Source organism: Streptomyces sp. 8N114, assembly GCF_052245835.1.
Classification (GTDB): Bacteria; Actinomycetota; Actinomycetes; order Streptomycetales; family Streptomycetaceae; genus Streptomyces.
In genome coordinates, this window is the sequence record NZ_JBQQBT010000003.1 from 111,491 (window position 1) to 167,844 (window position 56,354).

50 protein-coding genes (2 of these 50 running past the window's edge) are annotated in these 56,354 nt (G+C 69.6%); 27 read left to right on the plus strand and 23 right to left on the minus strand.

All coding sequences use genetic code 11. The features are described from left to right. A protein-coding gene (locus ACTWQF_RS08640; protein WP_443278591.1) for a carbohydrate ABC transporter permease crosses the window boundary here: on the plus strand, positions 1-886 show its 3' portion. Its footprint begins 8 nt before the window's first position; the window shows 886 of its 894 coding nt (coding positions 9-894); its start codon lies beyond the left edge, outside the window; its stop codon occupies positions 884-886. A gap of 49 nt (positions 887-935) precedes the next feature. Further along, positions 936-2,537, plus strand: a complete 1,602-nt coding sequence (locus ACTWQF_RS08645) for a beta-N-acetylhexosaminidase (protein WP_443278592.1) — start codon at positions 936-938, stop codon at positions 2,535-2,537. Between the two features lie 168 nt (positions 2,538-2,705). On the opposite strand, the gene ACTWQF_RS08650 is transcribed toward ACTWQF_RS08645, so the two are convergent. Both ACTWQF_RS08650 and ACTWQF_RS08655 read right to left on the minus strand, forming a co-directional pair. After that, positions 2,706-3,323 (minus strand): lysophospholipid acyltransferase family protein, encoded by a 618-nt coding sequence (locus tag ACTWQF_RS08650; RefSeq protein WP_443278593.1) that lies wholly within the window; start codon positions 3,321-3,323, stop codon positions 2,706-2,708. A gap of 176 nt (positions 3,324-3,499) precedes the next feature. Continuing rightward, positions 3,500-4,261 carry a GNAT family N-acetyltransferase gene (locus ACTWQF_RS08655; RefSeq protein ID WP_443278594.1) on the minus strand — a complete coding sequence of 254 codons (762 nt, stop codon included), beginning with the start codon at positions 4,259-4,261 and terminating at the stop codon, positions 3,500-3,502. Positions 4,262-4,915: 654 nt separating this feature from the next. On the opposite strand from ACTWQF_RS08655, the gene ACTWQF_RS08660 reads away from it, so the two are divergent. Further along, entirely contained in the window at positions 4,916-5,629 is a 714-nt protein-coding gene (locus ACTWQF_RS08660) for a DUF6882 domain-containing protein (RefSeq protein WP_443278595.1), read from the plus strand. A 52-nt stretch (positions 5,630-5,681) separates the two neighbouring features. Then, positions 5,682-6,032, plus strand: a complete 351-nt coding sequence (locus tag ACTWQF_RS08665; protein ID WP_443278596.1) for a VOC family protein — start codon at positions 5,682-5,684, stop codon at positions 6,030-6,032. 55 nt (positions 6,033-6,087) lie between these two features. Here ACTWQF_RS08665 and ACTWQF_RS08670 read toward each other — a convergent pair whose 3' ends face one another. After that, positions 6,088-7,611: a PstS family phosphate ABC transporter substrate-binding protein gene (locus tag ACTWQF_RS08670; protein WP_443278597.1), complete on the minus strand. Its 1,524-nt coding sequence runs from the start codon at positions 7,609-7,611 to the stop codon at positions 6,088-6,090. 202 nt (positions 7,612-7,813) lie between these two features. Then, positions 7,814-8,146 carry an ArsR/SmtB family transcription factor gene (locus tag ACTWQF_RS08675; RefSeq protein ID WP_443278598.1) on the minus strand — a complete coding sequence of 111 codons (333 nt, stop codon included), beginning with the start codon at positions 8,144-8,146 and terminating at the stop codon, positions 7,814-7,816. A 138-nt stretch (positions 8,147-8,284) separates the two neighbouring features. On the opposite strand from ACTWQF_RS08675, the gene ACTWQF_RS08680 reads away from it, so the two are divergent. Further along, positions 8,285-9,481, plus strand: a complete 1,197-nt coding sequence (locus ACTWQF_RS08680; RefSeq protein WP_443278599.1) for an MFS transporter — start codon at positions 8,285-8,287, stop codon at positions 9,479-9,481. A 281-nt stretch (positions 9,482-9,762) separates the two neighbouring features. Here the strand turns inward: ACTWQF_RS08680 and ACTWQF_RS08685 are convergent, their stop codons facing one another. Both ACTWQF_RS08685 and uppS read right to left on the minus strand, forming a co-directional pair. Continuing rightward, positions 9,763-10,725, minus strand: coding sequence for a squalene/phytoene synthase family protein (locus ACTWQF_RS08685; protein WP_443278600.1), 963 nt, complete (start codon positions 10,723-10,725; stop codon positions 9,763-9,765). Beyond that, on the minus strand, positions 10,722-11,642 hold the full coding sequence (gene uppS, locus ACTWQF_RS08690; protein ID WP_443278601.1) for a polyprenyl diphosphate synthase: 921 nt from the start codon (positions 11,640-11,642) through the stop codon (positions 10,722-10,724). Before uppS ends, ACTWQF_RS08685 begins: the two co-directional genes overlap by 4 nt. Before the next feature lie 398 nt (positions 11,643-12,040). Here uppS and ACTWQF_RS08695 point away from each other — a divergent pair, with 398 nt between their 5' ends. The 3 genes from ACTWQF_RS08695 (at position 12,041) to ACTWQF_RS08705 (ending at position 15,581) form a co-directional block, all read left to right on the plus strand. After that, complete coding sequence (locus tag ACTWQF_RS08695; RefSeq protein ID WP_443278949.1) at positions 12,041-13,417, plus strand: MFS transporter; 1,377 nt, start codon at positions 12,041-12,043, stop codon at positions 13,415-13,417. Positions 13,418-13,506: 89 nt separating this feature from the next. Next, positions 13,507-14,208: a response regulator transcription factor gene (locus tag ACTWQF_RS08700; protein WP_443278602.1), complete on the plus strand. Its 702-nt coding sequence runs from the start codon at positions 13,507-13,509 to the stop codon at positions 14,206-14,208. Then, positions 14,205-15,581, plus strand: a complete 1,377-nt coding sequence (locus ACTWQF_RS08705; protein WP_443278603.1) for an ATP-binding protein — start codon at positions 14,205-14,207, stop codon at positions 15,579-15,581. The genes ACTWQF_RS08700 and ACTWQF_RS08705 overlap by 4 nt, the downstream gene beginning before the upstream one ends. Before the next feature lie 67 nt (positions 15,582-15,648). Here ACTWQF_RS08705 and ACTWQF_RS08710 read toward each other — a convergent pair whose 3' ends face one another. The 5 genes from ACTWQF_RS08710 to ACTWQF_RS08730 form a co-directional block, all read right to left on the minus strand. After that, positions 15,649-16,620 carry a TAXI family TRAP transporter solute-binding subunit gene (locus tag ACTWQF_RS08710; RefSeq protein ID WP_443278604.1) on the minus strand — a complete coding sequence of 324 codons (972 nt, stop codon included), beginning with the start codon at positions 16,618-16,620 and terminating at the stop codon, positions 15,649-15,651. Between the two features lie 80 nt (positions 16,621-16,700). Further along, positions 16,701-17,837, minus strand: coding sequence for a substrate-binding domain-containing protein (locus ACTWQF_RS08715; protein ID WP_443278605.1), 1,137 nt, complete (start codon positions 17,835-17,837; stop codon positions 16,701-16,703). Beyond that, positions 17,834-18,931, minus strand: a complete 1,098-nt coding sequence (locus tag ACTWQF_RS08720) for an ABC transporter permease (RefSeq protein ID WP_443278606.1) — start codon at positions 18,929-18,931, stop codon at positions 17,834-17,836. The genes ACTWQF_RS08715 and ACTWQF_RS08720 overlap by 4 nt, the downstream gene beginning before the upstream one ends. Next, positions 18,928-20,487, minus strand: coding sequence for a sugar ABC transporter ATP-binding protein (locus ACTWQF_RS08725; protein WP_443278607.1), 1,560 nt, complete (start codon positions 20,485-20,487; stop codon positions 18,928-18,930). Before ACTWQF_RS08725 ends, ACTWQF_RS08720 begins: the two co-directional genes overlap by 4 nt. A 79-nt stretch (positions 20,488-20,566) precedes the next feature. Further along, positions 20,567-23,395 (minus strand): SpoIIE family protein phosphatase, encoded by a 2,829-nt coding sequence (locus ACTWQF_RS08730; RefSeq protein WP_443278608.1) that lies wholly within the window; start codon positions 23,393-23,395, stop codon positions 20,567-20,569. Positions 23,396-24,076: 681 nt separating this feature from the next. Here ACTWQF_RS08730 and tgmA point away from each other — a divergent pair. From tgmA to ACTWQF_RS08745, 3 genes are all read left to right on the plus strand, one after another. Continuing rightward, positions 24,077-24,268 carry a putative ATP-grasp-modified RiPP gene (gene tgmA / locus ACTWQF_RS08735; RefSeq protein ID WP_443278609.1) on the plus strand — a complete coding sequence of 64 codons (192 nt, stop codon included), beginning with the start codon at positions 24,077-24,079 and terminating at the stop codon, positions 24,266-24,268. Between the two features lie 10 nt (positions 24,269-24,278). Next, entirely contained in the window at positions 24,279-25,211 is a 933-nt protein-coding gene (gene tgmB, locus ACTWQF_RS08740; protein ID WP_443278610.1) for an ATP-grasp ribosomal peptide maturase, read from the plus strand. A gap of 164 nt (positions 25,212-25,375) precedes the next feature. Next, a complete protein-coding gene (locus tag ACTWQF_RS08745) occupies positions 25,376-26,359 on the plus strand; it encodes a cyclase family protein (RefSeq protein ID WP_443278611.1) in 984 nt (327 codons plus the stop codon). Between the two features lie 321 nt (positions 26,360-26,680). Here ACTWQF_RS08745 and ACTWQF_RS08750 read toward each other — a convergent pair whose 3' ends face one another. Next, on the minus strand, positions 26,681-27,673 hold the full coding sequence (locus ACTWQF_RS08750) for a D-2-hydroxyacid dehydrogenase (RefSeq protein ID WP_443278612.1): 993 nt from the start codon (positions 27,671-27,673) through the stop codon (positions 26,681-26,683). Positions 27,674-28,150: 477 nt separating this feature from the next. Here ACTWQF_RS08750 and ACTWQF_RS08755 point away from each other — a divergent pair, with 477 nt between their 5' ends. From ACTWQF_RS08755 to ACTWQF_RS08770, 4 genes are all read left to right on the plus strand, one after another. Further along, the gene (locus tag ACTWQF_RS08755) at positions 28,151-29,515 is read left to right on the plus strand and encodes an MFS transporter (RefSeq protein ID WP_443278613.1); all 1,365 of its coding nucleotides are present in this window, start codon (positions 28,151-28,153) and stop codon (positions 29,513-29,515) included. A 45-nt stretch (positions 29,516-29,560) separates the two neighbouring features. After that, entirely contained in the window at positions 29,561-30,226 is a 666-nt protein-coding gene (locus tag ACTWQF_RS08760; protein ID WP_443278614.1) for an HAD-IA family hydrolase, read from the plus strand. A gap of 44 nt (positions 30,227-30,270) precedes the next feature. Next, complete coding sequence (locus ACTWQF_RS08765; protein WP_443278615.1) at positions 30,271-31,662, plus strand: NAD(P)/FAD-dependent oxidoreductase; 1,392 nt, start codon at positions 30,271-30,273, stop codon at positions 31,660-31,662. Positions 31,663-31,781: 119 nt separating this feature from the next. After that, entirely contained in the window at positions 31,782-33,443 is a 1,662-nt protein-coding gene (locus ACTWQF_RS08770; protein ID WP_443278616.1) for a PucR family transcriptional regulator, read from the plus strand. 40 nt (positions 33,444-33,483) lie between these two features. On the opposite strand, the gene ACTWQF_RS08775 is transcribed toward ACTWQF_RS08770, so the two are convergent. The 6 genes from ACTWQF_RS08775 to ACTWQF_RS08800 form a co-directional block, all read right to left on the minus strand. After that, entirely contained in the window at positions 33,484-34,986 is a 1,503-nt protein-coding gene (locus ACTWQF_RS08775; protein ID WP_443278617.1) for a GntT/GntP/DsdX family permease, read from the minus strand. Then, positions 34,983-35,900 (minus strand): NAD(P)-dependent oxidoreductase, encoded by a 918-nt coding sequence (locus ACTWQF_RS08780; RefSeq protein ID WP_443278618.1) that lies wholly within the window; start codon positions 35,898-35,900, stop codon positions 34,983-34,985. The genes ACTWQF_RS08775 and ACTWQF_RS08780 overlap by 4 nt, the downstream gene beginning before the upstream one ends. Before the next feature lie 244 nt (positions 35,901-36,144). Then, the gene (locus ACTWQF_RS08785; protein ID WP_443278619.1) at positions 36,145-37,008 is read right to left on the minus strand and encodes a class II fructose-bisphosphate aldolase; all 864 of its coding nucleotides are present in this window, start codon (positions 37,006-37,008) and stop codon (positions 36,145-36,147) included. Beyond that, a complete protein-coding gene (locus tag ACTWQF_RS08790) occupies positions 37,008-38,456 on the minus strand; it encodes a four-carbon acid sugar kinase family protein (RefSeq protein WP_443278620.1) in 1,449 nt (482 codons plus the stop codon). Before ACTWQF_RS08790 ends, ACTWQF_RS08785 begins: the two co-directional genes overlap by 1 nt. Positions 38,457-38,497: 41 nt before the next feature. Then, positions 38,498-39,196: a FadR/GntR family transcriptional regulator gene (locus ACTWQF_RS08795; RefSeq protein ID WP_443278621.1), complete on the minus strand. Its 699-nt coding sequence runs from the start codon at positions 39,194-39,196 to the stop codon at positions 38,498-38,500. Positions 39,197-39,581: 385 nt separating this feature from the next. Continuing rightward, on the minus strand, positions 39,582-39,989 hold the full coding sequence (locus ACTWQF_RS08800) for a RidA family protein (protein ID WP_443278622.1): 408 nt from the start codon (positions 39,987-39,989) through the stop codon (positions 39,582-39,584). Between the two features lie 81 nt (positions 39,990-40,070). On the opposite strand from ACTWQF_RS08800, the gene ACTWQF_RS08805 reads away from it, so the two are divergent. From ACTWQF_RS08805 to ACTWQF_RS08840, 8 genes are all read left to right on the plus strand, one after another. Continuing rightward, positions 40,071-40,721: a TetR/AcrR family transcriptional regulator gene (locus ACTWQF_RS08805; protein WP_443278623.1), complete on the plus strand. Its 651-nt coding sequence runs from the start codon at positions 40,071-40,073 to the stop codon at positions 40,719-40,721. A gap of 140 nt (positions 40,722-40,861) precedes the next feature. Further along, on the plus strand, positions 40,862-42,196 hold the full coding sequence (locus ACTWQF_RS08810; RefSeq protein WP_443278624.1) for an MFS transporter: 1,335 nt from the start codon (positions 40,862-40,864) through the stop codon (positions 42,194-42,196). Positions 42,197-42,438: 242 nt separating this feature from the next. Continuing rightward, positions 42,439-43,101, plus strand: a complete 663-nt coding sequence (locus tag ACTWQF_RS08815) for a hypothetical protein (protein ID WP_443278625.1) — start codon at positions 42,439-42,441, stop codon at positions 43,099-43,101. Positions 43,102-43,400: 299 nt separating this feature from the next. After that, positions 43,401-44,309 carry a 5-dehydro-4-deoxyglucarate dehydratase gene (locus ACTWQF_RS08820; RefSeq protein ID WP_443278626.1) on the plus strand — a complete coding sequence of 303 codons (909 nt, stop codon included), beginning with the start codon at positions 43,401-43,403 and terminating at the stop codon, positions 44,307-44,309. Then, positions 44,306-45,541: an enolase C-terminal domain-like protein gene (locus ACTWQF_RS08825; protein WP_443278627.1), complete on the plus strand. Its 1,236-nt coding sequence runs from the start codon at positions 44,306-44,308 to the stop codon at positions 45,539-45,541. Before ACTWQF_RS08820 ends, ACTWQF_RS08825 begins: the two co-directional genes overlap by 4 nt. Before the next feature lie 77 nt (positions 45,542-45,618). Continuing rightward, positions 45,619-46,905, plus strand: a complete 1,287-nt coding sequence (locus ACTWQF_RS08830) for an ABC transporter substrate-binding protein (protein ID WP_443278628.1) — start codon at positions 45,619-45,621, stop codon at positions 46,903-46,905. A 49-nt stretch (positions 46,906-46,954) separates the two neighbouring features. Next, positions 46,955-47,905: a carbohydrate ABC transporter permease gene (locus ACTWQF_RS08835; RefSeq protein WP_443278950.1), complete on the plus strand. Its 951-nt coding sequence runs from the start codon at positions 46,955-46,957 to the stop codon at positions 47,903-47,905. 12 nt (positions 47,906-47,917) lie between these two features. Further along, entirely contained in the window at positions 47,918-48,751 is an 834-nt protein-coding gene (locus tag ACTWQF_RS08840; RefSeq protein ID WP_443278629.1) for a carbohydrate ABC transporter permease, read from the plus strand. A 35-nt stretch (positions 48,752-48,786) separates the two neighbouring features. Here ACTWQF_RS08840 and ACTWQF_RS08845 read toward each other — a convergent pair whose 3' ends face one another. Both ACTWQF_RS08845 and ACTWQF_RS08850 read right to left on the minus strand, forming a co-directional pair. Then, positions 48,787-49,293, minus strand: coding sequence for a RipA family octameric membrane protein (locus ACTWQF_RS08845; protein ID WP_443278630.1), 507 nt, complete (start codon positions 49,291-49,293; stop codon positions 48,787-48,789). A 31-nt stretch (positions 49,294-49,324) separates the two neighbouring features. Beyond that, positions 49,325-51,442, minus strand: a complete 2,118-nt coding sequence (locus tag ACTWQF_RS08850; RefSeq protein WP_443278631.1) for a DUF4429 domain-containing protein — start codon at positions 51,440-51,442, stop codon at positions 49,325-49,327. Between the two features lie 114 nt (positions 51,443-51,556). Here ACTWQF_RS08850 and ACTWQF_RS08855 point away from each other — a divergent pair, with 114 nt between their 5' ends. The 3 genes from ACTWQF_RS08855 (at position 51,557) to ACTWQF_RS08865 (ending at position 52,698) form a co-directional block, all read left to right on the plus strand. Then, positions 51,557-52,045 (plus strand): hypothetical protein, encoded by a 489-nt coding sequence (locus ACTWQF_RS08855; protein WP_443278632.1) that lies wholly within the window; start codon positions 51,557-51,559, stop codon positions 52,043-52,045. A 66-nt stretch (positions 52,046-52,111) separates the two neighbouring features. Further along, positions 52,112-52,405 carry a hypothetical protein gene (locus ACTWQF_RS08860; protein WP_443278633.1) on the plus strand — a complete coding sequence of 98 codons (294 nt, stop codon included), beginning with the start codon at positions 52,112-52,114 and terminating at the stop codon, positions 52,403-52,405. After that, positions 52,402-52,698, plus strand: coding sequence for a hypothetical protein (locus ACTWQF_RS08865; RefSeq protein WP_443278634.1), 297 nt, complete (start codon positions 52,402-52,404; stop codon positions 52,696-52,698). The genes ACTWQF_RS08860 and ACTWQF_RS08865 overlap by 4 nt, the downstream gene beginning before the upstream one ends. A 42-nt stretch (positions 52,699-52,740) precedes the next feature. On the opposite strand, the gene ACTWQF_RS08870 is transcribed toward ACTWQF_RS08865, so the two are convergent. Beyond that, a complete protein-coding gene (locus tag ACTWQF_RS08870) occupies positions 52,741-54,030 on the minus strand; it encodes an MFS transporter (RefSeq protein WP_443278635.1) in 1,290 nt (429 codons plus the stop codon). A 102-nt stretch (positions 54,031-54,132) separates the two neighbouring features. Here ACTWQF_RS08870 and ACTWQF_RS08875 point away from each other — a divergent pair, with 102 nt between their 5' ends. After that, the gene (locus tag ACTWQF_RS08875) at positions 54,133-54,585 is read left to right on the plus strand and encodes a winged helix-turn-helix transcriptional regulator (protein WP_443278636.1); all 453 of its coding nucleotides are present in this window, start codon (positions 54,133-54,135) and stop codon (positions 54,583-54,585) included. A gap of 72 nt (positions 54,586-54,657) precedes the next feature. Here the strand turns inward: ACTWQF_RS08875 and ACTWQF_RS08880 are convergent, their stop codons facing one another. Then, entirely contained in the window at positions 54,658-55,488 is an 831-nt protein-coding gene (locus ACTWQF_RS08880) for a hypothetical protein (protein ID WP_443278637.1), read from the minus strand. Positions 55,489-55,733: 245 nt separating this feature from the next. Then, positions 55,734-56,354, minus strand: partial view of an MFS transporter gene (locus ACTWQF_RS08885; RefSeq protein WP_443278638.1) — the 3' end only. Its footprint extends 993 nt past the window's final position; the window shows 621 of its 1,614 coding nt (coding positions 994-1,614); the start codon falls outside the window, past its right edge; it ends in the stop codon at positions 55,734-55,736.

Sequence of the window (56,354 nt, forward strand, 5' to 3'; positions counted from 1 at the left end):
CCTCGCAAACGGCGTGGAACAGCGAAGCGCGCACCATGCTGCACGGGCCCGGCGGCGTCGGGTGCGGAAGCCGTGGCGGCTGGCGGCGGAGTGCGCGGCCATACTGATCGCGCTACTGGTGGCCTTTCCGCTGTACTGGATGGCGCTTTCCGCTTTCAAGCCCTCGGACGAGGTGCAGTCCGAACGACCGATGCCGTGGACGCTGAAGCCCACGCTGGACTCTTTCCGGCGGGTCTTCGAACAGGAGGACCTGGGGAAGTACTTCGTCAACAGCGTGATCGTGGCGCTGTGCGTGGTCGTGGCCTCCGCGCTGATCGCCTTTCTCGCCGCGACGGCCGTGACGCGCTTCCGCTTCCGCCTGCGCACGACGCTGCTGATTCTCTTCCTCGCCGCCCAGATGGTGCCGGTCGAGGCACTGACCATCCCGATGTTCTTCTTGATGCGGGACTTCGGCACACTCAACTCCCTGGGCTCGCTGATCCTGCCGCATATCGCGTTCTCGCTGCCCTTCGCGATCTGGATGCTGCGGGGCTTCGTACGCGCGGTTCCGGATTCGCTGGAGGAGCAGGCGTACATCGACGGCGCGAGCAGGACGCGCTTCCTGTGGCAGATTCTCTTCCCCCTGGTGCTGCCGGGACTCGTCGCGACCAGCGTCTTCTCGTTCATCGCCACCTGGAACGACTTCCTGTTCGCGAAGACCTTCATCATCAGCGCGACCGAGAACTCCACGCTCCCGATGGCGCTGCTGGTCTTCTTCGACGAGGAGACCCCCGACTGGGGCGGCGTGATGGCGGCATCGACGGTGATGACGGTGCCGGTGCTGGTCTTCTTCATCGCGGTGCACCGCAGGCTGGTGTCGGGTCTGGGCGGAGCAGTCAAGGACTGAAGTACCGGAGGGCTCGGGTCCGGTGGAAAACGGAAGGGACAGGCGGGGCATGAGTGCGCTGGTTCCGCGCGTGGTCAGCGAAGTGGCCGAGGTCGGCGAGGGGTTCGTATGGGGGAGCGGCACCGAGCTGCGGGTCGCTCCCGGCACCAAGGGCGTCGCCGCCTGGCTGCGGGGCTGGGCACCACGGGAAGAAGGCGGCGGGGGCTCCGTCGAGCTGAGCCTCGACGACGGCCTGGCTTCCGAGGCGTACCGGCTCGACGTCGCCGCCGACCGTGTCCGCCTCGTGGGCGGCAGCGCGGCCGGGGTCTTCTGGGCAGCCCAGACCCTGCGCCAGCTGCTGCCGCCCCGCGTCTGCCGGCGGGCCGGAGCGTGGGGGCCCTGGCGCCTCGCCCCGGTCCGTATCGACGACGAACCCCGCTTCGCCTGGCGGGGGTTCATGCTCGACGTCGCCCGGCATTTCATGCCCAAGGACGGTGTGCTGCGCGTCGTCGACCAGCTCGCCGCGCACAAGCTGAACGTGCTGCACTTCCATCTGACGGACGATCAGGGCTGGCGCCTGGAGATCAAACGTCACCCCAGGCTGACCGAGGTCGGCGCGTGGCGCGCGGGAACACAGGTCGGACACCGGGCATCCACGCTCTGGGACGCCCGCCCGCACGGGGGCTACTACACCCACGACGACATCCGCGAGATCGTCGCCTACGCCGCCGAGCGGCACATCACCGTCGTACCCGAGATCGACATGCCGGGCCACTCGTCGGCGGCAATCGCCTCCTATCCCGAGCTGGGCTGCACCGATGTCGCCGACACGTCGGGCCTTGAGGTGCCTGGCCACTGGGGGATGAACCTCCATCTGCTGTCACCGTCAGATGCCACGCTCCGCTTCTATGAGGAGGTGCTGGAGGAGGTCCTCGACCTTTTTCCCTCGCCGTTCATCCACGTCGGTGGGGATGAGTGCAAGAAGGACCAGTGGCGCGAATCGGCGGCGGCGCAGGCCCGTATCAGTGCCGAAGGGCTGGCCGACGAGGACGCGCTCCAGGGCTGGTTCACGCGGCACTTCGACCGCTGGCTCGCAGCACGCGGACGGCGGCTCATCGGCTGGGACGAGATCCTGGAGGGTGGCGTACTGGACGACGGTTTTCCGGGAGGCGGCCTCACCGAGGGCGCCGCTGTGTTGTCCTGGCGCGGTTACGACGGCGGAATCACCGCAGCGCGCGCCGGACACGACGTGGTGATGTGCCCGGAACACGAGCTGTATCTGGACCGCCGCCAGGACGAGGGTGAGGACGAGCCGATGCCGCTCGGATACGTCCAGACCCTGCGCGATGTCTACCACTTCGAGCCGTTGCCGCCTGAGTTGGCGGGAACCCCCGAGGCGCGGCACGTCCGCGGTATCCAGGCCAACCTGTGGAGCGAGTGCACCGAAAGCCAACAGCGCGTGGACTACCAGGTCTTCCCCCGACTGGCGGCGGTCGCCGAGGTGGCGTGGTCGCCGTTGGAACCCGCCGCGGAGCGGGACTTCGCCGACTTCGAGCGCCGCCTGGCCGAGGCGCACTACGCTCGCCTGGACGCCATGGGCGTCGACTACCGCCCGCCCTCCGGCCCTCGCCCCTGGCAGCGCCGCCCCGGAATCCCCGGCCGCCCACGCTGACCCAGCGCGGGGCCGGTGGCGGTATCTCGGCGTCCGAGGTGTGGGGCCGCGGGTGGGGTCCACTCGTCGAGCACGGCCCACTCGTCGAGCACGGCCCACTCGTCGAGCACGGGTGCGGTCGAAGTGTTCGCCGTTTCCGTGGGTCTGCCGACGGTAGCGGCGAACGGCTCAGACGTGAGCGGGTGCCTTCGTGCCGCGGATCGCCGCATGGGCCGCGGCGGCGAGCGTGCGGCGGTCTTGCACCGGGCGGAGTACGGGATGGGCCGTGACGCGGACTGTGAGGTCCCGGGCGCTGATCACCCGGTGAAGTGAAGCGGTGAAGGTGTCCTCGCCGAGGAACGCTGCCACCGTGCTGGGCATACCGCCCTGCAGATAGCTGACCGTCACCGGCTGGACAAGGGCGCCGGCGTCGATCACCGCCTGGAACATGGCGCGGCGGAATCCGCTGCCCGACTCGGTGCACCAGGTGGTCCCCTGAGGGAAGACCATGACCGAACGGCCGCCGCGCAGGGTGTCCGCCACCTGCGCCACGGTGCCGGGCAGGCTTCGGATCCGGTCCCGATCGATGAACTGCACCCCCGCCTGTGTGGCCAGCGAGCCGAACAACGGCCACCGTGCCACCTCACGTTTGGCAAGCGCGGTGGCGGGTTCGACCGCGAACAGCGCGAGGGCATCGAGCCACGAGATGTGGTCCGACACGATCAGCGACCCCGTCCCCCTGCGGCGGTGTGGCTCGCCGAAGGCGGACACCGGGGCCTCGAGCTGCAGCCCGAGGGCACGAATCACCCCCCGAGCCTGGGGGCGGAGGACATCTCCCCGCGTCAGGCGCGGCCCGGTCGCCAGTCCGCGTATCAGCGCGCGTGCCAAGGCCGCGTACCGGCGCGCCTGCACGGCAGCGGCGACCGGCGGAACGCGATGCGCAGCGCATCGAGCCGTACAGGGCGAGGAGACCGTCCAGAGGCTCACCGCGACTCTCCGAGGAAGTAGCGGTAGTAGCGGTCGTTCAACTGCTCCATGTCGAGGATCACGAAGAAGTCCGCGACCCCGAACTCGGGGTCATGGGCGGGAGCACCGCACACCCAGGCTCCGAGCCGCAGGTAGCCGCGGAACAGCGGCGGGAGCTGGGAGTAGCGGGCCGCGGCTGTCCAGGCCGGCGCCGACGCCGGCGCCGTAGGCCGCCACGGGCGGCGGGGCGAGACCGTCATACTGGCGGGTGGTGCGTGCTTGGCGGAGCACAGGGCCCATGCGCTCGCTGCCGCCTGCCCGCCGTCGGCCAAAGGCACCGATGCGCAGCCCGCGAGATAGCGGTGTCCCGACAGGAGCACATAGCGGGCGAGCCCGGACCACATCAAGTTGATCACAGCCCCCGAACGGTGGTCAGGATGCACGCACGAACGTCCGGCCTCGACCATCGAAGAGCGGATCCCGTCCAGCGCACTCAGGTCGAACTCGCCGTCCGAATACGAGCGTTCGGCCCTTCCCGGAGGCAAGAGGCGGTAGGTCCCGACGACGTCGCCTGTCGTGGTGTCCGTGACGATCAAGTGGTCCGCGAGGTCGTCAAAGGCGTCCACATCGTGGCCGGCCAAGGGGGAATCGAGGGTGGCGCCCATCTCCTCGCCGAAGACCTGGTGACGAAGCCGCTGCGCGGCCCGTACCTCGGCGGCGGAATCAGCGACAGCGGTGACGTAAGCGGCGCTTTCCCTTGCCATGGATGAGGTCGTCATGGGTGATCACGTCTCCTTAGCAGGCTCGTGTCCAGGGCCGGAAAGAACCGACGGCGCAGCGCGCAAGAAGAAGTCCACCCAGGACGCTCTTCATTCACGGCAGCACAAGGCGCATGTTCCTTGCGCGGATCCCCGCTCCTTCCTGGAGCGCCGAACTGGCGGCCCATGAGATTATTCATAGCGCCGGATACGGGCTAGGAGATTGCTCCGAAGCATCAGCTAACTGAACCGATGGTTCGGGCTCGACCAGCGCCTCACTTCTCGGGAATGAACGGACTCCTCAACATGAAGAGGTGTATTTCCCGGCTGTGCCTTATCTGAGGCATTCGATACCGGGGGAAGGCGGTTGATGGCATCCTGACGCGTGAACCCCGATGTAATTCGACGCAGTTCTTCAGTGGCACCGAAGTGAAGACTCCTGCCCAGGCCGGGTAATCAATTGGAAGAGCGCAGGCTGAGAACATGGGATTCACGGGCAAGGGATTCAGCCGTACGTTCCGATCCGGAAGCCTGTCGTGGCCGCTGTATGGCCGACCCGCATAGCCTTCACGGGCTGTTGTTACCGTGTTCGGCATCGGGGGCTTCGGCGAAGTGCGATCGCGGACAGGGGGCGGTGTGTGCGGCTGGTGCACCCGCCCGGAGAGGAGTCCCGGCATGCCGATGCCCGTCACGTCCCAGTTCAGCCAGACCTTCCACCAGGTGGGCTCGTACTACGCGGCTTCCGCGTGGGAACAGCTGAAGACCTACGAGGAGTATCAGCGCCCCCTGGCGGGCCGTTGGTACCTGGACTTCGAGGCGAGCACCTGGCTGTCCGACGGCAAGACCGTGCATCAGGCTCCGATCGGTTCCCTCGGCACCGACAACAGCTGGCTGTGGGCTTGGGCCAACAATCGCACCCACCCTCTCGGCTCCGAGCGCCGTGAGCTCTCCCTCCAGCTACAGCGGTTCGGTGAGAAGCACGAGGTCTACGAGTTCGTCGAGCCGCGACTCGAACTCGACTCCTTCCCCGCGCCCATCCCGGCAGCTGAGCGGCTCGCCCTCACGGCCATGGGCGTACTTGGCGCCCGCGGCTACGCCAGCGTCGAAATGGAGACCGGCGCCCGTGCGTACTTCCTGATCGACGACGAGACGGTGCCCCTCGCGCCCTTTCGCCGACAGGTGCTGTCCTCCGTGTTCCACGAGGCGTTGGGAGTCTTCGCCTCCTTCCCGCGGCTGGTGGCGGAGGGCTACCTCAGGCTCCACGGCTTCGAGGTCTGGGAGGACGACCAGAACTGCATGCACGCGCGAAGCGAGGGCTACACGGTCTCCATACGCTTCGATGATCAGGACCGCGTGATCGCGGTGAGCCACGGTGAGGACAGGGACTGACGGACGTCCCTTTGACGAATACGTCGCCCTGCGGCGTGGTACAGGATCGGTCATGTCCTTCACACATGTGCTCGCGGTCGCCCCGGTGACCGACATCGAGGCCGCCGTGAGCTGGTACGAACGGTTCTTCGGCAGGCCCGCCGACACGAGGCCGATGCCGGGGCTCGCCGACTGGCACGTCTCCTCCTCCGGCTGGGTGCAGGTCTTCCAGTCCCCCGAGCACGCGGGCGGCACTCTCCTCAACCTCGCCGTCGAGGATCTCGATCGGGCGCTGGAGGACCTCGCGCAGCGCGGCGTCACGACGGCGGGCGAGATCCAGCCGGGGGCACAGCAGGTGCGGTTCGCCGCAGTACACGACCCGGACGGCAACCGGATCACGCTGATCGAGAACCCCGTCGCATAGCGGAGCCACCGAGCCGGACAAGCAGCGGGGCGCGGCGGTGAGCGCCCCGCGTGGTTCACAACGCGCAGTGGGCGGTGTACTCGGGCTGCGCACAGGGCAGATGGCCGTGTTCGGCGACCTGGTGCTGGCCGGTTCCGGTGACGAGGTACGTCAGAAAGCTCGCGGCCAGGGAACGGGCCGGCGGCCGGCCGTAGGTGTAGGCGTACTCGGTCTCCCGGAACGGGTAGTCGCCGACCGCCACCGTGCCGGTGTCCGCCTGCCGGCCGTCGATCCGCACCCGTCCGACGCCGTCGGACGCGGTGGCGGCGCTCAGCTCGGCATAGCCGAGTGCGCCCGGCACGTCGGCGACGGTGTCCAGGACCCGCCGAGTGGTCGTGCGCTCGCACCGCAGCGTCGGGGCGTCCGAGTCGTAGGGGGTGACGCAGTCGCGGGATGAGGCCTGTGGTTCGCCCTCCCCGTTGAGGAGGTGGTTCTCCAGGGCACGGCGCGTCCCGGACTGCGCGTCGCGGCTCACCAGGCGGATGGGCAGTTTGTTGCCGCCGACGTCCGACCAGTCGCGGTATTCGCCCCGGTAGATCTTCTGGATCTCCTTCAGGGACAGCTCCCGTACCCCGGCCTTCTCGTTGACGACCAGGGTGAAGACGGAGATGGCGATACGGCGGCTCCGCAGCTGGGGGAGACCGCCCTGTCGCTGTCCGTCGGAGAAGGCGATGTGCTCGGGGAAGACGCCGTCCTTCGCCCGTCTTCCCGCGTCCTGGAGTGCGACCGTGCCCTCGTTGCTGCCGCGCGGGTCCACGGTGATCCGCGCACCGGGGCATCGCCTCTCGTACGCGCGTCCGGCCTCCTCGGCGACCGGGGCGAAGGCCGTGGAGCCGGAGACCCGCAGGCTTCCGGTGGCGCAGTCCAGCGGTGGCCGTTCGTTGAGGGTGAGCAGCACCGGCTCCAGCAGGAGCAGCAGGGAGAGGAAGCCGATCAGGACCAGCACCCGGTTGCTGGGGCGGGGTTGGCGGCGGTTGCGTTTGACGGCGCCGTCCTTGACGCCGCCGTCCACGACGATGTGCCTGCTGGTGCCGCTACCGGTGAGCAGCACCAGCAGCTTGAAGTGGTCGCCCCTGTTGAGCGGCACCTTGGGCAGGTGGATGGTGTTGTCCTCGTGCCGCAGTCCGGAGTGCGGGCCGAGGTGGCCCATCAGGTGGTCGGCGCTGGGCTCGGTGACGGCGAGGCCGATGACCCGCCGCTCGCCGAACGTGGCGGTGAGTCCGCTGACTTCCCGCGAGGTGTAGTCGTCTGCGGCGATACCGCGCAGTCCGTCGTTCTCGATCCGCAGCAGCACCAGCGAGGCGTTCGACATCTCCGGCAGGGAACCGAAGTGACCCAGCAGCACATTGGTCCGCCTGTTCGCCGAGGTGTCGGACCGGGCCGATATGGCGGTGTCCATCTGGACGCGGTAGCCGATGCGTTTGAGCCCTGGCATGAGCCGCTCGTAGGCGAGCACACCAACGCTCGCCAGCAGGCCGAGGACGGCGAGCAGGTTCTCCGGCGACAGCCAGGCGGACAGGGTGAGCTCTTGCGTATCCATGAGGGCCTCGCACATGTGACCGAGCGATCTGGCCACAGTAGGAGCCCTTCCGGGCACGGTGGCCTGAATCCCCTGCCCGCCCCGAGAAGTTCGGCCCTCGTTCAGCAAACCGCGACATGCGGCTTCGAACACTGGGTGGACCTCTCGCGGGTCGGGAGCAAGGGGTCGCCGAGGTTGCCGCGAGTGCGAAGACGGGTGGGTGTCAGCCTTCTGCGGCTGGGCGTGTGTGACGAGCTCCGTTCAGTACGGAGTCGAGCAGGCCGGGGAACAGCGCGTCCAAGTCGTCACGGCGAACCCGCACCAGCCGGGTTCGGCCCTTGACGGTGGTCCAGGTGACTCCCGCCTCGCGCAGCACCCGGTAGTGGTGGGAGAGCGTCGTCTGGTGAACGTCCAGGTCGCCGCCGATGGCGTTGCAGCTTTCCTCGCCGGTCATGGCGAGCCGTTGGACGATCTCCAGCCGCACAGGATCGGCCAGCGCACGCAGCACCTCCACCATCCGGATCGCCTCGGTCGCCGGCTGGGACACCTCACGCATCGCTTCCTCCCTCCGTGCCAAGAGCCTCCGTGCCAGGGTCGAAGCCTACCCACTCATTGATACATGGACAAGCATCCATGTATCTCCTACAGTGCCGATCACCTACCTCCGCGGCGCTTCGAGAAGGCGGCACGATCCATGCTGAAACGACTCCTCCCCCTGGCCCTGGCGACGTTCGCCGTCGGCACCGACAGCTACGTCATCGCGGGCCTGCTCCCCTCCATCGCAGCCGACCTGGGGGTATCCACCCCGGCAGCCGGTCAGCTGGTGACGGTCTTCGCCCTGACGATGGCGTTGTCGGCGCCGGTGATGGGGGCCCTCACCAGCGGCCTGGACCGGCGGTCGGCGCTACTGATCGCATTGGGCGTGTTCGTGATCGGCAACGCCGTCACCGCGTTGGGCACCAGTTACGAGGTGGTGATGGCCGCCCGCATCGCCACCGCCGTGGGAGCGGGCACCATCAACTCCGCCGCCTCCAGCACGGCGGCGGCCATCGCTCCGCCGGAACGCCGTGGCCGGGCGCTGGCCTTCGTGCTGGGCGGCCTGACCTTGGCGACCGCGCTGGGACTGCCGCTCGGTACGCTGATCGGCCGCGCCGACTGGCACATCACCCTGTGGGCCGTCGCCGGGGTCGGCCTGCTGGCGGCCGTCGGTATCGCCGTCGGACTGCCCGGGGTGACGCTCCCCGCCGCCTCGCTGTCCGACCGCCTGCGTCCGCTCAAGCAGGGCCGCGTACTGGCACTGCTGGCGGTCACCTCACTGGCCTTTCTGGGCGCCTACACCCTTTACACCTACATCGCCCCCACCCTGCGGGACGCCACCGGCGGCAATGAGTCGCTACTGATCCTGATCCTGCTGGCCTGGGGCGTCGGCACCCTGGCCGGGAACATCACCGCCGGCCGCCTGGTCGACCGCCACGACTCCGCCCGCATCCTGACCGGTACCCTCACCCTCGCGACTCTCGCCCTGGCACTGACCCCACTGGCGACCCGTGCCCTCGCGCCCGCCCTGCTCTGGGCGGCGGTATGGGGCGTGACCCTCGGCGTCATCGTCGTCCCGCAGCAGCACCGGCTCATCGCCCTCAGCCCCGCCGCTGCACCTCTCCTGCTCGGTCTCAACTCCTCCGCGCTCTACGTCGGGATAGCCCTCGGCGGCGGTTTCGGGGGACTGGCACAAGAATGGCTCGGGCTTGCCCCGGCCGAACTGGGGCTGGTGGCCGCCGGCGTCACAGCCCTCACCCTCCTGTGGCACCTGGGCACCACGCGTCGCCCCACCGCGCCCGCCCCCGTGACACCGGCGCCGACCTCGGCCGACCCGGAGAACTCCAAGGCGTGACCGGCCCCTCCGTTCTACCGGATCGTCCGCGACACCGGCCGCCGCCCGGAAGAAGCAGCCCGCCTCCGACGCGGCCCCCTCCAGCGAGTCGACCCCGTCCGGCGCACCCGTTGAGGTATCGGCCAACTCGCGGCAGGTAGTTGCGTTGCGTGTGGGGCGATCGCCTACGCGCAGGCAGGTTCAGCGAAAAGTCACGGGCTGGGCTGCGGGGAGGCGTTGATACCCGGGGTGGAAGTCCGTGGCGGTGGTGGGTTTCGGCTTGGTTGATGACGGAGGTGTGGTCAGGTGAGGTGGAGGCGGTGGTGGAGGGTACGGAGGGTGTCACCGACCAGCTGGGTGGGTGAGAGCCGGAAGTGCCAGAGAGGGCTGGGGCGGAGCAGCGCGGCGCCCCGGTGTTCGAGGCCCTTCATGGCCTGGGAGAGGAGCATCAGAACAGGTCGGTAGAGGAACTGGACTGCTGGGTCGGCGTCGTCCAGGGCAGCCTGTGCGGCGTGGAAGGCGGCGCGGGCCTTGCCGCAGGCATGGGCGCAGAGATCTCGGACGGCGGGGGTGTCACGGCCGGCTTCCAGGTCGGTGCGGGTGACGCCGAAGTGCAGCAGATCGGTTTCGGGGATGGTGAGCAGGCCGCGTTGCAGGTCGTCGGCCAGGTCGGCGAGATCGTCCCAGCGTTGCGCGGCGTCGAAGGCCAGTCTCGACGCGGTCTCGTTGCGGGGGTGGGGCGGAACGCGGCATGCGCCGAGCAGGATACGGGCGGCCGGCATGTTGCTGCGGTCGTTGTTGTCGTGGTGATCCTGCTCGGTGGCGTACCCCGTCAGCCCAAGTCGGCCGACTTGTCCTGCCAGGTAGTTGTGGACATCGGCAGGGTCGACGGGCCGCACTTGCGCTGTGTGCAGGAAGGCCCGCAGGAAGGGCTGTTCGGCGTGTCCGGTGGCCAGCCCCTGCCGGACCTGCTCGGCCCAGGCGTCGAACACTGCCCGGTCGTGCTGGTGCACCGGCACATCCGCCAGGCAGTCGGCGTGGATGATGAGGGCGCCCACAGCGAACAAGTGGGGCTGCCAGGCCAGCGGGCTCAGCAGGCGCCCGGGGGGATAGAGGCCCGGGTACCGGCGGGCTGCCAGATGTGCTGCGGCGGTGTAGTCGTCGCGCAGTCGGCCCTGGGGAATCCCGGCCAGGTGCAGTGTGCGCTGCCACGGTAAGGCCCGGTTCAGAAGCTGACGCAGCAGTGGCAGGCCGGGCGCGGTCATGAGGGCCGGCTCGAACGCCCGGGCTTCTTCGACTCCGTGGTGAGCTGGTGCACGGTGAAGCGGGCCGTCTCCCTCAGCCCGTCCCACAGGGCGGTGCCCAGATGGGAGGCGATCGCCGTGGGCAGACCGAGCAATGTGGCGGGGCCGGGCACAAGAGCAGGGCTTTCGACCGCCACAGAGGCGGCAGCGTCGGCTGCGTCGGCTGCGTCCGCCGGGTCCAGTGCGCCGAAGCGGCGCCGGCGCTGGTAGTACAGCTCCAGCGCATGCCGGAAGTGCGAGGTGCGGAAGTCGGGCCACAGCACATCGAGGAAGACGAGTTCGGCGTAGGCACAGTGCCACAGCAGGAAGTTCGACAGCCGGTGCTCGCCCCCGGTACGCAGGAGCAGGTCGACATCGGGCAGTTCGGGTATCTGCATACGCTGGGCAAAGGTCTCGGCGGTGATTTCCTCGGCCGGGACGCCCTGGGCGACCAGGGAGCGTGCGGCCTCGCACAGGTCTTGGCGGCCTCCGTAGTTGAACGCCAGGCTCAGCTGCAGAGTGCTGTTGTCGCGGGTGAGTTCCTCGGCCTCGCGCAGCCTGTCCGTCACCTCCGCGGGAATGCGAGAATCCGCACCGCCCAGCAGACGCAGCCGCACCCCGCGGCTGTCCATGTGCTGGGTTTCCCGGCCGACGACGTGCTGCGTGAGGAAGCGCATCAGGAAGCTGACTTCTTCCTCCGGACGTGACCAGTTCTCCGTGGAGAAGACGAAGAGCGTCAGCCACTCGACCTTCTCCTGCAACGCGCCGTCCAGAACCGCTTCGATGGCAGTTCGGGCCGCCATGTGGCCGTGAGTGCGCTCCAGTCCGCGGTGCTGGGCCCAGCGGCCGTTGCCGTCCATGATGCAAGCGACATGCCTGGGAGGAGTCCTGGGTGTCATCCGCTCTCCAGTGAACACTTAGAGCAACAGCGTCAATTCGGAGGGTAAATGCCCCGCTGTCGGCGTTCGTATCCCCTTCGCACGACACTCCCACGAGGGAATTCCGACAGGCCGACCCGTGACAGGCCGGCGCGGAGCCTCAGCAGCCCCAGGCAAGACAAATGCAGAGCGTCTGGAATCGTGCCGTACGGATGGTGGGTCGGCGGATGCCAGGACCGGCCGGGGGCCGCCATTTGTTAGCGGGATGTTAGATCTGGGTGACGGGCCTTGTACGGGTGTGGCGGCCACGCCCATGCTCATGCAGCACACTCCCCGTCTCCGGGGCATCTCCCCTCCCACCAGGGACTTTCCATCCCAGGGACTTTCCATCTGGAGCCGCCATGTCCTCGTCCCCGGCCATGCCCGCACCCCGGCCCGAAGAACTCCGCGCGAAACGTCGCCTCGCCCTCGTCGGCGGGTCACTGGGCAATCTCGTCGAGTGGTACGACTGGTTCGTCTACGCCAGCTTCGCGATCTACTTCGCCGACTCGTTCTTCCCCGGCGACAACCCGACCACCCAGCTGATGAACACCGCCGGGATCTTCGCGGTCGGCTTTCTGATGCGCCCGGTCGGTGGGTGGGTGCTCGGCAGGGCCGCGGACCGGCGCGGGCGGAAGAGCGCGCTCACCCTCACCGTCACCATGATGTCGGTGGCCGCCCTGCTGATCGCCGTCGCCCCGACCTACGGGCAGGCAGGCTACTTCGGCGCCCTGGTGCTGCTGTTGGCACGGCTGCTTCAGGGCATGAGCATCGGCGGTGAGTACGCGGCCAGCGCCACGTATCTGACCGAGGCATCCGCTCACAACAGGCGCGGTCTGGGCTCCTCCTTCCAGTACGTGTCGATGACCTGTGGACAGCTCCTCGGCCTGGGCATCCTCATCACGATGCAGCACACGATGACCACCGCCCAGCTGGAGAGCTGGGGCTGGCGCATCCCGTTCGTGCTCGGCGCGCTCTTCGCTCTGGTGGTGTTCTGGCTGCGGCGCAGGCTGACGGAGACCGACGCGTTCACCGAGGAGACCGGCGAGGGGGGTCCTGACGACAGCACGCGCGGCACCCTGAAGGCGCTGTGGCAGCACCGCCGCCAGGCGGGCCTGGTCATGGCGCTCACCCTCGGCGGCACGGTGGCCTACTACACGTACACCACGTACCTCACCAAGTACCTGATCGACAGCGCGGGCATGGAGAAGACCACGGCCACGCTGGTGAGTTTCACGGCGCTGCTCGTCTTCGCCGTGCTCCAGCCCTTCGCCGGGATGCTGTCGGACCGGATCGGCCGCCGCCCGCTGCTGATCACCTTCGCGCTGGGCTGCACCGTCGGCACGTACCCGATCATGACCGCGCTGGGATCGGCGTCCTCCTACTGGCCCGCGCTGGGTCTGTCCCTGCTGGCCCTGGTGATCGTCACCGGGTACACCTCGATCAACGCGGCCGTGAAGGCGGAACTCTTCCCGACCCGGGTACGCGCCCTGGGTGTGGCGCTGCCGTACGCCATCGCCAACGCCCTCTTCGGCGGTACGGCGGAGTACGTGGCACTGTGGTTCAAGGACAGCGGCCACGAGACCATGTTCTTCTGGTATGTGTCCGGGTGCGCGACGATCTCCCTGATCACCTATCTCCTCATGCCGGACACGCGGGACGCCAAGCTCACTCGCGCCGAGACCGAGACCGAGACGGACGCGGACGCCGACCGTGACCGGGATGCGGTGGCAGCTCCCGTGGAAGCGGTCCGCTGAATCCGCTGTGACCTGGGCGGGCCGCTTCGGCTTCGGCTTCCGTAAGCTGCTGCCCAGGTCACAGCGGCATAGCGTCATAAGGACTTCCCATGCACGCCCTTCTGGTCGAGGACGACGATCGCATGGCCCACGCCCTCGGTACGGCCCTCGCCCAGCGCGGGCACACCGTCCGCCGGTTCGGCCGTGCACTGGACGCCCTGCGGCATGTCAACGAGGCCGACTTCGTTCTGCTCGACCTGGGGCTGCCGGACCTGGACGGGCTGGAGCTGCTGCGGCGGCTGCGGACCGTGTGCGATGCGCCGCTGATCGTGGTCACCGCCCGCTGCGAGGAGCGCGACATCGTGCAGGGGCTGCGCGCCGGCGCCGACGACTATGTGGTCAAGCCGTTCCGCATGAACGAGCTCATGGCCCGGATCGACACCGTCCGCCGCCGCACCGGGACACCCGCCGGCCGCGCGGACGACGGAGGGCCATCCGTACGCACCGGCGACGTGGAGATCGACATCGCGGGCCGCGCGGTCACGGTCGCCGGGGCCGAGGTGCGGCTCACCCGCCGCGAGTTCGACGTCCTCTCCTTCCTCGCGGCACGCCCGGACGAGGTGCACAGCCGCGAAGAGATCCTCGGCCGGATCTGGGGCGACGCCTTCCTCACCGCCTCACGGTCCCTGGACGTCCATGTGGCGGGCATCCGCGCCAAGACCGGCCGGGCCGGCCTGGTCCGCACCGTGCACGGCTTCGGCTACCAGCTCGGCTCCCCTCCCGTGGGCGACGAACGTGCGGGCGGCCGATGAGACGCAGGCTCCTCGCCGTGCTGATGTTGCTCATGGGAGCCGCGGCGCTGCTGCTCTCGCTGCCCCTGGCCGGCTCCTATGCAAGCGGGCGGACCGAACATCTGCTGCTCCACCGGCGCTCCGAGGCGGTACGGTTCGCCGATCTGGCCGACCGGGTGCGCACCGACTCCGACCGTACCGAGCTGTCTGCCGAGATCCGACGGTACGCGGAGCTGTACGGCGCCGCCGTGACCGTGGTCGACGCAGCGGGGCGGACAGTCGCCCGGGCCGGCCCTGGCACCCCGGCGTCCTCCGTCGCCGCCGCGAAGGACGCCCAAGGCGAGGCGCTGACCGGCCGGTCCACCGAGCGGCTGCCGACGATTCGGCCGTGGGGACCGGACACCGTGGTGCTGGCCGAACCTGTCGGGCGGGACGAGCGGGTGAGCGGAGCGGTGCTGCTGGCCGTCCCCACCGAGGCCGCCCGCCGGGACGTGACGGTCCGCTGGACGCTCATCGGGGCCGGCGCGCTCGCCGCTTTCTCGTCCGCGGCCCTGGTCGCCATGGGCATCACCCGATGGCTGATGCGCCCGGTCCGCGACCTGGATCGCGCTGTGGAGAGCCTGGCATCCGGAAGCCTTGAGACGCGGGCCGTCTCCGACACCGGACCGCCGGAGCTGCGCCATCTGCGGCGGCACTTCAACACCATGGCGGAGGCCATGGCCGATTCCATCGGCCGCCAGCGCGATTTCGTCGCCGACGCCTCCCACCAACTGCGCAATCCACTGGCCACCTTGGTGCTCCAGCTGGAGAACGTCGAGCCGCACGTCGCCCAAGGCCCCGGCCGGGACGAGCACGCCCGCGCCCTGGACGAGGCGGAACGGCTGGAGGAACTGCTCGACGGCCTGCTCGCGCTGGCACGCGTGGAATCCGGTACTCCGGAACGCGTCGGCCAAGACGTGTCGCGGGCGATCCGCGAACGAGTGGCGGCCTGGGAGCCGGTCTTCCGCTCCCTGGACCTGGAGCTGACTGCGTCCACCGTCCCGGAGGGCCTGCGGGCCCGCGCCCTGCCCGACGCGGTGGGCCGGATCCTGGACGCGCTCCTCGACAACGCCGCCAAGTTCTTGCCGCCCGGCGGCCATGTCGACGTACACGCGACGCTTTGCGACGGCGAGGTTCTCGTGCGCGTCAGTGACGACGGACCCGGGGTGCCCGAGGAACAGGTGCCGCTGCTGCTGCGGCGTTTCGCCCGGGCGCCCGGGCACCAGAACGTTCCGGGCAGCGGGCTGGGCCTGGCCATCGCCGATGAGACCGCCCGCATGAGCGGAGGCCGACTCGGTGTAGCCCGTAACATGCCGCACGGCCTCACCGTGGAACTCGGACTTCCGTCCTGCTGAGTGCTGTGTGCCTGCCCGGCCGGGTGCCTGCCTGTTCAGCAGAACCCCGATCCCTCAGTACGCGACCTCAGCCGTACACCGACCGGTAGTACGCGACCGCGCCGGGGTGAAGAGGCACCGCGCCTGTGGAGATGGCGAACCGGGGCTCCAGCCGCGCACCCGCCGTCACCTCCCGCAGCAACACGCGCCACCGGTCGAACACCACTTGGAGCACTTCGCGCACCGCGGACCGCGGCACATCGGAACGGGACATCAGATAGTTACCGACACCGATGGTGCCCACAGGCTCCTTCAGACCGTACGCCCCGGCCGGAATCGTCACCGCCGTGTAGACGGGTCCATACCGCCCGCGCAGCGCGCTCACCTGCCGCTCCAGCGGCAGAAACCGCAGCGGCAGCTCGCGCGCCAGCCTCGACAGTGCGGGCGTCGGCACGCCGCCGGACCAGATGAGCGCGTCGACCGTGCCTTCACGCAGTGCCTTCACCGACGCGGCGAGTTCGAGCCGCCGCTCCCGCACCGACCGCTCGCCGGTCAAACCGGCCACCCGCAGCAGCCGCCCCGCCACCACCTGCACCCCGGAGCCTCTCCCGCCTGCGGCAACGGGCCTCCCTGCGAGATCGCTCAGCGAACGCACCGGTCCGTCCGCAGGCACGACCATGTGCGTGTAGTTGACATAGAGCCGGGCGAGCGCCGTCACCTGGGCCGGACGCGAGAACGGCTCCCGCCCCAGCACCGCGTCCTGCGCCGCATCCGCCATGGCCAGAGCGAGCTCCGCCGAGTCGTCGTCCAGCCTCCGCAGATTGTCCACGCTCGCCGAGGTACTTGTCGGTGCGATCCGCAGCCGTGGTGTGTTCTCGGTGACCGCCGTCGCCAGGGCCCTCCCGAAGGCGTTGTACGGCCCGCCCTCCGGCCCCGTCGCGAGCCGCAGCCGCTGTGCCGGCCCGGTGTCCTGGACGCACCCGGCAGCCAGGGCCACCCCGCCGAACCCGGCCCCGAGCACCCCGAGCATCCGTCTTCGGCTCACCATTGCGCTGGTCACCAGCGAAGGGTAACCACACCGGCGAGCCGCCGTGCGCCGCCCGCAGTGCCCTCTGCCTCACCGGAGCGTGGGGACGAGTGTCATTTACGCCAGATCTTCCGGTAGGCCGCGCGATAGCCGGACGGGTCCCAGGCCGTGGCTCCGCCGCTGTTGGCGGCCGTGGAGATATGGATCGGGGCGATGTATTCGCTGGGCTCCTGGCCGGAGAACGCCCGGTTGAACTCGTCGATGACCTGCCAGCCTTGTTGGGACAGCGGCTCGGGAACGGTGGCGGCCTGGTTCTGGTCGCTGTTGATGCGCTGGAAGGCCGAGGGGTCGCCATCGCCCGCTCCGATGTTGAAAGGCGGGCCGGAACCCGGCTTGCCGGCCGCGCGGAAGGCAGGGGCGGCGTCGGCGAAGTACAGGTCGTTGATGGCGATGGAGTGGGTCCATTCGTCCTGGAAGCGGGAGAGGAGGAAGGAGACCTCCTGGGGAGTGCGGCTGCTCGCGTCGGGGAGCGGGATGTTCTCGTACGACAGCAGCTTCGCGCCCGCGCAGGTGGAGAGCTCCTTCCTGATCAGCTCGGACTTGTGTTTGGCGAAAGGGATCGAGGCGTCGGTGAAGATGACGACCCCGGCGCGGCCGTCGGACTGTGAGATGACCCAGTCCGCGCTGATTCCGGCCACGTCCTCGACTCTCGTGGTGATGTTGGTGAAGAGCTTGGGCTTTTTGCTCGGGCCGGGGGCTGCGACCGCGTGCCAGCCGACCAGCGGAATGCCCGCCGCATCGGCTTCCGCGACCTGCCGCGCGGTCGATTCGGGGTCGAAGCCTCCGATGACGATGCCGGAGGGCTTGAGGGCAACGGCTTCGCTCAAGGCCGCCTGGATGCCGGCCGGAGTGCCTCCGCCATCGATCACCCGGACGTTCCAGCCGATGACCTTCGCGGCATCCCGCACGCCGTTCGCGACGCCTGCGACGCCCGGATTGGTCACCGTCTGCGCGACGTAGACGATGGTCCTCTTGCCGGATACCGCCGCGGGGCCGCTGGTCGGGCCGTTCCAGGGCACGTCGGCCTGCTCGGCACGCTTGACGGCCGCTTCGGCCCTGGCCAGAGTCCGGGGGCAGCTACCCGGAGACGGGCCTGTGGAGTCGCCGCGTTGGCAGCCGCCGGCGACGGCTGCTGCCAGCACGACGGCTGTGAGCGCGGCCTTGCCGTGCTTACGCCGCGGGCTGGTCATGGAGCGTTCCCAGGGGTGCCGTTGCCGCCTTCGGGCACCGCGGTCGGCGGCGTACCCGTCGATCCGCGGTCTGCGACGATGCCGGTTCGCAGCCGACGACGGGCGGAGTAGCCGGCCAGGCCGACGGCGATGAGAAGCGTGCCGCCGTTGAACAGGGGGACGACCCAGAACTGGGCACCGAGCTGCCCGATGCCGGTGAGGCCGATGGCGAGCACGGCGACGGCGACGACGGTCCCCAAGGCGTTGGGACGACCGGGTTTGATCGCGGTGGAGCCGAGCAGGGCGCCGACGAAGGCCGGCAGCAGGTAGTCGATGCCGACGCTGGGGTTCCCGATCTGTTGCTGGGCCGCGAGAAGCACGCCTGCGAAGCCGAAGATCAGCCCCGATCCGGCAAAGGCGTAGATCGAGTACCTGTGGGTTGGGATGCCGACGAGGTCGGCGGCGCGGGGGTTGGAGCCGATGACGTACATGTGCCGGCCGAGCGGCAGCCGCTCCAGCAGCAGCCAGAGGGCGGCCGCGAGGGCGAGGACGTAGAACGCGGGGAGCGGAAGGTCGAAGACCTTGGTGCCGTAGATGTCGGTGAATGCGGCCGGAAGGCCCTGTGGGGGCGGGACGATCCTGCCGCCGTTGGTGATCCAGCCGGTGAAGGCCAGCATGATGCTGCCGGTACCGAGCGTGGCGATGAAGGAATCGATTCGGGCGAACTCGACGATGACGCCGTTGAGGGCCCCGACAACCGTCCCCCCGAGGATCACGGCGAGGCAGACAAGCGGCCAGGTCCACCCCTCATTGACGACGAGTTGCATCACCATGACATGCGCCAGACCGAGACCGAAGCCGATGGACAGGTCGAACTTGCCGGTCACGATGGGAACCATCGCGCCGAGCGCGAGGACCGCCGGGATCGAGTGGTTGGACAGGGTCGCGGAGAGGTTGTCCGGCGTCGGGAACGTGTGGGGGAGAGCGATGGAGAAGACCAGGACGAGCAGGGCGGCCAGGGCCACGAGCCCGTAGGCGCCGATGAAGTGCGCCGCCGACCCGCCCGGCCCGGACGACCGCTTCAGCCGGGATCGGGGTGAGGAGGAGGTGGTCATCGGTCCGTCGCGGTTCCGGAAGCGGGCAGGGCCGAGGCCGCCCGGGTGAGTTCGGCGACGGTGAGGTCCGCACCACTCAGCTCGGCCGTCACGGCCCCGCGAACGAACACCAGGGCACGGCGGCACACACCCGCAACCTCCTCGAAGTCGCTGGAGATGAGCAGCACCGCGAGGCCGGCGGCCAGCGCGTCGTCGAGCAGGCGGTGGATCGCGGCCTTGGCCCCGACATCCACGCTGGCGGTCGGCTCCTCCAGGATCAGCAGGCGCATGCCCAGCCGCAGCCATCGTCCGACCACGACCTTCTGCTGGTTGCCGCCGGACAGGGTGGCGATGGGGACCTCGCTGTCGCGGGGCCATACCGAAAACCGTTCGATCAACGTCCTGGCCTCGGCGCGCTCGCGCCGAGGACTGATCCAGCGCAGCGCCCGGATGCCGCCTGCGCGCGGGTTGGCCAGGAGGTTCTCGCGCACGGTCAGTTCGACGGCGCATCCCTCTTCCAGCCTGTTGCCGGTCACGAAGCCGACACCGCGGCCTACGGCGGCGGCAACCGAACGGGGGTGGTACAGGCGACCGTCGAGTAGCGCCCGCCCGGCGAGGAGCGGCCGGGAGCCGGCCAGGGCACGCCCCAGCTCCATATGACCGGCGCCGGTAAGCCCCACCAGCCCCAGCACTTCCCCCGCATGCAGCTCCAGCCCGACCGGTCCGGCCCTCGCGGTGCGTACGCCGTCGAGGGCGAGGACGGCCCGGCTTTCTGCGGGGAGGGCGGCGGGGCGGTGAGGGATCAATTCACCGCCCACGATGTCGTGCACCAGGCGGGCAGGGCTGTGGCCCGCCAGCGGCCCCCGGCTGATGAGCCGGCCGTCGCGCAGAACCGCGAAGGCGTCGGCGACCCTGTAGACCTCGTCCAGGCGGTGGGTGACGTAGAGGATGCCGTGGCCTCGGTCCCGCAGGGTGTGCAGCACGGCGAACAGACGGGCACAGTCCGCGACCGGGAGGCTGGCGGTCGGCTCGTCGAGGACGATGAGCTGCGCCCGTGTCGCCAGGGCGCGGGCGATGGCGACCAGCGAGCGCTCGGCAGGAGCGAGGTCGGCGATCCTGGCGTCGGCGTCGAGATGGCCGGCGACGACCCCCAGCACCTCGACGCAACGCTGCCGGGTCCGACGCCAGGAGATCAGTCCGCCACGGCGCGGATAGCCAGTGCCCAGCGCGATGTTCTCGGCGACCGTCATCCAGTCCACGAGACCGAGGTCCTGGTGGATGAAGGACATGCTTCGAGAGGCGGCCGCGGTCCCGAGCGGATGCCCGGCCACGGTCACCTCTCCTTCGTCGGCGCGGTGGATGCCGCTGAGGACTTTGATGAGGGTGGACTTTCCTGCTCCGTTGGGACCGAGAAGCGCGAGGATGCTGCCCCCGTGGATGTCCAGGTCAACCGCGTCCAGAGCGAGGGTTCCGCCGAAGTGCTTGCTGAGACCGCGAATGCGGGCGAGAGGATCCGCACCGAAGCACGTGGATGCGGTCACGGAGGAGTCGGCGGGAGAGTCGGGGGCGTCATGCACGGATTTCTCCGGGGTCGGCCTGTACTGATGAGACCCATTACCGCACTGCCGGCCCGCCTGCTGGGCGCGCCACGCGACGCTATGGCATGTCGATGGCGCATTCGACCCAGATGACCTTGCCGCCGGGGGTGTAGCGCGTGCCCCAGGTCTTGGCCAGCTGCGCGACGAGGAACAGGCCACGGCCTCCCTCATCGGTGGTGGCCGCACGGCGCAGGTGCGGCGCTGTGCTCTTGGTGTCGGAGACCTCGCAGATCAAGGTGCGGCCGTGGATCAGGCGCACTTGGATCGGCCCGCTGCCGTGCCGGATGGCGTTGGTGACCAGCTCGCTGAGCAGCAATTCCACGACGAACGCGGACTCGTCCAGCCCCCATTCCGTCAGCTGCCGGAGGGCGTCGGCACGGACATCGGCCACCAGAGCCGGGTCGGCGGGCAGGTCCTGGGTGAAGATCCGGTCGGCGTCCAGAGCGTGAGTGCGGGCGACGAGCAGCGCGATGTCGTCGCTGGGGTGGGCGGGTGCCGCGGTCTCCAGGACTGTTTCACAGGTGTCCTCGGGCGCGCGGTCCGGGTGAGACAGGCATCCGCGCAGCTGGTCGAGGGCCACGTCGATGTCCTGCTGCCGGTTCTCGATGAGCCCGTCGGTGTAGAGGACCAGCTGGCTGTGGTCGGGGAGGTCGATCTCGGCGGTCTCGAAGGGCAGGCCGCCCAGGCCGAGAGGCGGTCCGGCGGGCAGATCGGGAAACGTCACGGTGCCGTCGGGGCCGACGAGTGCGGGCGGCGGATGGCCCGCGCGGGCCATCGTGCACCGCTGCGTGGTGGGGTCGTAGATGGCGTACAGACATGTGGCGCCGATGCAGCCGGTGCTGTCGTAGGGAGTCTTGTCGCACTCCTCCTGGTCGAGGCGCGCCACCAATTTGTCGAGGTGGGTGAGGACTTCGTCCGGACTGAGGTCGAGTTCGGCGAAGTTGTGTGCCGCGGTACGCAGTCGGCCCATGTTCGCGGCGGAGTGCATTCCATGGCCGACGACGTCACCGATGACCAGGGCGACGCGGGTGCTGGAGAGGGGAATCACGTCGTACCAGTCGCCGCCCACCCAGGACTCCGCGGGCAGATAGCGATGAGCAACCTCAACAGCGTCCTGATCGGGCAGCCCCTGGGGGAGCAGGCTGCGCTGCAGGGCCAGGACCATGGAGTGTTCGCGTGTGTAGCGGCGGGCGTTGTCGATGCTGAGGGCCGCCCGGGTCGCCAGTTCCTGGGCCAGCGAACGGTCGTCGTCCCCGAAGGGCGCGGGGTCCTGAGAGCGGTAGAAGGCGGCGATGCCCAGGACGACACCGCGGGCGACGAGAGGCACGGCGATGAGGGAGTGGACGTGGCCGAGGAGCCGTTCGGTCAGCTCGGGGTCCTGGGTGAGCCAGGCCGCTGCGGCTTTCAGATCGGGTTCCAGCACCGCCTGACCGCTGGTCAGGCACCGCAGGTGGGGCGTGGTCGGGCTGAAGTCGACCCGCTTGCCCACCGGGAAGAAGGGGCAGTCGTCGCGGATACCGTGCACCACCGTGCGCAGCAGGTCGGCACGGGGGTCGGCGGATTCCTCACCCCGCACTACCGCCTCGGGCAGGTCGATGGTGACGAAGTCGGCCAACTGCGGGACGGCGGTCTCGGCGAGTTCCTGGGCGGTGCGGCGCACATCCAGCGTGGTGCCTATGCGGGTGCTCGCCTCGGAGAGCAGTTCCAGGCGGCGCCGGGCCGCGACGGCGAACGACGCCACTTCCGGCTCACCCACCAGCACCAGACCTCCGGCCGGGACGTCTGCGCTGTCACCCGCCGTGCTGCCGGGACCGGCAGTCGCGGCCTCCAGGCCGGGAGCAGTGTCAGGAACATGTTCGGCTGACGGAGCGGCGGGGATGACCAGGGCATGCTCGGCATGGAGGCCGGGCGGCTCGGCCCGGTGCGGGACATCGGGGCGCCGCCCAGGTGAGCCATCGGGGACGATGGCCTCCACGGCGATGCCCTCCGACCTGGAAGGACTCGTCACCGGGCGAGCCACGAGGGTGACCCGCCGGCCGCGGGACAGGGCCACCTCAACGGCGCCCCGCTGCCCCGAGGCGAGCAGTTCGGCGGCCTTCCCCCTCAGTGTCGCCTCATCATCCTGGTCCAGCCGCTGTGCCAGGTCATCCACGCCGATGGACGGGCTGGTGCCTGGCGGCTCGCCGGTCCGTGCCCGGCGTGTGGCATCGAGGTATGCCTGCAACAGGCCGTGCTCCCGCGCCGAACTCTGCTCCAGCAGCCTTCGCTCGATGGCTTCGGCTGCTTTGCGTGTCAGGGTTGCCAGCGCCGGGTTCGCGATGCTCCGCGGATAGCCGAGACACAGAATGCCCTCGATACGCCCGCTGAGCGGGTCGCGGACCGGAATCGCGGAGCAGGCATTGGATTGAGAGCGTTCGGCGAAGTGCTCCGCACCGTAGACCGTGACGAGTTGGCGCTCGGCGAGTGCGAGACCGATGCCGTTGGTGCCGGCGAACTGCTCGGCGAACACGGCCCCCGGAATGCTCTGGAACGGCGGGAGGGTCCTTGCCATGGACGGTTCTCCGAATCGGCGTTGGAGAACCGTGCCGCGCCCATCGGCAAGGGCGATGTTCATCTGGCTGCCGGCGAGCCTCGATCGCAGCTGGTCGAGCACGGGACTTGCCGCGCGGACTAGCCGACCCTCCGGATCGAAGTCCTGCCGGAAAGGAAGCTCGGACTGCTCCGGTGACAGGCCCAGAGACCGGCTGCGCTGCCACGAATTCAAGATCGGGTTGCGCACCCCTGTCTCGACCGGCTCACCCTGCAGAAACCGTTCGCGGACACGTGCGGGCCCCGCGTCGTCTGCCGCAAGCCGCACCTGCATCGGGTTCTCACCGGGCCTCACCATGGTTGGCCTCGCTCACGATCGCATACCCTGCATTCTCAAGAATATCGTGATATTGCCGCAGAAGCGGGTCGTGGAGAAGGGCGATGGGTGCCTATCGGAGTCTTGGAGTTACGTTCGGTAACTTCGGCTCTCTGGATACCAACCACGCGTCCGTCGGACCCGGCTGATGTCGCACGCAGGTGTGACAGCGGCTTCTCGGGGCAGATCCGGGGCAGCCGACTACCGGCCGTGGCAGCATCGATACCCACGGCGTGATCCCGCGCGCGGTGAGGCGCTGCGCGTGCTCCGGCGAGGAGACGTCGCAGTGCTCGATCCGGTGCCGTGGGTCGAGCCTGCAGCGGCAAGGCGGCTCCGGGCAAGGCGGTGCCGGTTGAAGGAACGAGCGGATCCTCTTGCGGACCGTATGTGACGCAATGTAACGGGACCTGCTCACGGCGGGTCCGATTCCGCGTCCTGGCAACCGAACCGGGCCGCAGCCCGTCTAACAGAGCGAATGGCCGCCCCTTGGGCGGAGTAACCCGCACGGAGTCCTTGAAACAAGGGCACTCGTGCCAACAGACGTGTGCGGGGTCGGCGTTCGACCAGCGTCGGCCCCGTAGCAGCACGCGCGGCACCGCAGCCGCGCGGGAAGGGGGGTTGTGCGGGGATGCCGTCGCCCTCCGCACAGCAGGAGGAGATGTCATGCGACCGTTCGCGTTGAAGTACGCCCGGCCGGCCGTGCCCCCGCCCAACGTGGCTCCGTACGGCTACGACGCCGCCCGGCAATTGAACGTCCTGCCTGACGGGCGCCCGGCCGTAGCCGACCGCGACCTGCTGCTGGCGGTCGGAACCACCACCTCCACGGCCGGTTCCAAGACGCACTTCGACGACTGACGGCCCGCCCATGACAGTGCTCATCCTGACCTGTCCGGAGGACGTGACCGCGGACATGGTGGTGTCTGTCCTGAACGACCAGGGCGTGCCGGTCGTACGCCTGGACCCCGCCGATCTCCCGGGCGAGGTGGCCATGTCGGCGGAGTATGTGAAGGGGGACTTCGACGGCCATCTGTCGTTCGGCGGCCGGGTGCTGAGCATGAGCGGGCTGCGGTCGATCTGGGTCCGCAGGCCCGGCACGCCCGCGGCACACTCGGCTGATCGCTCCACGTGGCTCACGGCCGAGTCCCAGCAGGCCCTGTACGGAACCCTGTATTCCACGAGGGCCCGCTGGATGAATCATCCGGTTGCCGCCGCGCAGGCCCGTTACAAGCCGTGGCAGTTGCGCGTCGCCCACGCCAGCGGCTTCGCCGTGCCGCCCACCGTGATCACGACCTATCCGAAGATTGCACGCGAGTTCGCGGCCGAGCACCGGGATCTTGTGGTGAAGCCCGTCTCCGGCACGCATCCTGCCGACCCGCCGATGGCTCTGCCCACGACGCGTATCGGCCCGGACGCGGACTTCGCGGGGGTCGCCGCCGCCCCCACGCTCCTGCAACGGTGGGTGCCCAAGCGTGCGGACATCCGTCTGACCTGTGTCGGAGACGAGATGTTCGCCGCCCGGAAGTCATCCGGTCCCGAGCAGGTGGACATTCGATTCGACGATGACGGTGGCGCTTGGGAGCCACACGAGGTTCCGGCCCGCATCGCCGAGGCCGTCCGGTCCTACCTGCACGCCACCCAACTCGCCTACGGCGCCTTCGACTTCGCTGTGGACGAGGACGGCACCTGGTGGTTTCTGGAGTGCAACCAGGGCGGGCAGTTCGGCTTCATCCAGCTGGAGACCGGGCAGCCCATCGCCGAAGCCGTCGCAGCCCGTCTGGCATCTACCTCAGCGCCCTGAAGGTTCCCGCACCTGGTCGGCTGTGGAAAGGCACCGGCCTCGAAAGGCGCCGGCCGCCGAGCTCGACCAGCTTCCGTGCCGGCGCGTGAACCCGGACAGCGGCTTGCCCTCCGCATCGGCGAGCGTGCCGAGAACCGACACCGCCCGCGTCTACGGTGGATCGAATGACCCGCAGCAGCCCAGCGTCTTCCTCGCCCGCTCCCTCATCCCCGCCGCGAGTGCCCCCGGACAACGGACCCCCGGTGACGCGTGAAGAGTTCGACCGCGTTTTCGACCAGGTCCGAACCTGGGGCCGGTGGAGCGAGGCGGACCGTGGCGCGTGGAACCGCGTCACACCGGATGTGTCCCGCGGTGCCGCGGCTTTGGTACGTACCGGGACTGCCGTGACCCTGGCCCTGCCGTGGAACACCGTGCCCGGGCCTGACAACGCCAAGCCCGCGCTGCACCACATGACCGACCTGGGGGACATCGAGGTCCCGGAGCCGTCCACGCACAAGGACTTCATCGCCGTCGACTACCACGGCAAGGCGGTCAGTCACCTGGATGCCCTCTCGCACATCGCCTATCGCGGGAACCTCTACGACGGGCGAGCGGCGCGGCAGGTCATCGACGCGGGCGGCGCCCGCTTCGGGGCGGTGGACCGGCTCGGCACACTCGTCACCCGCGGAGTCCTGCTCGATCTGCCACTCACCTGGGGCGTGGAGTGGCTCGAACCCGGCCAGGCTGTCCATCCCGAGGCGGTGCTCGCCGCCGAGAAGCGGTTGAAGGCCGAAATCCGCGAGGGCGACGCGGTGTTGCTGCGGACCGGCCACCACCGGCGCCGCCGGGAGCTCGGCCCGTGGGACCCCTCCGCGGCGAGCGCGGGCTTCCACATCGACGCCATGCCGCTGTTCGCCGAGCGCGGCATCGCGCTGCTGGGCGGAGACGGCGACAGCGACGTACGGCCCTCTCCGGTGGAAGGGCTTCATTCACCGGTGCACGCCCTTGCCATCGCCGCCATGGGCGTGCCGCTGCTCGACAATCTCGACCTCGAGACACTCGCCGCGGCCTGCGCGGAGGCCGGCCGCTACGAGTTCATGGTGGTCGTGGCCCCGCTCAACATCCCCGGCGGCACGGGCTCACCGGTCAATCCCGTGGCGATCCTCTGACGCCTGGCTCCACGGCATTCCTGAATGAACCGACAGAGACGAGTCGGCCTCAGGCCAGTGTCAGCAGGACCCCGTTTGTCCTGGGCAGTCTGTTCACGTTCCCCTCCGCGGTCAAAGATCCGGAAGCTCGCGACTTCCAGGGTGCGGACGGACCATACAACTGCTGTGCAGTCCAGGGATGTGCAGTGAGCGCCAGGTTGGGACGACTGCGTACAGGGGTTCCCTCGGGGCAGAGCCCGTACGGCGGGCCTGCGTCCTGGAGAAGCGAACCGCCGCCGTTGCCTCGGCACCGCCGTGGCCGCCGCGGAACGGTCGGTGTGCTCAGTGATCGGCTGCCCGGTCTGCGGATCCGTCCGTGACGTAGCCGAGTTGCTTGTCGACCACGTTGTGCAGGGGGCGGCCGTCGATCCAGCGCGTGAGGTTGTCCAGGAACAGGTCCGCCAAGTCCCCGCGCCAGTCGGTCACTTCTCCTGCCGTGTGCGGGGAAACGATGACGCCGGGCAGGTCCCACAGCGGCGAGGCGGCGGGCAGCGGCTCCTGCGTGAAGACGTCCAGTGCCGCGCCCGCCAGCCTGCCGTCGGCCAGGGCGTCGGTGAGCGCCTGTTCGTCGACCAGCGGCCCACGACCGACGTTGACCAGGCGGGCTCCCGGTCTCATGGCCGCCAGCACGGAGGCGTCGACCATGCCCCGCGTGGCCGGGGTCAACGGGGCCGCAAGGACGACGTAGTCCGCCTCGCCCAGCGCGGCGCGCAAGCTCGTAGGACCGTGGACCGTCCCGAAGTCGGGATCAGCGGTGCGCGCGGTGCGGCCCGCGCCGCTGACCCGCATTCCGGCCGCGCGCAACAGGCGGGCGCTGGCGCGGCCGACGGCTCCGGTACCCCAGACTAGGACCGAGCGACCGCCGATCCGCTCGCTGTCGCGCGGGCGCCATTCACGCCGCCGCTGGTGTTCCGACGTGCCGGGGAAATCCTTGGCCATGCACAGGATCAGTCCGAGTACGTATTCGGCGATGGGCTCGTCGTAGACGCCACGTGAGTTGGTGAGCACAGTCGGTGAGCCGGTCAGCGCGGGGAAGAGGTAGGGGTCCACACCGGCGGCGGCCACATGTACCCAGCGGGGGGCCTTCGCGGGATCAGCGGGCCACGATGCGGCCACCGCGGGGGAGAGGGGCCACCAGGCGAGCAGGATGTCCGCGCCGGGGAGGAACAGCGGCAACTCCTCCTCGGTGACGTACACGGTCTCCGCGAGGCATTCGAACCGATCCCGGTTCGGTGGCAGGTGGTCCTTGTGCAGCACGATCAACCGGTCAGCCATGCCTTCCTCCGGCAAAGAGGGCGGGACAGTCGTACCCCTGGAATTCGTCGAGCCCGCACAGGAAGGCCACCGTGCGCGGTGGGACACCTGGAGTGAACGGTTGCACGGCATGTCTCCCTCGGACATGAGCGGGCTGGAGGGACACCTCCAGCCTCGCCACAGCGTCTTTCCGGAGGCAACGAGCGAACTGTTCGCATCGGGGCCGCATTGTGGACGGTTTGTTCCGGGCTGCGGCCCGGAGCAGCCGGAGACGCGGGAAGACAGAGTGTCCACCAGCCGACGTGCGGTGGAACACAGTGGACGTTGACTGCGGCCTGGGGCTGAACGAAGGTGAGGGCCATCCGAAAACGGGTCAACGGTGCCCCTGGAGCAGACCCAGCTCCCCTCCCCGCCTACAACGCCGTGCACACCCGTGAACACCGCAGTACCGGCCCGGCGCCTCCTCCCTTCCCCAGGAACTTCCCCAGGAGTCCGACCATGCCTCTGCCCGGAACATCCAGCGACACGAGCAGACCCCCGACAACGAGCCTCGACGACGCCCCCGTCACTCCCTTTCACCGCAGGCTGGTCGCCGTCGCCATGGGCGGACCGTTCTGCGACGGCTATCTGCTCGGCGTCATGGGCGTCGCGCTCAGCCTGATCACCCCGGCCCTGAAGCTCGACACGCTGTGGAGCGGGCTCATCGCCGCTTCCGTGCTCGTCGGCGTCTTCCTCGGTGGCGCGATCTTCGGTCCGATCACCGACCGCGTGGGGCGCCACCTGATGTACGTGCTCAACCTCGCGGCGTTCGCGGTCCTTTCCGCCGCGCAGTTCTTCGTCACCGAGGCCTGGCAGCTGCTGGTGCTCAGGCTGCTCATCGGCATCGCCATCGGTGCCGACTACCCGATCGCCTCCGCTCTGACGACCGAGCTGGTGCCGCGTCGGATGCGTGGTCCCGCTTTGTCAGGTCTTGTGGTGGCCTGGTGGGTCGGCTACGGCCTGAGCTACTGGGTCGGCTGGGCGCTGCTCAACGTCGGCGACGACTCGTGGCGCTGGATGCTCGCCTCCGGAGCGATACCGGCCGTGATCTTCTTCTTCATGCGGACCGGGATACCCGAATCGCCCCGGTGGCTGGCCTCCCGCGGACGTGTGGAAGAGGCCCGGGAAGTCGTCCGCCGCCATCTCGGCCGGGACGTCAGCGCGGAGGAGTTGCTGTCCGAGGGTCAGGACCAGCGCGGCGGCTCGGGGCTGGGCAACCTGCTGGAGGTCTTCCGGCGCGGTTACGCCGTACCCGTGGTGTTCTGTTCACTGTTCTGGATCTGCCAGGTCGCACCGGCCTTCGCCGTCCGGTCCTTCCAGCCGCAGATGCTCGAATCCTTCGGCGTGACGGGAACGATCGGCGCCAGCGCGCTGATCACCACGATCGCCGTAGTCGGGACGGCAATCGGACTGCTCGTGGTCAACTGGATGGGCCGGCGCCCCCTGCTCATCAGCAGTTTCCTTTGCGTCGCCGTCTCACTGGTCGCCCTGATCGTGCTGCCGTCGCACCTCGCCATCCTGATCGTCGCCCTCTTCGCCGCCTTCCAGTTCTTCGAGGCTGCCGGCAGCGGACTGCAGTTCGTGTATCCCAGCGAGCTGTTCCCCACCGACCTGCGGGCCACCGGCGTCGGTATCGCCACCGCGATGAGCCGGGTCGGGTCGGCCTCCAGCACGTTCCTGCTGCCGATGGCCACCGCCGATCTGGGGGTCCGCGGGACGCTCGCCGTCGGCGCGGTGATCACCCTCATCGGTTTGCTGGTCTCGGTCTTCATGGCCCCTGAAACGAAACACCTCGGCCTGGTGGAAGCCAGCAGCCGCGCCTGAGCACCTTCTTCCCTCGTACTTCCCTCATTCCTGAAAGGACTTCCCATGCGCAAGGTCGTGTCGTTCGACTGCTACCGCACACTCATCAACTTCGACACCAAGAGCGCTACCCACGAGATCGTCAAGGACCGGCTGGCCGAGGCGGGTGTCGACGCCGAGCAGTTCCACCACGACGCGTACGTCATGCGGTTCCAGGGCGTCGTGGACGGATACCGGCCCTACCGCGAGGTCGTCCGCCGCACGCTGCGTTCCGTCATGCTGCTCCACGGACTGGAGTACCAGGACGAGGACGGCGACGCGCTGATCGAGGCCATCAAGAAGTTCCAGCCCTTCCGGGAAGTCCCCGAAGCGCTGCGCCGTCTGAAGAGCGCGTACGACATCGCGATCCTCTCCAACAGCGAGGACGACCTGATCACCTACGCCGTCGACGCTCTGGGCGTGGAGTTCGACTACGTCCTCACCGCCGAGCAGGCCGGCGCCTACAAGCCGTTGCCGGAGGCGTTCGAGTACCTGATGAAGGCCACAGAGCGCGGCCCCGAGGACATCATCCACGCCGCCCAAGGCTGGGAGTACGACATCATGCCGACCAAGCGGTACGCGGGCATGCGGCGGATCTGGGTGAACCGGTACGGCTTCCAGGGCTCGGACGCCTTCCAGCCGTACGAGGAGATCTCGGACCTCTCGGAACTGCCCGGCCTGCTCGGGGTCTGACAGGTCTGCCTCCTTCAGCCCCGCGCACCCAGCGAGAGGAACGCATGACCGCCAGAGCTGATCTTCCGGCGCCGATCAACGGCCGCATCGCCCACTGGTTCGCCGAGGTTCCGGAACCGCGCCCGTCACTGCCCGGCGACCGTGACGCGGACGTGTGCGTCATCGGCGCCGGACTGACCGGGCTGTGGACCGCGTACTACCTGAAACAGGCCGATCCCGCACTGCGGATCACCGTGCTGGAGGCCGAGTTCGCCGGATTCGGCGCTTCCGGCCGCAACGGAGGCTGGGCCTCCGGACTCGTCCCCGGGGCCCGCGACCGGCTGGCCGACCTCCGCGGCCGTTCCGCGGTGCTCGACTGGCAGAAGGCGATGAACGAGGCTGTGGACGAGGTGATCGCGGTCGCCGCCCGCGAGGGCATCGACGCCGACATCGTCAAGAGCGGCACCCTGCGCGTCGCACGCACCCCGGCTCAGGCGACGCGGCTGCGCCACAAGGTCGAGCAGGACCACCAGTGGGGAGTCACCGACTCCGTGCTGCTCAGCCCGGACGAGGCCGCCGAGCGCATCCGCATCGACGGGATGACGGCAGCAGCCTTCACCCCGCACTGCGCCCGGCTGCAACCGGCGGCCCTGGTGAGGGGCCTCGCCGACACCGTCGAACGACTGGGTGTCACGATCTACGAGAAGTCCCCGGTCAGCGTCATCGAGCCGGGACGCGCGCGCACCGTGCACGGCACCGTCAGCGCACCCGTCGTCCTCCGCGCCACCGAAGGGTTCACCGCCTCCCTCAGGGGCCTTCGGCGTGCCTGGCTGCCGATGAACAGCTCGATGCTCGTCACCGAACCGCTGACCGCACAGACCTGGCAGGAGATCGGCTGGGACGGCCGGGAGACGCTTGGCGACACTGCCCACGGCCATATGTACGCCCAGCGCACGGCGGACGACAGGATCGCGATCGGCGGGCGCGGAGTCCCCTATCGCTTCGGGTCCCGTACCGATGACGCCGGGCGGGTCAGCGAGCGCACCGTCACCCAGCTCATGCGCACGCTGGAGGGGATGCTGCCCCAGACGGCGGGGGCCCGCGTCGACCACACGTGGTGCGGGGTGCTCGCCGTGCCCCGCGACTGGTCCGCCACGGTCGGCCTGGACCGGGCCAGCGGGATCGGCTGGGCGGGCGGCTACGTCGGCCATGGCGTGACGTCAACCAACCTCGCCGCGCGCACCCTGACCGACCTGGTGCTCAAGAGGGACACGCGGCTCACGCGACTACCCTGGACGGGGCACGAGCCGGGACGTTGGGAGCCGGAGCCGTTCCGCTGGCTCGGGGTGCGTGGCCTGTATCTCGCCTACCGCCTCGCCGACCGGCACGAGGCGCGCGGGCGCACCCGCACCTCGCCCATCGCGACCGTCGCCGACCTCATCGCCCGGCGTCCTTGAGGACGAGTGCCGCCGGCTCCCGGAGACCTGGGCCGCTCGGAAACCAGACCGCCCGGAGACCTGGACGCCGACGGCATGCGGCCTGCGAAGATGAGGCATCCTGAGGGGAGCCCGGCGAGATGTCTTTGCTCACGGTTGGTGATGTCCTGCGACTTCCGGTCATCGTCGCAGGGCTGCCGCGGGTCCTGGCCGGAGAGGAGCAGCTCGCCGGCCCGGTCCGCTGGGTGCACGTCACCGAGCTGCTCGATCCGGCCTCGTTCCTCGAAGGCGGCGAGCTGGTCCTGACCACCCTTATGCCGCAGCCGAACGACCCGACCCGGCTGCGCGGTTACGTCGACCAGCTGGCGGACGTCGGCGCGGCCGGGCTCGTCGTCGAGCTGGGCCGCCGGTACCAGCAGGTGCCCTCCGATCTGGTCGCCGCCTGCCGCGCACGCGACCTGCCCCTGATCGTGCTCTCCCGCGGTATCCGGTTCATCGAGGTGACCCAGACCGTCCACGCGTTGATCTTGGACGCGCAGGGAGAACTGCTGCGGAAATCCCAGCAGGTGCACGAGATCTTCACCGGCTTGACGCTGCGCAGCGCGGCGCCCGAGGAACTCGTACGTACCGCGGCCGACCTGCTGGGTCATCCCGTGGTCCTGGAGAGCTTGCTGCACCACGCCGTCATCTCCTGCACGGCTGGTGGCTCGCCAGGGCAGGTTCTCGAAGCGTGGCCGCGCCGGTCGCGTGCGACGCCGACTCCCGACCATGCGGCGATCAGCGGCCCGGAAGACTGGCTCGTGGCCCCCGTCGAACACAACGGGCAGCGTTGGGGACGGCTGGTGGCCCTCCCCGACGCGTCCGGGCCCGCGAGACGCCCCGAGCACACGATGATCCTCCGGCGCGCTGCCACCGCCCTGACCCTGGCCAGACTGACCGGACACACCCGGTGGGACCGCGACGCCCACGCCTCGGTGCTGCTGGACCTGGTGCGCTGGAACTACTCCAGCCACACCGAAGCCCGCATCCGTATAGAGGCCCTCGGTATGCCGACGGTCAGCCACCGCCTCATCGCCGTCGTCATCGGGCACCGGCATGGCGCGGCCGACGAGGCCGTCCTCGACGACCCGCTCGCCGAACAGCTGCGCAGCGCCGGTATCCGCGCGCTGGTGGGCCGCATCTCTCCCGACCGCACCGGTGTCCTCCTCGCACTCGCCCGATCCAGCGCGTGGCAGCCCGCCGTGGACCGCGTGGGGCGGCTCACCGGGGAGATTCTCGGTGCGGAAGCCGTCGTCGCGGTCGGCCCCGGAGTGACCGAACTCGACCAGGTGGCACGGTCTTTCCGGGAAGCGGAGGAAGTCGCCGACGCCATCGGCCCCGCAACCCCCCACCGGCCGTACCACGTGCCGTCGGACATCGGACTGCCTGAGCTGCTGCACGCCCTGCGCGACGACGTCCGCATGCAGAAGTACGTCGAGCGACAGTTGGGCCGGCTCCTCCGCCACGACGAGCTCCACGCCGGCGACCTGCTGACCGCCCTGCGCCACTACCTCGCCGCCGCGGGCAACAAGTCGATCGCCGCGAAACAGCTCAACGTGTCACGGCAAGCCTTCTACCACCGCCTGAACACCATCGAACGCCTCCTCGGCTGCAACCTCGAATCCGGCGTCCAGCGCACCCAACTGCACGTCGCCGTCCTCGCCCTGACCTCCCTGACCACGGCCGACGAAGGCCAGGCGGAATCCGCCGGCGGCACTCAGCCGGTCCCCGGCGCCGATGTGACGGGCGCACCCTCGGCGTGAACACCCCGCATGCGGGGCCGCCGAGGGTCGGCTCGCCGGATCAGACCAGCGGCCACAGCGCTGTGGTGAGGACGAAGCCCGCGCATCCCATGACCGTCGTCAGGACCGTCCATGTGCGCAGTCCCGCCGCCACGTCGAGACCGGCGAGCTTGGTGAACATCCAGTACCCCGCGTCGTTGATGTGGGACAGCGCGAGAGCGCCCGCGCCCATCGCCAGGGCCACCAGCGACAGCTGACCGGTGGACAGGTCGGCGCGGTCCAGCAGCGGGGTGAGGATGCCGGCGGTGGTGATGAGGGCGACGGTCGCCGACCCTTGGGCGGCCCGCAGGGCGAGGGACGTCATGAAGGCGAGTAGCAGCGCGGGCAGGCCGGTGCTCTCCAGGACGTCGGCGATCGCGTTGCCGATACCGCTGGCGACCAGGACCTTGCCGAAGACACCGCCCGCGCCCGCGACCAGGATCACCATCGCGACGGGCGGTAGCGCGGAGCCCATGACCTCGGCGATGTGCGCGCGGTTCCAGCCGCGGCGGGCGCCCAGGAAATAGCCGCACAGGGCGACGTCGATGAGCAGTGCCACCATCGGGGCGCCGAGGACGGTGAGTACGGCGCGCAGGGTGGAGCCTTCGGTGAGCGTGTTCTGGCCGATGGTGCCGATGAGGATCAGCAGGATCGGGGTGACGATCAGCGTCAGGACCATGCCGAAGGACGGCGGCCGGACGTCGGTGCCCGCGGTGGCGGGCTTGGTCAGCACGGTGGTCGCTCGGCCGCCGTCGCCCGACGTCCCGTCGCCCGACGTTCCCCCGGTCGGCGTGCCGCCGGCTGTGTCCGTCGGACCAGGCGTGCCCTCGCCGGTGTCCGTCGGACCGGGCGTGCCCTCGCCGGTGTCCGGTTCGCCGTACACCTCGGCGTACACCGCCGGGTCCATCGGGTACTCGCGGCGGGTGAGGCGACGGGAGACGAGGTAGCCGAGCAGGACGACGACGGCAGTGACGGGGATGCCCATCAGCAGCACCAGGCCCTGGCTGGCGCCGATCGCCTCGGCGACTGCTACGGCACCGGGGTGCGGCGGCAGGAAGGCGTGCACGGTCAGCATCGCGGCACCCATCGGCAGCGCGTAGATCAGCAGCGGCTTACGGGAGGCGCGGGCGACTCCGTACGCGATCGGCATCAGGATGATCAGGCCGACCTCGAAGAAGACCGGGATGCCGAGGACGAACCCGGCGACGGTCAGGGCGAGCGGGGTGCGGCGGGAGCCGAACTTGTCGATGAGGGAGTGCGCGAACGCGTGGGCTCCGCCGGAGAGTTCGATGATCCGCCCGATCATCGCGCCCAGCGCGATGATGGTGGCGATGTGGCCCAGGGTAGCGCCCATGCCCTCTTCGATGGTCTTCACCAGGTCGGCGGCGGGTACGCCCGCGGCCAGCGCGACGCCGATGCTGACGACGACGAGGGCGACGAAGGGCTGGACCTTGGCTCTGAGAATGAGCAGGAGCAGGGCCGCGACACCGGCGACCGCGATGGTCAGGAGAGCGGTGTGGCTCATCGTCCTTCTCCTTCCGGGGACTTGGGGGAGAGGACGGTGACGACGGAGGAGTCATCGTGGGTGCCGAGCCCGGCGTGCTCGCCGAGCAGGTAGAGCTGTTCGGCCGCGGCGGCCAAGGGGACCGGGACGTGGGCGTCCTTGGCGATGCCGGTGACGATGCCCATGTCCTTGACGAAGATGTCGAGCCGCGACTTGACCTCGGGATCGGGGCCGTCGTCGTACGTCTGGACCATGCGCGGCCCGCGGTCGGCGAACATGAAGGAACCGGCGGCGCCGTGCTTGAGGCTGTCCACGACCGTACCCGGGTCGAGCCCGAGGCCGCGGGCGAGCGCGATCGCCTCGGCCGCTGCCGCGATGTGCACGCCGGCCAGCAGCTGGTTGACGGCCTTCATCGCCTGCCCGTCGCCCGGGCGCGGGCCGACGACCGTGAGTGTGGAGGCAAGCAGATCGAGTACCGGCCGTGCCGTCTTCAGTGCCACTTCCTCGGCGCCGACGACGATCAGCAGTTCGCCGTTGCCGGCTCGCACCGGGCCACCGCTGACCGGCGCGTCCACGGTCAGCACACCGCGCTCGGCCAGCCGCAGTGCGGTGGTGCGCGCCGCCTCGGGGCCGACGGTGCTGGTGAGGATCACCACCGCGCCGGCGCGTAGGGTTTCGGCGGCGCCGCTCTCACCGAAGAGCGCGCCCTCGACCTGCAACTGGTCGCGTACGGCGAGCACGGTGACGTCGGCGTCACGGGCGGCCTCGGCCGGGGACGCGGCGTCGTGGGCGCCCTCGGCGGCCAGCGCGTACCGCCTGTCGGCGGCGATGTCGTATACGGAGACGGGCAGTTCGCCGGCCAGGCGGCGCGCCATGGGGAGTCCCATAGCGCCCAGACCGATGACGGCCGTGCGGGGACGGGGGTGGGGAGACATCTTTGTCCTCCTGGGGAGAAAGAGGAGAGGAGCGGGCCGGCTGCCGAGGGTGCGAAAGCCCTGGCAGGGCCCAGGCAAGGAGAAGGGGGTGCGCGCAAGCCGCGGCCCGTGCGAGGGGATGGCGCAGGGCCCAGGCGGCGCTCGGGCGGCTCGCGAAGTGGTGCGATGCGGCGGGCCGTCGTACGACGGTCACGTGCGGTGCCGCAGTGTGGAGCGGCTTGCCGTCAGCAGGGCCGGGTTAAGGTCACGCGTTTCCTCCCTCGGCGCGGGGGCTCAGGCGAGCGATGATCTCCAGGGCGGCGTCGCGGACCGCGTCGCGGCCCGCTGCCCACAGGGAGACGACGTCGGAGCCGGGCAGTGCGTCCGGGAGAGTCGCGCGGACGGCCTCCAGACAGGCGCGGCGCAGTTCGGCGTTGACGTTGACCTTGGCGACGCCACGCGCGAGGGCGCCGTGCAGCTCCTCGACGGGCAGACCGCTGGCGCCGTGCAGGACGAGCGGGACGGGCACGGCCTCGTGGATCGCGGCCAGCCGCTCCAGATCGAGGCGGACCGGGTCCTTGGTGAAGCCATGGACGTTGCCGACGGCGACGGCGAGCGCGTCCACGCCCGTCGCAGCCACGAACTCGGCCGCCTGCTCCGGATCGGTCATCGCCGCGCTCCGCGCGACGGCGTCGGTGGAGACGTCCTCGTCGCCCGGCAGGGCACCGAGTTCGGCCTCCGCCCAGGCGCCGTGGTCACGAGCCCGCCGTACCGCCTCCTTCGTCAGAGCGATGTTCTCGGCGAACGGCAGGTGGGAGCCGTCGACCATGATGGAGGTGTAGCCCGCCTCCAGGCAGGCCGTGATCTCGTCCAGGTCCCGGCTGTGGTCGAGGTGCACACCGAGTCGGGCGGCGGAGTGTGCGGCTGCGTCCAGCGCCAGCCGCATCAGGGCCTGTCGCCCGGCGTGCTTGAAGGGGCTGGAGCCCGCCTGGATGAGGACCGGCCGTCCGGCGGTCTCGGCGGCGGCCACGATGCCCTGGACCGTCTCCAGGTTGTAGGCGACGAACCCGGGCAGCGCCTGTCCGGCGTGCGCGGCCTGCTTGAGGGCGTCGGTTCCGTGCAGCAGCATCACGCGCTCCTGAGCAGGTCGAGGGCGTCGGCGAGGGCTTCGGCGCCGCCGACGTTCCCGGCGAAGACGATGTACGGGATGCCGGCGGCGGGGCCGTCCACGGGCTCCCAGAGCGAGACGATGCCGGGCAGCAGCGTGCCGCGGGCCCAGGCACGGCGGATCTCCAGGCCGTGGGTGGCGGTGTCGCTGGAGGTGATGCCTCCCTTGGCGACGACGAAGGCGGGCCGGCGGGTGGCGTTGACCCGGCGCACTGTTTCCACGAGCGCGGCGGAGACCCGGCGGGAGATCGCCAGACTGTCGTCCGCGTCGGCACCCGTCACCAGGGTGCGAGAAGTGCTGATCACGGCATCCGCGGAGTCCAGCGCGCCGGCCGCCGCGGATGCGACCTCGGAGATGTGGGCGTCACACCGCTCCTCGTCGAGCAGGAGCGCCACCTCCAGTTCGTACTCGGCGATCCCGCCCCGCTCCCGCAGCCGGTCCAACTGCCGTGTCGTGAGGGAGACATGAGACCCTACGGCGATCAGCCCGTGCGGCGCGTCCCCGCGCGGTCGGCGCAGTTCCGCCGGGGTGAGCGGTGCCCGCCCGGCCTGTCCGGAGCGGGCTCTGACGAAGGAGGGCCCGACCCGGTACAGCAGCCGCGTGCCGTTCTCCTCCGCCTCCGCGAGGGCCAGGGCCAGCACCCGCAGATCGTCGTCGCATACCGCATCGACCACGGCCGTCCGTCCGCCGTGCAGCGAGGACAGCAGCCGCGCCGTGTGCGCCGGGCCGCCGCCCCGCAGGTCGTCGAGGGTGATGCGCAGGACCTCGTCCGCGGGCACGAGTCCGCCTGTCTTCTCCTCGACCCACTCGGGCAGTGAGGAGCTGCGGTAGCCGAAGGTCGCGTCGCGGGCGAACTCGCTCTCGCCGACCGGCAGCAGCCCGGCGGCCGTCCGCATCCAGTGGCGGGAGCCGACGGTCAGTCGGCCCGCCTCGATGTAGGCGGGGACAAGCACCACGCCGTCGGGAGGGCCGACGCCCAGCTCGGTGAGTTCCTCGGCGAGGATGTCCGTCTCCAGCGGGAAGTGGCCGCGCAGGGTCGAGTCGCTGCGGCTGGCCAGGACGTAACCGGTGCCCTCGGCCGCCGACGCCGCGTGCAGGGCGCGGACCACCTCGCGGTTGCGGGCGGCGGCGTCCTCGGGGAACAGGCTGCGGGTGTTGGTGAGGACGAAGAAGACGGAACTGTCCTGGCGCAGTGCCCAGCGCAGGTCGTCCACCGTCCAGGACGTCAGGACCGGGACGTCGGCGACCGTCTGGGTGCCGGTCGGGTCGTCGTCGAGGACGACGAGACGCGGACCGCCTGATATGCGGGCCGCCACGTCTGCGGCGCTGACCTCGCGGACCGGGGGGAGCCCTTCCAGTACCGCGGCCTCAGGGACGGGCCGCGTCTGGGCATGGAGGGGTAGGGACATGGCGATTTCCTGGTTCGTGCGGGGGAGTCGAGCGGGGAGGGTCAGCCGAGGTCGCGCTTGATCACGTGGGTGCGCAGGTCGTCGGCGGTCTGGTTCATGTGGCCGTCCATGGCGGCTCGGGCGGCCTCGGGGCTGCCGGACTCCAGCGCGGCGAGCACCGCCTCGTGGTGCGCGATGGCGTTCGTACGGATCTCGGGGAAGGCCGAGGTCTCCCGGCGTCCTTCGACGAGCAGCGGACCGAACGGCTCGAAGAGCAGCGGGACGAACAGGTTGCCCGTCGCCCGCATCACCGTGTCGTGGAAGTCGATGTCGGCCTGCACGAACTGCTCCGTGTCGCCCGCGTCGGCCGCCTCGCGCATGACCGCCAGGTGCTGGCGCAGCGCCTCCAAGTCCTCCTCGGTGCGGCGGGAGGCGGCCAGCTCGCACGCGCCGTCCTCGATGAGCCGTCGTGCCTCGATCAGTCGTTCCGACAGGGCGCCGCTCGACGTACGCGAGGCCGCCCGCACCACCGGCTCCAGGGCGGTCCACCGATCCGGCGGGTTGATGTAGGTGCCCCGGCCGCGTACCACCCTGACGACGTTCTGCGCGCGCAGCTGCTTGACCGCCTCGCGCACGGTCAGGCGGCTGACCCCGCCCTGCTCCGAGAGTTCTCCCTCGGGCGGGAGAGCGGAGTCCGGCGGGTACTGGCCGTCGATGATCGCGGTGAGCAGCTGCTCGGCAAGGTCGTCCGAGAGCGACATGGCGGGAACCTCTTCGTCCGGTGATCACATCTGACGTCAGACATCTGATGTCTGTCGAGAATGACATCGGAGGAAAGAGGCGTCAATACCTCGGTGGCAGCGAATCAGAGACCATGCACGCGGGCGCCGTCCAGTCACCGACGACCCGCTTTGTGCGACGTCGACCACGACACGGAGCGCGCCCAACGGCCGCCATGGTCCAGCGGCGGCGGCTCCGGTGGGGCCCGGTGCGGCCGGAGCCGCCGGCGGTCCGGCGGCTCCGTGGAACAGCGCGGCCGTGCTCGGCTGTCACGGCATCCACCAGCTCGGGCGCCACATCTTCGTCAGTACGCCGACCCGCTGAGCAGGCACAGCACAACCAGCGCCCCGGCCGGGGGAGATATGGCTATGCGACGACCGCGGTGGCTTCGACCTCGACCAGGAGGTCCGGTTCCCCCAGTGCCGCAACGCCCAGCAGGGTGATCGGCTTGACCGGGTCGATGCCAAGCTTCGCCGCCGCATGGCCCACCCCCTCACCCAGCAGTGGCATCTTCTCGGGACTCCAGTCGACGACGTAGATGGTCAGCTTCGCCACGTCGTCGAAGGAGCTGCCGATCCCGGCCAGAGCGGTGGCCACATTGAGATAGCACTGCTCGACCTGTGCAGCGAAGTCTCCTTCGCCGACGGGCCGGCCGTCGGCGTCGCGGGCGACCTGCCCTGCAAGGAACACCAGCTTCGATCCGGTGGCGACCGACAGTTGCCGGTAGACCTCGGGCTTCGGCAGCCCCTCGGGGTTGATGAGCGTCACAGGCATGAACGGTCTCTTCCTCTTGGCGTCAGGCAGCAAGATCAGCACTCCGCATGAAAGCATAGCGATGCTATGTATTGTGGGGCCATGGTGAGGACGAAAGATCCAGCGGTCCGCTCCCTGCTGCTCGACCGAGCCGCTCAGATGCTGCGGACGAGGCAACCGGTCACGCTTCGCACCCTGGTCGCCGGAACCGGCGTGTCAACGATGGCCGTCTACACCTACTTCGGCGGCATGGACGGCCTGTGGAAGGCACTGCGACAGGAAGGCTTCATCCGCCTGACCGCCAAACTCACAGCCGTCGAGATGTCCGAGGACCCGGTACGAGACCTCGCGGCCTTGGGGGCCGCCTACCTGTCCAACGCCTTGGAGAGCCCCGATCTCTACCGCGTCATGTTCGACGCGGGCTTCGACCTCGAAGACACCGACGCCGCTGACGAAACCCTGCACTGCCTCGTCCGCGCCATCGAACGGGCCAAGACGAGCGGCCGCTTCCACGGCGAGGTCGACCCGCTGGAACTGGCGACCCAGAGCTGGACCATCGGACACGGACTCGCCTCACTCGTCGCCACAGGTCCCCTGCCGCACCACGCACGCGCTCACGGCGTTCCCATGCTGACCGCGCTGTTCACCAGCGCAGGCGACGAACCCGCCCGATGCCGCCGGTCGGTCGAGCACGGCTGGGGACAGACAGCCCCAGCCGGGTTCAGCTCTCGTGATCGGGGAGAAAGGCCCTGACGCGACTGCGGCCTTCCCCAGGGGCGGTCACGCGGTGGCACCGTGTCCGCATGCCGGGACGGTGCCGGTGCGCAGGAATGGAGGTGCGGCGGAGTCGGGTTACCGGTGCGCACAGCACGCACCGGAGAGGAAACCGATCGATGACGCAGTCGAAGGAGCGGTCGCGGGGGACGGCCCAAGGGCCGCAGCAGGGGCGGCCGGACGGGGAGGGCGACCGGCCGCCCCGGCGGTCGGGCAGGCAGCTGCTGGCGGCCTCGGTCGGGAACGGCGTCGAGTGGTACGACTGGTTCGCGTACTCGTTCCTCGCCACCTACATCGCGGACGAGATCTTCCCCAAGGGGACGGGCAATTCGCTGGTTCCGCTGCTGTCCACCTTCGCTGTCTTCGCCGTCGGCTTCTTCATGCGGCCGGTGGGCGGGTTGCTGTTGGGGGCGGTCGCCGACCGGGCCGGGCGGCGGGCTGCGCTGACGCTGACGATTCTGCTCATGGGCGGCAGCAGCCTGCTGGTGGCGGTCACCCCGACCTACGCGCTCGCCGGGGTGTTCGGACCGGTGGTGCTGGTGATCGCCCGGCTCGTGCAAGGGCTGTCTGTGGGTGGGGAGTTCGCCGCCTCGACGACCTTCCTGGTGGAGTCGGCAGGACCGGGCCGGCGCGGACTGTTCTCCAGCTTCCAGTACGTGTCGACGACGGCGGGCCAGTTGGCCGCCTCCGGTGTCGCCGCGCTGTTCGTCTCCACGCTGGACGACGGACAGATGCACCAGTGGGGCTGGCGGGCCCCGTTCGTGGTCGGGGCGCTGTTGAGCCTGGCCGGCTTCTGGGTGCGGCGCGGGGCGCAGGAGACGCGGAGCGAGAAGCACGCCGACGGACCGCGTCCCGGGCTCTTCGACGCGCTGCGCAGCCATCCCCGCGAGTCCCTGCTGATCGTCGGCATCACAGCCGGCGGGACGATCGCCTACTACGTCTGGACCTCGTACCTGCCGACCTACGCGCAGGTCAACGCCGGTCTCGACAAGGGGGATGCGCTCGTTGTCGGCACGATCTCGCTGGTGTTCTTCATGCTGCTCCAGCCGCTGGGTGGGCTGCTGTCCGACCGGGTGGGCCGCAAACCACTGCTGCTGGCCTTCGCGATCGGGTTCGCCGTGCTGTGCGTTCCGCTGCTGCACGCGGTCAGCGACTCCTACGTCTCGCTGCTGCTGGTGCAGTGCGCCGGCATGGTGTTGCTCACGGGCTACACGGCGATCGCGGCGGCGGTGAACGCCGAGGTTTTCCCGGCCCGGGTGCGCGCCGCGGGCATCGGCTTCCCCTACTCGCTGGCCGTGGCCCTCTTCGGCGGCACCGCACCCTACGTCGGCACCCTCCTCGCGGAGCTGGAGGTGCCGGACGCCTTCCCGTGGTACGTGTCCGTGCTGTGCCTGCTCTCCGCGCTGGTATATCTGCGGCTGCCGGAGCGGGCCAAGGAGGACCTCGACCGGTGATCGATGGGTGGACGCGTGCTTGTGAGCCCTTGAGGAGCCGCGCGGGCCGGTACGGCTCCAGGGCTGGTGCGGCCCCGGCGCCCTCGCGCTCCAGGCCGATGACGTGGGCGGCACTGCCGGTGCGGATGCCGGCGCCGGCGTCCCGCAGATGTTCGAGCAGAGCGGTGACGAGCCGCTCGGTGAGCAGACCGCCCACGGGGCCGTCCGGGTCGGCGCCGATCCGCCACATATGAGAACGTCACTTGATGGGCTTCGACTTGAACTGCGTGTTCACGCTGGACGCCAATGTGTTCTCGCTCTTTGACACGGTGATTCCCGGAGGCTCGGGCCACGCCTTGCGAACGTGTGGGCCCGGCCTGCCGGACGGCTGGGTGCTGCCCGACCCGTGGGAGCTGGAGTACGGGGTCGACGGTCAACTCACAGCGAGCCCCTCTGCATTGGAACCAGCTGACCTGGGCGCCTGGCGAGCAGCGGCCGCCATCCCGAGCGAAGCTGACCCGCTGGACGCCTTCGATGAGACGGACTTCCGCCTGGGATCGTTCCTCAGCTTGGCCGCCCCGGTCCTGCTCATCAGCGACAGCACCTTCGGCGGTGTTCTCGGCCATGAACACGCCGCCCTGTTGGTGAACGGCAGGCTGATCGCGGCCTGCGGTGTCAACTACATCGCCAAGGCGGCCTTTCGGCTGGACGACGGCATCTACAACACCGTGCCGCCGGAGGAGATCGCCCCCGTCACGCAGTGCGCCGCGGCGCTTGACATCCGTTTCAGCGGGAGATGCCTCTTCGACGGGTACCTCCCGCGCGAGGCCCACAGGGAAGGCGACCCGTGCCGGAAGACATGGTCAACTGCCGCACCACGCATCGCTGACGGCTGGCATCGTCATTTCCCCTTCCTGACACCATGAGCGCCGCAGAATGACCGAGGCATTGCTGCGCGACGTAGCACGCGTCGGCTCCGGTGGGCGGCCCGGCTGCATCACCCGTCTCCAGCCCGCCGCCGAGGCTTACCAGTCCTGATTTTCTGGCCGCCCTCGACCCCTTTCCAAGATCGACGCGTACTCGGCGTCGATAACGTTGTCATCGCTCTTGCCGGTAAGTTTCGGTCGAAGCGTTGACTGGTTTCAGCCAGATGTCTACGGTGCTGTCCACTCAACTGAACGGCGTTCATGAATATGAATGCTCCTCCCAGGGACGGCACCGCTTGATGAACCTCCAAGGACTCCTCTTCTTCCCCGTGACGCCGTTCGACAACGACGGCGAAGTCGCCGAGAAGCAGCTGGCGGACCACGTCGCACGCGGCGTCACAGCCGGGGCCGGCGGTGTGTTCGTGGCCTGCGGAACCGGTGAGTTCCACGCGCTCACCTCGGCCGAGGTGGAGACCTGCGCCGCTGTGGCTGTGCAGACCGTCGCGGGAGCCGTACCCGTCCTCGCGGGGGCGGGTGGCCCGGTGGCGCAGGCTGTCGACCAGGTACGACGGATCGAGCGGGCAGGCGCGGACGGTGTGCTGCTCATGCCGCCTTACCTGGTCGGAGGCTCGCAGCAGGGGCTGATCGATTACGTGTCGACGGTGGCCGCGGCCGGCGACCTGCCGGTCATCGTCTATCAGCGGGCCACTGTCGTCTTCGAACCGTGGGCGGTCGCGGCCCTGGCCTCGGTCCCCAATGTGATCGGGCTCAAGGATGGGCTGGGTGACATCGAGCGCATGCACAGGATCGTCCGCCGCGTCGAGTCGACGTGGCCCGGGTTCCAGTTCTTCAACGGACTGCCGACCGCCGAGATGACCATGCACGCCTACCGAGGGCTGGGAGTATCGCTGTACTCCTCGGCTGTCTTCGCCTTCGCTCCCGAAGTCGCCACCACGTTCCACCGGGCTCTCAGCACCGGTGACGACGTCACGGCGCATCACCTCATCGACGACTTCTTCGCGCCTCTGGTGGAGCTGCGTGACGAGGTCCCAGGCTATGCGGTCTCCCTCGTCAAGGCCGCTGTGCGGATGCGAGGGCTGGACGTCGGTGGGGTGCGGCCCCCGCTGGTCGACCCGCTGCCGGAGCACGCGGAGCGGCTCGGGGATCTCCTGGAGCGTGGACTGCGCGCAGTGGGTGCTGCCGTATGAGGATCCAGGACCTGATCATCACCCCCATCGCCTTCCGGGACCCGCCGCTCCTCAACTCCACCGGGGTGCACGAGCCGCTGGCGCTGCGCTGCGTCGTGCAGCTCCGGGTCGAGGGCAATGTGACCGGGCTGGGGGAGTGCCACGGCGACCGGCGGTTGCTGGAACGGCTGGCGGCCGCCGGGGAAGCCGTCCGGGGCATGAGCGTATTCGCCACCACCCGGATCGCCGCGGCCGTCGAGGCCGCCGTGGGGTCGCTTCGGCCGGACGCACTGGGAGCAGTTGTATCGCCGATCGAGGTCGCGTGCCTGGATGCCCAGGGCAAGATCACCGGGCAGCCGGTCAGCGAGCTGCTGGGCGGTGCGGTACGCGACGCCGTTCCCTACAGCGGCTACCTGTTCTACAAGTGGGCGGGCCATCCACCCGCCGACGGCTCACCCGCCATCCCCGACGCGTGGGGAGAGGCACTGGACGCGGAGGGCATCGTCGCCCAGGCACGCCGCATGATCCAGCACTACGGCTTCAGGTCCCTGAAGCTCAAGGGAGGGGTGCTGCCGCCCGAGGAGGAGATCGCCACCATCAGGCGGCTCGCCCAGGAGTTCCCCGGCGTTCCGCTCCGTCTGGACCCGAACTGTGCCTGGACTCCAGGGACCGCGCACATGGTGGCCCGCCAGCTCGACGGTGTACTGGAATACCTGGAGGACCCCACCGGGGGAGTCGAGGGCATGGCCGAGGTCGCCGACAAGGCGCCCATGCCCCTCGCCACCAACATGTGCGTCGTGTCCTTCGACACCGTTCCCGCCGCCGTACGACGTGACGCCGTGCAGGTCGTGCTCAGCGACCACCACACCTGGGGCGGTCTACGCCGTACCCATGAACTGGGCACACTGTGCTCGACGTTCGGTATCGGGCTCTCGATGCACTCCAACTCGCACCTCGGGATCAGCCTCGCCGCGATGACCCACGTCGCGGCGGCTTCCCCGCACCTGACGTACGCCTGCGACACCCACTACCCGTGGAACGCCGAGGACGACGTCGTCAAACCGGGCGTGCTGCGGTTCGTCGACGGCAGCGTGCCCGTACCCACCGGCCCCGGCCTCGGCGTTGAACTCGACCATGAGGTGCTCGACCGGCTGCACCGGAACTACCGGGAAGCGGCCCGCGACCGCAGGGACGACACCGGATACCTGCGACGTTTCCAACCCGATTTCGATCCCGCCTTGCCCCGGTGGTGACGCACACCGGCCCGTGAGGCCGGCACCGAAAACCCACCCTCCTTCTCACGCATCACCGATAGCGAAAGGAGGTCAGGATGCCCACCGCACTGAGTCGTCGGCGTTTCCTGGCCCTCACCGGCGCCGGCATCACCGCGCCGGCCCTCTCCGCCTGCGGCGTGCTGGGCGCAGGCTCCACCGCCGACGGCCTGTCCGTGCATTCCCAGCTGGGCGGCAACGCCCCCGGAGCGCCCGCCTGGAACGAGGCCGTGAAGCTGTTCCGGCAGCGCAACCCCGACCTGCCCCTCACGGCGCTCGAGAACGGTGACGATCTGCAACAGGTCTACGAGACCTCCAAGCTGGCGGGCAAGGAGGCCGACGTCGTCATCACCAACCTCTACGACAAGTCGCTGGCCTGGACGGACCTCGGCGCGACCGTGCCCGTCGGGGAGTACATGGACCGCTGGGGGCTGCGGGACCGGGTGAATCCCTCGTCCCTGGCCGAGTGGACGGACCAGAAGGGGCGACTGTGCGGCTTCCCGTACGTCCGCACGAACTGGCCTGTCGTCTTCAACGAGGCGCTGCTGCGCCGGGCGGGCGTCGACGAGGTCCCCACCACGGTCGACGCGCTCATCGCCGCGGCCGGGAAGCTGCGGAGCCGGGGGATCGGCGCGGTCACCGTCGGCGGCAACGACTGGAGCGGACAGAAGCTGTTCCTGCAGATCGTCCAGACCTATCTGAAGCCGGACGAGGCGAAGGAAGTGCTGGCCAGTGGTGACTTCAGCGGCTCCGCCGGTGCCCGGCAGGGCATCGAGCACTTCGTCGAACTGCGCAAGGCAGGTGTCTTCGTCGAGAACGTCCGCGGCCTGTCGGCCGACCTGATGACCACGCAGATCGGCACGGAGAAGGCCGCCGTGGCCTCGATGCTGTCGTCGGTACTCGGCGAGGTACCGGACGAGGCGGCCGGGCACATCCGCGTCGGGGGCTGGCCGGTGCCCGAGGACTCGGTACACCCGAAGCCCACGGTCATGCGGGTGAACGGGGCGCACGGGATCTGGGTCAGCCCCAACGGCAGGAAGAAACCGGACCGCGTCGAGAGGTTCGTGCGCTTCATGTACAGCCCCGAGGTGGTGTCGACGTTCGTCGGCCACGGGCGGGACCTGGCCCTCAGCACCAGCACGACCAGCGCCCGCTTCCCCTTGGTCGCAGCCGCGCAACGCCTCACCGACAACGATGTCAGCGAGATCGTCTGCCCGGACACCTACGTCCCCTCCGCCGCCAACTTGGCCGTCATCCAGGCCACAGGCGCGGCGTTCGACCGGGACTCCGGTGCTCGTCAGGTGCGGACGGCCCTGGAGAAGGCATACCGCGGCGTCCGCGCCTGAATCCGCCGCCCAGCGCGCCCCTTTTCCGTTGGAGGAAACCTTGTCGTCGATACCCGTGACACATGCCGCGCCGGCCGCCGGCGTCTCATCCGCGCCACCACCGCCGGCTGCCCCGCGCAGACCCGCCCGGCGCAGGCCCGCCAAGGGCGGCGGCACCACCTGGCTCGCCGTGCCCGCCCTTGCCTGGTACCTGATCTTCATGATCGGCCCAGTGCTGGCCATCTTCGTCATCGCCGCGCTGCGCTGGCCCGGCACGCTCCAGCCACGCAGCTTCGCCGGGCTGGAGAACTTCCGTACCGTGCTGGCGGATGCGGCCTTCCGCGACGCCCTGGGCAACACCGCTCAGCAACTCCTCGTCGCCATCCCGGTGATGATCGTCAGCGCGTACATGCTGGCCTACTACGTCGCGCAGAAACCACCCGGCCACCGGGTGCTGCGGTATCTGCTGTTCATCCCCGGCCTCATCTCCACCCCCGCCAAGGCCATGTTCTTCTACGCCGCGCTGTCACCGGACGGACTGCTCAACTCCGTACTCGGCGGCATCGGCCTCGGCGGAGTGACCAAGGTGTGGCTCGCGGAGCCCGGCAGCGCGCTGTACGGCATCATCGCCATGGACATCTGGGCCGGCATCGGCTTCACCGCCGTTCTCATCGCCGCACGGCTCGGCAGCGTCAGCGAGGAGATCTCCGAAGCGGCGCAACTCGACGGGGCGGGACACTGGCGCACCATGTGGCAGATCCACTTCCCGGTGATCCGCGACTACATCGGCGTGGTCACCATGCTCCAGTTCCTGTGGACCCTCTTCGGCTCCGCACAGAACGTCCTGTTGCTGACCCAAGGAGGCCCGGGGACCTCGTCGACGACCCTGTCGTATCTCGTCTACCAGAAGGCATTCATCGAGGCCGACCTCGGCTACAGCCAGGCCGTCGGTGTCGTCCTCTTCGCCATCGGCCTCGCGGGCATGCTGCTGATCCGCCGGCTGCTGCGCCAGAACTACTGAGGAGCCGGTCACATGAACAAGTACTCCCGCCCCGGATGGCTCTGCGCGCACATTCTGGCCTGGGGCTACACCGCCCTTCTGGTCGTTCCCCTCTACTACTTCCTGGTCTCGTCCTTCAAGGACAACAACGGCATCTTCGACTCACCCCTCGCGCTGCCGGACTCCTTCAGCTTCGACAACTACTCCCGCTCGTGGGAGATGGCACAGCTCGGCCCCGCCATCATCAACTCGGTCCTCGTCACCACCGGCGGTTTGCTGCTGACCCTGTTCCTGGCGCTTCCCGCCTCATTCGTCCTCGCCCGGAGCACCGGACGACTGGGCCGTGTCGTGGAAACGGTCTTCTCCCTGGGTTTCCTCGTGCCCACGTTCGCCGCGCTGTTCCCCACCTTCTTGCTTTCCGCCGCCACCGGACTCTTCCACACCCGGACCTTCATGGTGCTGTTCCTGCCGGCCACCGCTCTGCCGCTCTCCGTGGTCCTGCTGACCCAGTTCATGCGCACCATTCCGCGTGAACTGGAGGAAGCGGCACGCATGGACGGAGCGGGCAGTCTGGCCGTCCTGCGCCAGATCTACGCGCCGATCTGCCTGCCGGGCATCGCCGCGGTCGCCCTGCTGAACTTCCTCAACTTCTGGAACGAGTACCTCTACTCGCTGATCATCATCGGCCCCGACCCGGACCAGCGCACCATCCAGCTCGCGCTGCCCACCCTCATCTCCACCTCGGGAACGCAGTACGGGGTTCTTACGGCGGGCACCGTGCTCACCCTTGTGCCGGTCTATCTGGTCTACACCGTCCTGCAGAAGCGTATGCAGGCCGCGCTGGTCAGCGGAGCGGTGAAGATGTAGCCCTGGTCGAGGCACCTCCATGGTGGGAGAGGCAGTCACAACGCCACGGCCAGGAACCCCAGCGCATAGGTGAGCGAGAAGATCAGCGGCACCCACTGCTCGACGTGGGTCAGTGGCAGATACTGGCGCCAGTCCCTGCCTTCCCCCAGCGCCTGCCACTCCGCCCGCGAATAGGCGAACGCAGGAAGCCGTTCCTCGAGGGCGCCTATGACGGCGAACTTCGCGGCGTTGAGCTGCCGGTAGGAGCGGATGATCACGAACCAGGCGGCGCACTGCGTGATCAGTACGACCAGGGCGCCGACGAGCATCCACACAGGCGCGCGCCCGACGTTGTCGCTCAACCCGGCCGCACCGGCGGCGATCAGACTGTTGAGGGAGAGGAAGAAGGTGTTGGTCAGGCTCCGCCGTGAGCTGACCCGGTCGGCCATCTCCACACAGAGTTTGTACTGCTCGAGGACCGCGGCCTGGTACTGCTCGTTCCCCGAGGCGTACGTGGACGGTTTGACGGAGGAGTTCCAAAGGGAGTCCGGGAGCGAAGGCATGACAGGAGCTTGGCCGAAAGCCCTGGCGATGTCAGGGGGGCGGAGAGGCATCGGGGAAGGAGGGGAACGGCGAAGGCGGCCCGCCGTCCCCGTTGCCTGTCAGATGCTCGAAGCCATCAAGCAGGAGCGGCCCCGTGCCGACCAGGAAGAAAACGGCGGCCGCGAGCACGCAGAACTGGAACACCCGCCGCACCCAGAAGAGCGATCGGTTCGGACTGAACTCCGTCAGCTGTGGCAAGAGCCGAAAGGCCAGACAGGTCTCAACGGAGAGGAAGCGCAGCGTGGGCGGAAGCCGCAGCGAGACGACCTGCGGACGCCAGTCCGGCGAGAAGCGTATGGCGGCCACCAGGCGGGGGCGCGCGCGGCGCGGCGGCATGGGCACGGCGGGCAGCGGATGCGGCATGATCTCCGCTGCCCGTTCCCGGAACGTCTCGTAAAGGCGGTGGTCCGAGGGCACCAGGATGACGAGCTGGTGGGGGTCCAACAGTGTTACTGCCTGCCCCAGTTCCCAGTACAGTGACGCGCCCTCGCCGCAGCGCAGGACAGTCAGCCGGCAGTGCTCCATCAGCGTCGTCACCGCGGGGCGCCAGTCCGTGTCCGCGACCCTGCCCTTCGCCGCTCCCAGTACCTCGATGTCGCGGTCCAGGGCGATGAACGGCCCGATGCCCGCCATCGCCGTGGCGACCGCCTCCTCCTCGGTGACCAGGGAGCCCGGTCGGGACGGTGCTCGGGCCCGCTTGTCGTCGCGGAACGACCGCAGATACAGGACCGGCGGCCGAGGGTCTTGGGTCAATACACCGCGCGCGCCCTGCACGTACCTCAGCTCGCTCGCGCGCACGGCCGAACGCATCCGGGGCCAGGCGAACAGCACGATGGGCACCGCGACGGCGGCGAAGCCCAGCGGAACACCCAACAGACTCGGCCCATCGGCGAGTTGAGAGGTGCTTGCCAGGACGATCAACCCGTAGAAGAGGACGGCGCCGAGCGCCCAGGAGCCGCACCCCGCAGCCCTGCGCCGCCGTGGTGACACATCGTCAAGTGCGTCTAAAACGTGGGTGTCGCGGCGTGCGGTGTACGTCCCCAGGGCGAGCGACGGCCGTGGTGCCTCGCCCACCGTTTCGGAGAGGTACGCCGCCGACGTCGTGCTGAACCCATGGCGCCGGTACAGCTCCCGCTGCGCGGCGTCGGCGTCGGGGCGGCCCGTGAGGAAGTCGGCACCTGACGCGTAGGCCCAGCGGAGAGCGGCCCGCAGGAGCGCGTCCGCCGCCGCCGGGCGGAGGCGGGGGTCGGGGAAGCCGTCGACCTGGAGCAGTTCGATCTCCCGGACGCTCATGTCGGGGCCGGGAGTTCGGACCCGGATGGCGCCCGCTTCGCGTCCGTCGGCCAGTAGCGCGCTGGCCGCGAAGGTGGTGCCGTCGTCGGCGGATTCCTCGGTCCGCACAGAAGCTGTGGGTTCGGCCGATACCTCACACCCCCGCAGCACAGCCGCCGCGAACAGGACGTTGGCAGCCTCGTCGAAGGGTTTGAGGACCAGGGTGTTCGGGTCTTCGAACGGGCTCGGGTGCGGAGCAGCGGCGCCCGGAAGGCGTAAGCGGAGGGTGGGCCCGTACCGGGTGGAGTGGACATAGGTGACGCCCTCGAGGGCGGCGAGCGGGATGATCCGCGGTGCGCCGTCGGCGCCGTGATGGGGGCCGCCGGCGAGCCTGAGCGTGCTGCCGTCACACTCGACCGTGCACGACACGGCGCGTAACACGGGCGGCGGGGGCGGCACGGGGACCAGCGGGGTCCGGCCGGGCGGCGCCGGGGCGGTGCGGATCGCCTGTGACAGGCCGGCGTACAGCTGCTTGGCCTGGTCAACTTCCGTACGGCGAAAGCGGATCAGGTAGGGGTTGGACATATCGGGGAGCCGCTGCTGCGCAGCCCGCAGGACGTCGGCCACCGGATCCGCGCCGGGACGCGGCACGAGCAGCAGCTCGCCCCGTCGGGCCCTGCCCGCAGGCAGGCGCAGCACCGCGTCGGCGAGCGCCGCGACAGGGACGGGGCGGCTGTCGAGAGCGCGCAGCAACGACCGGCGCGTACTCAGTGGATACGAGATGATGCAGCGCCACCCGTCGAAGTCGAGCCGTGCCGACGTACCCTCAAGGCGCATCCCCACACCCCCGTGAGCCCTCACGCACAGTGTCACGCCAGGCTACGACTCGTGACAAGGCTCTCTTCACAGCCCAATATCATCCGGACGTGCCGTCGAGCTGAGAGAACAGTGGTGACGACCATCGCGGTGACAGGCCACATGGATCTGACCGAAACGACCGTGCCGCTGGTCCGCGTTGCCCTGACGGAGCTGCTCGTGCCGTACGCGGACGGCACGCTCGTCGGGGTCTCGTGCATCGCCCGAGGGGCGGACGCGCTGTTCGCCGAGGCGGTGCTGGCGCTCGGTGGGAAGCTCGTCGTCGTGCTCCCCTCACAGGACTACCGGCGCACCGAGGTCACGCCCGGCCACGCCGTGCTCTTCGACCGCCTCGTCGAGGCCGCGGCCGAGGTGACCGTCCTGCCGTACGAGAGGGCGGGCCGACGGGCGTACGAGGACGCGAACGCCGTACTCCTGGAGCGCGCGGAGCGGGTCGTCGCCGTCTGGAACGGGCAGCCGCCTTCCGGCCAGGGCGGGGGCACCTCGGACATGGTGACCGAGGCGCGGCGGATCGGCCTGCCGGTGGACGTGGTGTGGCCGCAGGGGGCGGCGCGGCAGGGGTGAGAGTCTGCGAGGTCGCGGTCGGCACCCCTTCCGTAGGACACTCTGAACCGATACCGAGGAGGACCAGTGACCGCACAACCCGAAAACTCGGCTCCGCGGCCCGGGCCGGTACCGGCGATCCCGCACACCATCAACGCGATCGGGGACGCCCTCAGCGGCGCCGACCGCGCCCTCTTCTACAGCAAGGTCCTGGCCGCAGACGAGACGGAAGTCCCCGGCGTGATGCGCAGCTGGTGGAAGACAGCCATGCTCAACCGCGCCCCCCACGCCGAGACCAGCCGCGCGAACGCCGCCCGCGGGCACCGCCTGGTCGCCGTCGACGACCTGGCCGGCCGGATCGAGGGGGCCGGCACGCAGTGAGCCAGGAACAGCCGCACCGCAGCGGCTGGCGCGTCTACACCGAAGAAATCCCGGCCGCCGACATGGGCGACTGGCCCCCGGACCTGGCCAAGAAAGCGGTGTACTTCTTCAGAGCCCTGGCGCTGGAAGCGGGCGCCGCCATAGAAGCCGGCCGCCAACCGCCCGGCGACCCGATGGACGACTCCGGCTCGCGCTACAGCCTCCAAGTCAACGGAGCACCCGTCCTCTTCGAATACCAGGTGCTCCCGGAAGCCCGCGAAATCCGCATCCCCGTGGTGGTCTGGTTCGGCTGAGCCCTGAAGGGCCGCACACTCCTCTGGCCTGCGGCGTGCCCGTCACTCAGCGTTCGGCGAGAACGCCCAACCCTCGCAGCCGGAGGTCACCTTGGCGGTGGGGTCCGGGGAGCTGTGTCGAGTGAACGCCCACAGTACGAGCCCGAGGCAGCTGAAGGCGGCACCCAGTGCGCATACGGCGCCCCAGCCGGCCACCGTGTAGAGGGAGGTCGCGGCGATGGCGCCGGTGGCGCTGCCGATCGAGTAGAAGACCATGTATCCGCCGATCAGCCGGCTGCCCGCGTCCGGGTGCAGCGCGTAGATCAGGGTCTGGTTGGTGACATGGACAGCCTGCACGGCGAGGTCGAGAAGGATCACCCCGACGACCAAGGCCCAGAGCGAGCTGCGGGTGAAGGCCAAGGGCAGCCACGAGACGGCGAGCAGTGCCAGGGCGAGGCCGGTGGTCCGCCGGGAGAGTCCGCGGTCGTTCAGGCGGCCCGCCACGGTCGCGGCCAGGGCGCCGGCGACACCGATCAGCCCCAGCGCCCCGATCGCGCTGTGGGGCAGGAAGTACGGGGCCTCGCTGAGCGGCAGCGCGACGCTGCTCCACAGGGTGCTGAAGGCGGCGAAGATCAGCAGACCGAACAGGGCCCGGAGCCGCAGCAGTCGTTCCCGTGCGAACAGGATGATCGTGGAGCGCAGGAGCTGTCCGTAGCGCAGGGTCGTCGGCGGAGCGGCGCTGTGGCGCGGCAGCACTCGGTACAGGACCAGGGCGAGCAGAGCGGTGAGCGACGCCGAGGCGAGGTAGACGGAGCGCCAGCCCGCGAGATCGGCCATGATGCCGGATGCGGTGCGGGCGAGCAGGATGCCGATGACCACGCCGCTGGTGACCAGCCCGACGACCCGTCCGTGCCCGGCGGGAGGGGCCAGTGATGCGGCGAAGGCCACCAACGTCTGCGTGACGACCGCGAGAAGCCCTGTCGCGGCCATGCCCGCGAGCAGGATCGCCGCCGTGCGGGCGGCCGCTACCACGATCAGCGCCACCATCAGGAGCAGCAACTGGGCCACGATGAGCCGTCTGCGGTCGGCCACGTCGCCCAGCGGCACGAGGAAGAAGAGTCCCAGTCCGTATCCGACATGCGTGAGGGTGACGACGCTGCCGACGAGTGCCGGGCTCATGGCGAGGTCGTGGCCCATGGCCACCAGGAGCGGCTGGGAGAAGTAGACGTTGGCCACCGCGGCCCCGCAGGCGACGGCGAACAGTATGACGACGCCACGGGACAGGACGAACGCGGAACCTTCGCGGCTTCGGGCCTCTGTCCGTCGTGTCACAGCCTCACCGTTGCCGGGCATCGGCACTCCTCCGCGTATCTGGTTTCATCTTGCTACCAATGACGAGGGCGACGGTAGGCTTTTTGGTAGCATGTTGCAACCGACATGAGAGTGAGGGGCGCCATGGTGACCAGGACGCGCTTCGACGACAGCGAATGTCCCGTCGCCCGGTCGGTGGACGCGATCGGCGACTGGTGGTCCCTGCTGATCGTGCGGGACGCCTTCGACGGAAGCCGGCGCTTCGGGGAGTTCCAGCGCAGCCTCGGCGTGGCGAAGAACATCCTCACCGCGCGTCTGCGCACCTTGGTCGCCGGCGGAGTCCTCGAATCCGTCCCCGCCTCGGACGGCAGCGCCTACCGCGAGTACGTACTGACTCCGAAGGGCAAGGCACTCTTCCCCGTCATCGTGGCGTTGCGACAGTGGGGCGAACAGAACTTCTTCGACCCCGGCGAACCACACTCACAGTTGGTCGACCGCCAACAGGGACAGGGCCTCCGCGCGCTGGAAGTGCTGTCCGCGGACGGGCGACGGTTGAACCCCGACGACACCACCGTCCACAAGATCTCCACCCAGTGATCCGAGCCGGAGACAGGAGCATCAGGTCGGTGTCATCACTCGGGCAGGTTATCGACGCTCGGATGTGCTTGATCAGCGAGCTCCGATGTGCACAGAGACCGGCAGCGGGGAGGTACATGTGCGGCATTCGCGCTGGATCTGCCGGAGCAGCCGGGTGAGGCTCTCGATGCCCGGCGGGCCGAAGGAGGCCGTCATCGCGATCTCGGCGCTGATCCGGTAGGAGTCCTCGTTGCGGACATCCGTGAACCACCACAGCACCGGGGCCAGCGTGCCCAGTTGGGCCGGAAGCCCGTCCTCGTTCTGCATGGCCCAGCGATAGAGGTCGGTCAGCTGCTTGAAGCGCTGTTCGGATGGGGTGGGCTGCAGGCCGAACTCCGTACGGGCGATCCGGTCCCCGTGGTCCAGGGAGGTCTGTTCTGCCTTGCTCCATTCCCCGTCGTGCCGGGGACGTGAGTCGAGGCGACCGGCCGCCAGGTTCGTCAGATAGGTGGACCAACGCAGGGCGCCGGGGTTGCCGTACACGTCTGCTTCCGGGTCGCGCCCACGCGCGAGTCCCCGCTCCATCGCCTCCAGCAGGCCCGCGTTCGTCACTGACATCCACGTGCCCGGATCGCCGAGCCCCCGGTCCCGCGCCGCTGACATCACTCCCGCGATCGCGGCCCAGCGCCGGAAGCCCGGCTCGAAGGCCGGGCCGTGCTGCCGTTGCAGGGCGCGGACCAGTTCCACGCGATCTGCCATGGACATACGCTCCAGCCCGGCCAGGTCGCAGCGCAGCGTCGTCGCGCAGTCCCCTGCCGGGGCCTGGACCCGGGCGGCCGAGGCGACCGGCACGGGTCCGGCCAGCATGGCCAGCAACGCCAACGCCACCACGACGACCCGAGCCGACCATGACAGCTGACCCATGGGGCTCCCCCTCTCCAGGGACCGCCGTGCGAAGCCCCGTAAGCCATTCCAGCAGCTCCTCCCCGAACTGCCCAGGGCGTACGTCGAGTCGGGAGAACAGCGGAACGCGCAATGCGCCCCGAGGGGGCCGACACCGGGCGCCCCCTGCCCTTGCCGATGCGGACTTGTCCCTCAGCACAACGACTGCTCCCGCAGAGGATCCCGGTCGCACCACAAGGCGGCCCGGCCACCGGTTGCGACCCGCCTCAGCGGTTGTCCCCGGCAGTCGCCGGTTCCGCCGTCGGCGCGGCCTCACCGGTGTCATCGGTCTCACCGGCTTCACCGGCCTCCTCGTCCTCGGCGCCGCCCGCCGGCACGTGTCGTAGCAGCACCATCGCGGCAACAGCCATCACGGCCACAACCGCGCCCGCGGTGCCGGCCGCGAGGTTCAGACCGTTGGTGAACGCCTCCCTGGCCTGCTCCAGGACCTGGGTGCCCAGCGAGTCGGACATGGCATCGGCACCGGCGAGCGTGTCGCGTGCCGTGTCAGCGGCCGACTCCGGGAGGCCCGACGGCAGAGCTTCGCCGATCCCCTGCCGGTACACGGCGGTGACGACACTGCCGAGGCCGGCGATGCCCAGCGCGATGCCGAACTCCATTGCCGTCTCCGACATCGCCGCGGCGGAACCGGCTTTTTGCGGTGGCGCCGAGCCGACGACCAGGTCCGTGCCGAGGACCATCATCGGGCTGATGCCGGTGTAGACGAGCACGAAGCCGGTCACCAACAGCGGCAGTCCGTCGGTGCTGTCGACCAGGCTGATCAAGGCGTAGCCGAACACCGAGAGGAACAGCGCGCCGCCGACGACGTACCCGGGGCGGACCTTGCC

Coding starts and splice junctions, on each gene's coding strand:
- ACTWQF_RS08795 (WP_443278621.1), bottom strand. CDS start 39,196: ATGTCGCTCTCGGACGACCTTGCCGAGCAGCTGCTCACCGCGATCATC.
- ACTWQF_RS08750 (WP_443278612.1), bottom strand. CDS start 27,673: ATGGCTGACCGGTTGATCGTGCTGCACAAGGACCACCTGCCACCGAAC.
- ACTWQF_RS08700 (WP_443278602.1), top strand. CDS start 13,507: ATGCACGCCCTTCTGGTCGAGGACGACGATCGCATGGCCCACGCCCTC.
- ACTWQF_RS08790 (WP_443278620.1), bottom strand. CDS start 38,456: ATGTCCCTACCCCTCCATGCCCAGACGCGGCCCGTCCCTGAGGCCGCG.
- ACTWQF_RS08755 (WP_443278613.1), top strand. CDS start 28,151: ATGCCTCTGCCCGGAACATCCAGCGACACGAGCAGACCCCCGACAACG.
- tgmA (WP_443278609.1), top strand. CDS start 24,077: ATGCGACCGTTCGCGTTGAAGTACGCCCGGCCGGCCGTGCCCCCGCCC.
- ACTWQF_RS08805 (WP_443278623.1), top strand. CDS start 40,071: ATGGTGAGGACGAAAGATCCAGCGGTCCGCTCCCTGCTGCTCGACCGA.
- ACTWQF_RS08870 (WP_443278635.1), bottom strand. CDS start 54,030: ATGCCCGGCAACGGTGAGGCTGTGACACGACGGACAGAGGCCCGAAGC.
- ACTWQF_RS08825 (WP_443278627.1), top strand. CDS start 44,306: ATGAGGATCCAGGACCTGATCATCACCCCCATCGCCTTCCGGGACCCG.
- ACTWQF_RS08730 (WP_443278608.1), bottom strand. CDS start 23,395: ATGGTGAGGCCCGGTGAGAACCCGATGCAGGTGCGGCTTGCGGCAGAC.
- ACTWQF_RS08830 (WP_443278628.1), top strand. CDS start 45,619: ATGCCCACCGCACTGAGTCGTCGGCGTTTCCTGGCCCTCACCGGCGCC.
- ACTWQF_RS08655 (WP_443278594.1), bottom strand. CDS start 4,261: ATGACGACCTCATCCATGGCAAGGGAAAGCGCCGCTTACGTCACCGCT.
- ACTWQF_RS08840 (WP_443278629.1), top strand. CDS start 47,918: ATGAACAAGTACTCCCGCCCCGGATGGCTCTGCGCGCACATTCTGGCC.
- ACTWQF_RS08695 (WP_443278949.1), top strand. CDS start 12,041: ATGCCCGCACCCCGGCCCGAAGAACTCCGCGCGAAACGTCGCCTCGCC.
- ACTWQF_RS08660 (WP_443278595.1), top strand. CDS start 4,916: ATGCCGATGCCCGTCACGTCCCAGTTCAGCCAGACCTTCCACCAGGTG.
- ACTWQF_RS08785 (WP_443278619.1), bottom strand. CDS start 37,008: ATGCTGCTGCACGGAACCGACGCCCTCAAGCAGGCCGCGCACGCCGGA.
- ACTWQF_RS08845 (WP_443278630.1), bottom strand. CDS start 49,293: ATGCCTTCGCTCCCGGACTCCCTTTGGAACTCCTCCGTCAAACCGTCC.
- ACTWQF_RS08680 (WP_443278599.1), top strand. CDS start 8,285: ATGCTGAAACGACTCCTCCCCCTGGCCCTGGCGACGTTCGCCGTCGGC.
- ACTWQF_RS08675 (WP_443278598.1), bottom strand. CDS start 8,146: ATGCGTGAGGTGTCCCAGCCGGCGACCGAGGCGATCCGGATGGTGGAG.
- ACTWQF_RS08760 (WP_443278614.1), top strand. CDS start 29,561: ATGCGCAAGGTCGTGTCGTTCGACTGCTACCGCACACTCATCAACTTC.
- ACTWQF_RS08665 (WP_443278596.1), top strand. CDS start 5,682: ATGTCCTTCACACATGTGCTCGCGGTCGCCCCGGTGACCGACATCGAG.
- ACTWQF_RS08715 (WP_443278605.1), bottom strand. CDS start 17,837: ATGACCAGCCCGCGGCGTAAGCACGGCAAGGCCGCGCTCACAGCCGTC.
- ACTWQF_RS08875 (WP_443278636.1), top strand. CDS start 54,133: ATGGTGACCAGGACGCGCTTCGACGACAGCGAATGTCCCGTCGCCCGG.
- tgmB (WP_443278610.1), top strand. CDS start 24,279: ATGACAGTGCTCATCCTGACCTGTCCGGAGGACGTGACCGCGGACATG.
- ACTWQF_RS08745 (WP_443278611.1), top strand. CDS start 25,376: ATGACCCGCAGCAGCCCAGCGTCTTCCTCGCCCGCTCCCTCATCCCCG.
- ACTWQF_RS08810 (WP_443278624.1), top strand. CDS start 40,862: ATGACGCAGTCGAAGGAGCGGTCGCGGGGGACGGCCCAAGGGCCGCAG.
- ACTWQF_RS08850 (WP_443278631.1), bottom strand. CDS start 51,442: ATGCGCCTTGAGGGTACGTCGGCACGGCTCGACTTCGACGGGTGGCGC.
- uppS (WP_443278601.1), bottom strand. CDS start 11,642: ATGACACCCAGGACTCCTCCCAGGCATGTCGCTTGCATCATGGACGGC.
- ACTWQF_RS08775 (WP_443278617.1), bottom strand. CDS start 34,986: ATGAGCCACACCGCTCTCCTGACCATCGCGGTCGCCGGTGTCGCGGCC.
- ACTWQF_RS08645 (WP_443278592.1), top strand. CDS start 936: ATGAGTGCGCTGGTTCCGCGCGTGGTCAGCGAAGTGGCCGAGGTCGGC.
- ACTWQF_RS08800 (WP_443278622.1), bottom strand. CDS start 39,989: ATGCCTGTGACGCTCATCAACCCCGAGGGGCTGCCGAAGCCCGAGGTC.
- ACTWQF_RS08670 (WP_443278597.1), bottom strand. CDS start 7,611: ATGGATACGCAAGAGCTCACCCTGTCCGCCTGGCTGTCGCCGGAGAAC.
- ACTWQF_RS08770 (WP_443278616.1), top strand. CDS start 31,782: ATGTCTTTGCTCACGGTTGGTGATGTCCTGCGACTTCCGGTCATCGTC.
- ACTWQF_RS08780 (WP_443278618.1), bottom strand. CDS start 35,900: ATGTCTCCCCACCCCCGTCCCCGCACGGCCGTCATCGGTCTGGGCGCT.
- ACTWQF_RS08705 (WP_443278603.1), top strand. CDS start 14,205: ATGAGACGCAGGCTCCTCGCCGTGCTGATGTTGCTCATGGGAGCCGCG.
- ACTWQF_RS08820 (WP_443278626.1), top strand. CDS start 43,401: ATGAACCTCCAAGGACTCCTCTTCTTCCCCGTGACGCCGTTCGACAAC.
- ACTWQF_RS08720 (WP_443278606.1), bottom strand. CDS start 18,931: ATGACCACCTCCTCCTCACCCCGATCCCGGCTGAAGCGGTCGTCCGGG.
- ACTWQF_RS08765 (WP_443278615.1), top strand. CDS start 30,271: ATGACCGCCAGAGCTGATCTTCCGGCGCCGATCAACGGCCGCATCGCC.
- ACTWQF_RS08880 (WP_443278637.1), bottom strand. CDS start 55,488: ATGGGTCAGCTGTCATGGTCGGCTCGGGTCGTCGTGGTGGCGTTGGCG.
- ACTWQF_RS08685 (WP_443278600.1), bottom strand. CDS start 10,725: ATGACCGCGCCCGGCCTGCCACTGCTGCGTCAGCTTCTGAACCGGGCC.